Raw genomic sequence first — 57,671 nt, 5'->3', positions numbered from 1 at the left:
TCCAGCCATTGCAGCTCCTTGGTCATGAACATAACCTTCTAGTAATACCTTCCGAAAAGAAGTGTCATTTTCAGTAGGTATAATTCTGCTTTTTTCAAACCGTTCGCGCGGGTTATAACCTGCTCCTTTCATACCAATAGGCTGATATAAAATTTCCTGTATATAATCTTCCATGGGAATAGCTGTTTCATGCTCTGCTACTTCCTTCATCACATACATACTGATATCTGAGTAGACATAATTGCCAATAGGTTTCACAGCAGATTGTAGCATCTCCGGCCACATGACATCCCGATAATAATTATTCCGTAGATACGCATTGTCTGCGACCTTGACCTGATGAGACGCCGAAGCGACCGACTGCATGTCACCCGGTTTCAGATTACGATAGAAAGGGATGTACGGGGTAAAACCTGCTTCATGCAATAATACTGTTCGTAGCGTAATATTAGCTTTGTTACTTTGTCGCGCCTGCCACAAATAATGTCCCATCGTGCTATCCAGATTAATAATACCACTTTCCTGAAGATGCATGACTACAGGAGTAGTTCCAGCAATTTTACTCACTGACGCCAGGTCAAATATATCCGTAACCTTAGTCGCTTGGGTTTTATCGTAGGTATGGGTACCGTATGCCTTTTCAAAAATAACTTGCCCATTTTTAATAGCCATCACCACCATACCGGGCGCAGCCTTTTCACGAATAGCCTCTTCCGCAATCTGATCAATCTTTTGGCCCATTTTAGAAATGTTCAATCCCGATCCCTCGGAACTATACTGCAAGCGTGTCTGTTCCGTTCGATTTCCGGTTCCTCCCTCGGTAATCGAGAGACCACCAAAAACACTCATTGCCAGATTCCGCTGGGCTTCTTCAGAAAACTGTGGGTAGCTAAGCTCCGTAACGCGTCCTCCTAATAGCGGTGAGAACTGTTGCAATCGTCCTACACCATCTTCAAAACGACAAAGAATTATATCTTTACGATTTACCAAAGACTGTCGTAACATGTACAGCATCTGCTGATTCAGATCAGCCTCCGTGCCGGCCACGATGATCAGATTAAAATATTTGGTATCTTCATCATACCTTGAAAAATCAAAAGATGATATATCGGCATAACGCCCCAATTGCTCCACAAAAGTATTATACTTCCTCAAGTCTGGTGTCACTACTGCAATTTTGACCTTATCCAAGCGTTTTAAAGGAACAAGATGTCCTTTGTCATAAACCAACTTAGTTTTATTAGCAATAGTTTGCTTGTATTGTGCTTGGACAAATGGTATATCCAACAGAAAAAATGTCGTTAGCGCCCATAACGCCGTCAATAATCGAATCATGATAATAAGGTTTCTAAAGTAAATATAGTTAAAAGCTGCACAAAAACGCAATCAAACTATACAAACTATTGTTCCCTATCTATTACGACTCGTACAAGAGGTGCCTAACCTCCAACTTTTTCAGTACCTTTGGATCATGCCTGAGGTGGTTGAAAACAAAACTATTTTTTCTCTCTTAGAGGTAACGAAAAGCATCCAAAAGACCATTGCTGATCGTTACAAAAGTCTGTATTGGATCAAAGCGGAGATGAATAAACTTAACCACTATAAGCACTCAGGGCACTGTTATCCAGAACTTGTTGAAAAAAAAGACGGAAAAATTGTAGCTGAAATACGGTCCATACTCTGGAAGACAGACTTCGAGCGCATTAATCAGCAATTCATCCAGTTACTAAACGAGCCCTTGCGGGATGGGATCACTATTTTATTTCAAGCAGGCGTTTCTTACGACCCTCTATATGGCCTAAGTCTACGAATCGTGGATATAGACCCCACTTTTGTTCTGGGCGAACTTGAAAAAGAAAAAAAAGAAAGTATAGCACAACTCCACAAAGAAGGATTATTCGATGCTAACAAAAATCTTCCTTTCCCGATGGTACCCAAAAGACTTGCTATAATATCTGTCGAAACGAGCAAAGGTCTTTCCGATTTTTTTAAAATAATCGCACATAACCCTTGGGGATACAAAATTGAAACCACGCTCTACCCAGCCTTATTACAAGGCGACAAATCCATTCCTTCTATCATTCGCCAACTCGCTGTGATCGCCGAACATCTGGAAAAATATGATGCTGTCGCAATTATCCGTGGAGGTGGGGGTGAAGTTGGTTTATCAAGCTATAACAACTACGCGCTTGCCAAAGCAATTGCTATTTTCCCTATCCCTATCTTGACAGGGATAGGTCACTCTACCAATGAGACCGTAAGCGAAATGGTGGCTTTTAAGAATGCGATAACCCCTAGTGAGCTGGCTGATTTTTTGATTCAGAAATTTCATAACTTCGCCATCCCTGTAGATCAAGCACAAGAACGTCTTGTCTTTCTTGCACAAGAGACTTTTGGGCATCAAAGGAAACAACTCATAGAATTCGCACAGATTATTTCCTGGAACAGCAAACAGAAACTATCTTCCGAACAACATCAGATTCAGATGCTATCCCAAAGAGCTCAACTGTTTAGCCGCCAGATTTTAAAAGAGCAAAAAGAGACCCTGAAAGGTATCGAACGAATCGTAAACATGGCAGACCCTAAACTACTTCTAAAAAAAGGCTTCAGCATAACTCGGATCAATGGAAAAGCAATAACCTCACAACAACAAGTTAATGAAGGGGACACCATAGAAACAAGTTACGCTGATGGTATATTATCAAGTAAAATAATTTCAAAAACTTAATAACAAATGGAATCAAACTATACCTACAGCGATGCTGTTAATGAGTTACAGCAGATCGTTTCGGAGATAGAGACAGGTGATGTCAATGTAGATGAGTTAGCAGATAAGATAAAGCGGGCATCCCAATTAATCCATATCTGCAAATCAAAGTTGACCGCATCGGAGGAAGAAGTAAACACATTGCTGGCCAAGCTTCAAGAGACAAGTGGCAGGGATACCAATCCCGAATAACAATCCTATTTTGAAAATTGTGTTAGTTTTCCATTCGACATTCCCAAACATAAATACAATTTTTCGGTTTATATTTCCTCTATAAAAGAATCTTAATGGATGAGGAGAGCTACAAGATTCGCTTTTATATTACGACGCATTATGTTGTCGGGAAAGGCGAATTTATGTAGGTTTGTAAATAAATTTAGCCCGTGATTTAGAAAGTCCTAAATCATTGTATTGGTCTGGTTCATATTATGAAGGCTTTCACCAAACTACTTTTTATCTTTGTAGTCTCTTGCTTATCCGCCCTACAAATAGCGACGGCACAGGATCTCATTCCTCCGACACTCAAGGTATCAGATCGATCTTTTGCAATCATTGTAGACAAAACAACATTTGAACAATGTAAAAAAGACATTCTAACGTATAAAATGGCTATTGAGTCCAACCAGCTACCTACATACATTATCGCTCACACTTGGAAAAATCCAGAACAGGTAAAAAAAGAAATACAACTCCTTTATAATAACTCCAAATTAGAAGGTGTTATTTTGATCGGAGATATTCCAATTCCTATCATACACAAAGCGCAACACCTCACAAACAGTGTTGATCCTGTTCCTTCTGACCGTTTTTACGATGACTTTGCACTTCCTTTCGAGTTTGTGGAACAAAGTAAAACCAACCCTGCCCTTTTCATTTACAATCTGGGAGGGTCAACTACTAATGGTGTCAAATCCAACATCTATTCGGCACGGATCAAACCCTTGACGACGAACACTACAGGAGCAAACAAATACCAACAGATTTCCGCTTACCTCCGAAAAGCAGCAAATAGACATCAGCAAAATAATAGTATAGATCATATTTTGTCTTATACAACGGTAAACAGTCCCTACAGTCCGCTGTCGACCTATGCCTCTGAATCGCTTTGTCTGGAAGAGCATTTTCCGCTTACTTTGAACACAAACACCCAAATACAGAGCTACAATGGAAGGTATCACAATTTTAGCGAGGAGGAAACAATCAATCTCTTCCAAAAGAATAGATTGGATATCGCCCTAGTACAACTAGATCCTGAGAAAGATTCTATTACTCCTGTTGATAAAATGTTTGCTATCCCGGCTCAAAAAAAAGTGAAACCAAATCCAATATTTACGGTCTTTTCAGGCAATCAGAGGGGCGATTTCACAGCTCCGGCATACACTGCGGGACAATTTATATTCTCCGAAGGACAGTCGATCACTGTGCTAGCCAACACCGTAAATTCTTCAAGTCCTAAACATCCTTTGCACCTGATAGGGCTTCTACATATGGGGATTAACATTGGCCGTTGGGCGCAGCTAAACAATAGTCTAGAATCACATATCATCGGCGACCCTACACTATGCTTTGTCAATAGCAGCACAGATTCTGTCTGCGTTTTTCTAGATGAAAAAAGTAACAAAAAACTATTAGAAGCACTCCCTAAAGTAAAATCAGCTGATGCAAAAAGCTTAATTATCACACAACTATTCGCCAACAGATATGAAGATATTTCCAAACTGCTGACTAAAGAGTATGAGACTTCGGACTCTCCATCCGTACGTTATACCTGTATATCGATCGGGCTACAGCAGGGAAGTGATACAAAAACAACATTATTGAAAAAAGGAATCAAAGATTCCGATGAATTAATCCGCGGATATGTCATTCATACCATGGCGAAGATCGGAGACCCTTCCTTCATACCTTCACTTATAGAAGCTTACATTGAAAATCAACACTCCACCTACGTCTTAGCACAAGTAAGGATGGCATTACATGCTTTTAACAAGGAGTTGATCAAAAACATAGCTGAACCGGCCTTCGCCACGGCAGTGTTTGCAGACATAGCTAAAGAAAAGGAACGATTTTATGAAGAACAACTCAAAAGTCCTTATGCAGAAATCGATAAAAGTATCTTTGACAACAGACCTGTTGTCCGCAAACAGGGCATCGCTGCATTGCGGATTGTCAACTACCACCCCTCTATAGACCGTTATCTGGAATTCGTACGCAACAGCAAAATCGATGTAGACCTACGGATAGCTATGCTAGAGTCTTTAACAGGATTTGGAGATTCTTACCGCAAATCTGAAATTATTGCAGCCTGCCAAGAACTTATTGTAGATACTAGACATTCCCGTAAATTGCGGGATGAGGCGCGCAGAACTTTAAACACAATTCGCTAATGTACAAGCATTTCTTATCTCTCCTAGCTTTTTTCTGTACGCTGCTATCGAGTTATGCGCAGTTGAAAATTGAAAAACCGACACTAACGTCTACCAATAAAGCTTTTGCTATTGTAATTGATGAAGAATCGTATTTACACACAAAAGATGCAGTAAAGGTTTATCAAAAAGCAGTAGAGAGTGATGGGACTCCAACTTACATTATTTCAGGCACATTTGCTCGGCCAGATGATGTCAAGAAAGAGATTCTGAAACTCTACAAAACAAAACAGTCATTAGAGGGTGTTGTCTTCATTGGTGACATACCTATCCCGGTTATTTTGAATAATAGTCACAGAAACCAATCTGGAATAGCTTCCGATCGCTTTTATGATGATTTTAGTCTTAATTTTGAATATGTAAAACAAGACGACAACCAGAAATTAGTTCATTTCTACAATCTGGCAATTTCCCCTAGTAGACTATATCCAAGTATATATTCCGCCCGCATTTATTATCCGAAACTCCGTAAAGAAGAGACATATGAGGCGCTGAATAGCTATCTCGCAAAAGTTTCACGCATGCGAAGAGACAATATTCTAGACCACGTTGTTACATCCACAGAAGCAAAGTTCTATTCTGGTTGTCCGATCGCCCTAAAAGACGAGCTTAAAGCTTATAAAGAATATTTCCCGTTTTTAAAGAAACAAGTTGGAGACCTAAAACAGTTAGATTTTGACGCAAACCTGATCGCTAATGAAATGTACAGAAAGGAGGTTGATCTATTTTTCCTCAGAGCAGACTCTACTCCGGCGTTCACTCATTCTGCGATCAATCGTCAGATTACACAACCTCAGTATATATTTTTAGATATTGATTCAGCTGGAGCTTTTAACCACTTCGACTATACAGCCGCCAATTATATTTTCAATTCGGGTAATACAATCGCTACATGGGCAAATTCGGGATCGATTTCTAAAGAGGGATGGTCTATAAATGCAATTGGTTTGCTCTCCTATGGCGTAAGACTGGGCCATGTACACAACTTAAACTTAGCACTAGGAACTCACCTATTTGGCGATCCCACTTCTCATTTCCGCACTCTGGATACTGAAAAATTGAATGAAAAGATCGCCTCTGAAAACAATAATACGTATTGGACTAACTTAATAAAAAAGAACAATCCAACCTATCAAAACCTAGCATTATCAAAGTTGGACTCTAAAGGTTCGGATTTTTCTAAAACGCTATTATCAGAATTCAACAATTCGCCTTACCGCACTGTGCGACTACAAGCGCTCTATCTGTTGGCGGCCTGCAACAATGACGATTTCGCAACAGCTGTATCAAAAGGACTGACAGATGAATATGAAATGATTGCCCAGCAATCCGCAAATTATGCAGCTAAGATTGGAGATACCTCGCTAATAGCTCCTTTAGCCTATGTCTCGATAAATGACAAATCAAGATTACGTGTACAACAAACTGTTAATAAAGCTCTTGATGTATTCGACAAACGCTTGGTCGAAGCGTCTCTAACCCAGGCTCTGCGGAGTAGTAACCGAATCGGCAAGGAGGAAGAAATAACCGCGATTAGATCCTCCTTTTCACAAAAGAACGCTTCAGAACTTGCCTTAGAAAAACTATTGGATAAAGCTGCCCCCACCGTCGAACGTCTTGCACAGCTAAACTTGTTACGAAGCGGTAATTACCACGAACACATTCGCTCTTACCTCGCTTTAATAGCCGATAAAAACGAAACTATTGAACTCCGAGTCGCCCTGACTGGTATAATCGGGGATTTTATATATTCACGGGAACGAAATAATATTATCTTGAATTGTCAAGCTATTCTAAAAACCAAGATTCCCAAAGAATTAAAAAACGAAATAGGACGAACCCTAATGACGCTGGGGTATATATATCCATAGGAAAGCCAACAAAAAGCAATATTAAATCGATAAGATATTATCTTAGGTCGAGTATACGGATTCAACGTACTTTTTAAAGTTATCCAAAATAGCCTGCCAACCGTCTCGTTGCATATCTACTGGATTTTCAGTTTCTGGTTCGAAGCGAATATACAATCTTGTGTGTTGTTGGTCTGACTCGAAATCCATTTCGACTTTCCGACCATCAGACATGGTATAGGCTATTCTCTTAAAGGGTTTCAATTCGGTATAAACACCTTCAAAATCAAACGCGAAACTACCGTCTTTAGCCTCCATCCGATTTTTAAACTTTCCGCCTATTCGCAGATCATTGATAGAACTGGTACAATGCCAATCGTCCGAAGCATGGTTCCACTGCATAATATCCTCAGCAGAGTTGTAAGCATTCCATACGGTCTCTACACGCGCATTGATGTGAGCTTCTATTGCTACAAGTTTCATTATTTATAGTCTTTGTTCCTTGTTATTAACAAACCTAATCCGAATTTGTTGTTAACCTGAGCTCAATTGAAATTAAACGTCACTCAGCACCAGCGAAATAAGTACTCCACAAGGTTCCCGAGTATCCGAAGGTCTGTTAACTGTAAAAGATTCTCTGGGAATACAAACGCATCGCTTAATCAATAAAAACTTTCATGATTCCACTGGATCACCAACAGGCATGAACCGAACCCGATTGTAGCGGGTGAGCTCTTGAATGCCTACGATAAAGAACACTGTGATGAAAAAAGTTCTTGATGTCCTTAAAGAACAAACACTTTCAGAAAAAAATAGCGGGAGTCCCTTCGCTTGGCGTCTTAGAAATGCGTAACTTTGAAAGTTATGCAAAATAAGAAGGAGCACAATCCAAAATCTCATATCCAAATCAAAGGGGCACGTGTCAACAACCTGAAAAACATCGATGTTGACATTCCAAAAAACAAACTGGTCGTGATCACAGGCATGTCCGGTTCTGGCAAATCGTCTTTGGCTTTTGACACCTTGTATGCCGAAGGGCAGCGTCGTTATGTGGAGAGTTTATCTTCCTATGCACGCCAATTTATGGGGAGAATGCACAAACCGGAAGTGGATTATATTAAAGGTATCGCCCCAGCAATTGCTATTGAACAAAAAGTGATCACAAGCAATCCAAGATCTACCGTAGGGACATCTACAGAGATTTATGACTACCTCAAACTACTTTTTGCCCGTATTGGGAAAACCTACTCACCCGTTTCAGGCGAGGTCGTGTCTAAGGATTCCGTTTCTTCTATTGTGGATAAAATTTTAACTTACCCTGTAGACTCCACCATCACGCTATTCAGCCCCTTACACCCGACCAATGGTCGCAAATTAAAAGAGGAATTGTCTTTACTACTCCAAAAGGGATTTGTCCGTGTTTTTTTTAACGGCAAGGTAGAAAAAGTAGAGTCAATTATTGAAGATAAATCGGTTTCGAACAAAAGTTTTAAAGAGGGGGATATTGAAATTGTAATAGACCGAATCCGCCTAGATGGCGAAGATGATACAACTACTCGTCTTGCGGATTCGATACAGACGGCATATTTTGAAGGGAAAGGTGAATGTGCTGTAGATATCGAAGGACAACGCTTTTCATTTTCCGATAAGTTTGAACTAGACGGCATCACATTTGAAGAGCCTACACCTAACTTTTTCAGTTTTAACAACCCTTTTGGTGCTTGTCGCCGTTGCGAGGGATATGGCAAGGTAATCGGCATTGACCCTGACTTGGTCATTCCCGATAAAAGCAAGTCAGTATACGATGGTGCGTTAGCGCCTTGGCGCGGTGAAAAAATGGGCACTTGGCTTGATGCCCTTGTTGCTACCGCTATAAAATTTGATTTCCCTATACATCGGGCTTATGCTGATTTGACAACAGCGCAACAAGAATTACTCTGGACAGGTAATAAATATTTCAGAGGCTTGAATGATTTTTTCCAAGAGCTAGAAGAACAGACCTATAAAATTCAATATCGGGTCATGCTCTCTCGCTACCGTGGTAAAACTGACTGTCCAGAATGTAAAGGCAGTCGCCTACGTAAAGACGCTACTTATGTCAAAATCGCGGGCAAGTCTATTGTAGATCTTGTGTTGCTTCCTATAGATCAAGCGTTGCTGTTTTTCAACAGTTTGAACCTCTCAGCAAATGATGCCAAGATTGCTAAGCGTCTGTTATGGGAGATCATAAACCGCATTCAGTTTTTGTGTGATGTAGGTTTGAGTTACCTAACCTTGAATCGTCTCAGTAATACCCTCTCCGGAGGAGAATCACAACGGATCAATTTAGCGACATCTCTTGGTAGTTCCTTGGTTGGATCTATTTATGTACTGGATGAACCCAGTATCGGTCTTCATCCTAAAGATACCCAAAAGCTTATTACTGTGCTGAAGTCGCTACGCGATATTGGCAACACGGTGATCGTTGTCGAACACGAGCAGGAAATGATGGAAGCTGCAGACTATCTGATTGACATTGGACCTGAGGCTGGCATCAATGGAGGTGAGCTCATTTTTTCCGGAAACTACGAACAGATTCTAAAAGATAAAAAATCACTCACAGGACAATACCTAAGTGGTAAGATGGAAATTGCGATACCCCAACACCGGCGCAAATGGACTGATGCTATCACTATAAAAGGAGCCAGAGAGAATAATTTAAAAGGTGTTACAGTAGATTTTCCACTTCATGTATTTACTGTGGTGACTGGTGTCTCTGGCTCTGGCAAAACATCACTGGTAAAACGCATCCTTTACCCAGCTCTTCAGAAGACCATGGGTAATTACTCGGGTGAACAAACCGGGCAGTTTGATGGCATAGAAGGTGATATCCAACAGATTGAACAAGTAGAAATGGTGGATCAGAATCCAATAGGCCGATCTTCTCGTTCCAATCCAGTCACCTACGTGAAAGCTTGGGATGAAATCCGTGCATTGTACGCCAACCTTCCTGCTGCAAAAGCCGGAGGATTAAAACCAGCGGCTTTTTCATTCAATGTAGAAGGCGGGCGCTGTGATATCTGCCAAGGAGACGGTGAGGTAAAAATTGAAATGCAATTTATGGCCGACATTGTACTGCCATGTGAAGCCTGTGGTGGTAAGCGATTTAAACAACATGTCTTAGATGTACAATACCAAGAAAAATCGGTATCAGATATCCTCGAACTTAGCGTAGATGAGGCACTGATTTTCTTCAAAGATCAACCGAAAGTACTGGCAAAATTACAACCTTTACAGGATGTTGGTTTGGGGTATATCAAGTTGGGGCAATCTTCTAGCACACTATCCGGAGGAGAGGCTCAACGGATAAAACTGGCCTCCTTCTTAATCAAAGGGAATAACAGTAAGAAAACCTTGTTTATTTTCGATGAACCGACAACAGGCCTACACTTTAATGATATACAGAAATTACTCAAGTCTTTCGACGCACTGATTGCATTAGGTAATAGCATACTGGTGATAGAGCATAATATGGATATGATTAAGTCTGCAGACTGGGTCATCGATATCGGTCCCGGTGGTGGCGAAAATGGTGGACAGGTTGTTTTTGCTGGCACTCCAGAAAATCTAACGTCTTGTAAAGAAAGTTTTACTGGTCAATTTCTTATTAATCACCTTAAAAAGGGTTAATTTGTATTTCAACAAAACCTTAAACAGATGTGGTGTTCTTCTAAATCACTTTTTAGAGACGCTTCATTGCCTTTAAAACAGTTATTCCAATGAGAAAATATATTATCTTCTTTTTTGCACTTGCTTTGACGGCTGTCAAAGATGTAAACGCTCAAGTAGAACGGCCTAAATTGGTAGTCGGATTGATGGTAGACCAAATGCGCTGGGATTATTTATACCGCTTTGCAGACCGCTATGGCAACGATGGATTTAAAAGGATTCTTAAGGAGGGATTTTCTTGTGAAAATACGTTAATAAATTATATACCAACCTACACTGCTATCGGACATAGCTCGGTATATACGGGTTCCGTTCCGTCTATTCACGGTATTGCCGGCAACGATTGGATCATCCAATCTACTGGCCAACCTATGTATTGTACGCAAGATGACAATGTACAGGGAGTAGGCACAACAGAGAAAGAGGGAAAACAATCTCCTCGAAATCTATTGGCATCTACAATCACCGATCAACTCAAATTGGCGACCAACTTTCAATCAAAGGTAATTGGTATCGCCATTAAAGACCGCGGTGGTATCCTCCCTGCAGGACACTTTGCTGATGCTGCTTACTGGTTTGAAGCCAAATCAGGAGACTGGATATCCAGCACCTTCTATATGAAAGACCTACCGAAATGGGTCAGTAAATTCAACAAACAGAAGCTTCCTGAAAAATACCTTAAGCAAGACTGGAATACGCTATATCCGCTCAAAACCTATACAAATAGTATTGCCGACGACAACGTCTATGAAGGTAAATGGCCTGGCGAAAAATCTCCAACATTTCCAAGAAAAACATCGGAACTGATGAAAGATGCAGGCTATGAATTGATAAAAACAACACCACAGGGGAATACGTTGACACTCGATTTTGCAAAAGCGGCAATCGAGCATGAAAACTTGGGAAACAACCTAACAAATAACACAGATTTTCTTTGCGTCAGTCTATCGGCTACAGATTACGTTGGGCACCGTTATTCTTTATCTGCCGTAGAGATTGAAGACACCTATTTACGCCTAGATCGCGATATTGCAGACTTTTTAGCTTATCTAGATAAGACTGTCGGTAAAGGGAATTATACTTTTTTCTTGACAGCCGACCACGCAGCTTCTTATAATCCGTTATACTATACCGACCAAAAAGGAAATGGAGGCTATCTCTTTACTAGGCAGATACAGCGTGAATTAAATAACGAATTACAGGGAAAATTCGGTTCCGATAAACTTGTCCGTAGCTTGATGAATTATCAGGTTCATCTAGACTATAAATTAATTGATTCGCTGGATCTAGACATAAATCAGGTAAAAAGAACCATCATTAAAAATCTAAAAAGCCAGGACGGTATTGCCTACGTAGTGGATATGGAAGAGGGAGAAAACATGTTTTTACCAGCCCCTATACGCGAGAAAATAATCAATGGGTACAACCGCAAAAATAGTGGAGCTATCCAGATTATCGCAGAACCGCAGTGGTATTCAGGCACTCCACGTAGTACAGGCACCACACATGGTGTATGGTCTTCTTACGACTCACACATCCCATTATTATTTATGGGCTGGGGTATCAAACCTGGTGTGAGCAATCGATCCGTTCAAGTCGTAGACATTGCTCCTACGCTAGCATCGTTGCTTCATGTTATGGAGCCTAACGGTAATATAGGTCACACCATTGTTGAGGTCTTGGGACAATAGTAAGTTGTCGTATTATTTCGTATTTTTGAGGCTACAGAATACAGATTATGATTTCGAAGAAAACTAAATATGCGATAAAAGCCCTCATGGTGCTAGGTCGGAATTATGGCAATGAGCCGATGCAAATTGTCAAGATAGCAGAGGAGGAACGTATCCCCAAAAAGTTTTTGGAACAAATCCTGTTGGAAATGCGCAACGCAGGGATTTTGTACTCTAAAAAAGGTGCCGGTGGTGGTTACAGCCTAAATAAGGCCCCAGAAGACATTTATCTATCTCAGGTAATGCGCCTCATTGATGGGCCTATTGCTTTGTTACCTTGTGTTAGTCTTAATTTCTACAGATCCTGTGAAGAATGTACCGAAGAACATGCCTGTGGCATTCGAGACACCTTTGTAGATGTGCGTAATGCCATGCTACAGATCTTAAACGACACCAGTGTCGCCCATTTAATTAATAAAGAAAAGGAATTGAGTTTGGATTAGGTTTATAGTATAGTTTAACCGTTACGTAAAAGAAAAGCTCCTCAAGTAAATTGAGGAGCTTTTTTAATCTCTTTATAATTTTATCTCTTCATCCTTTGAATTGAAGAAATGAAATTCTGTTAAATAATAGGATTGAACAGGTTTTACCTTTATCCATTTCCCATATTTCAAAAACCACTTGACTCGCTTAGAGATAAACCCAGATTTAATGTAGGCATCTATATAAGGGTGTACACATAACGATACTCCCTTTTCGTTTTGCTCTTCGAGAATAAAACTCAAGTTGTTTTCAATGTCATCAAGCAATACTATACTTGACCTAATTTCTCCCGTACCATCACAAGCAGGACACTTCTCATTTGTCACTACACTCATTTCTGGACGCACGCGCTGTCGCGTGATTTGTACCAAGCCGAATTTACTCGGCGGAAGTATGGTATGACGAGCTCTATCTACATTCATACATTCCTTTAGATAGGTATACAGCTCTTTTCTATTTTGAGGCTTGTGCATGTCGATAAAGTCTATTACAACTATACCTCCCATGTCTCGCAATCGTAATTGTCTCGCAATTTCTCTTGCTGCTTCCTTGTTTACTAAGAGCGCATTATCTTCTTGGTTTTCTTTACTCGCAATCCGGTTTCCACTATTTACGTCAATGACGTGCAATGCCTCCGTATGTTCTATTACTAAATAGGCACCACCTTGCAAATTAACCGTCTTGCCAAAAGCTGCCTTAATCTGCTTTTCGACACCAAAGTGATCAAAGATTGGCTCTTTATGCTTATAAAGTTTTACAATCTTCTCCAGCTCCGGCGAAATCTCCTGTACATATGACTTTGTTTCTTCATATATAACAGGATCATTAACATATATATGAGTGAACTCGTCAGTGAGCAAGTCTCTCAAAATGGTAGATGCTCTATCCATTTCGCCTAAGACTTTCTGTGGCGGTTCAGCTTTTTTAAGGCGCTTGGTAAAAAGCTCCCACTTCGAAATCAAATCGAGAAGGTCCTTCTGGAGTTCTTCAACTCCTTTTCCTTCAGAGACCGTACGTATGATGACTCCAAAGTTTGCAGGTTTAATACTTTCTACAATCTTTTTGAGTCGTGAGCGCTCGGCACTTCCTTTGATTTTCTTGGAAATGGAAACAGAACTTGAAAAAGGCACAAGTACGACAAAACGTCCAGCGATGGATAAATCCGAGCTAAGTCGCGGACCTTTTGTTGATATTGGCTCTTTTGCTATCTGTACAGGCAATAATACGTTCCGGCTTAATACTTCCGAAATCTTACCCGCCTTATCGATATCCTTTTCAAGCTTTAGACTATTAAGCAGATTCTCTTGATAACTGCCGTTCTTTACTACTCGCGTAAGCTTAAGTAAGGATTGTACTTGCGGTCCTAAATCCAGATAATGCAAAAAGGCATCTTTGTCGTAGCCTACATCTACAAATGCTGCATTCAATCCAGGCATGATTTTCTTGATTCGGCCAAGATATATATCCCCTACCGAAAAATGATTGTCTACCTGTTCCTTATTTAATTCTACAAGTTGCTTGTCCTGTAGTAAAGCAATAGTCACCCCGTTTTCGGGGGTCGAATCGATAATTAATTCCTTTACCAACAGCTACTAAATTTGGGGACAATAGTACCTCGCGTACTATCTTATATCATCCCAATGAAACATAAACTTGTTTAATGAAAAAATACAATCTACGATAAACAACTAAGTTTACCATAGATTGTATAGCGCCTTTGGAAATAAATCTCCTTAGACTATCAACAAGAACTATTTTTTCTTGTGTCTATTTTTTCTTAAACGTTTTTTACGTTTGTGAGTAGCCATTTTGTGTCTTTTTCTTTTTTTTCCGCTTGGCATAGCTTTAATGTTTTTAAATAATGTTAATGAATCTTGTTAATTATTATTTACTCAATGCTTCAATCTGACGATCGATATACTGAGATAAGGTCGGATCTGCTGCTATTTCCTTGCTTTTTTGATAAGCAGCTATAGCTTCGTTCTTAAGACCGATTTTTTCGTAGCTTGTAGCTAAATAAAAGTAAGACTCTGCATCCGGTTTTACTTCAATTACAGTTTTGAAACGCTCAATTGCTTTATCAAACTGCTGAGAACGTATAGAGAATAAACCTAACGTTTTATTTGCTTCTACATTTTTTGGTTCTACCGCAACAACTTCTCTAAGTAACGCTATACCAGCCATAGGATTATTTGACCCTGTGACAAGCGCTGCACCTAGTCCCATCTTCGCAGGTAGACTATTGGCATCCAATTCCACTGCTTTTTCATAAGCAGCAATAGCAAACTTATTCAATTCTGCAGCCATCATCGTATCCTGTTGATTGGTATAACCAGCACGAAAAGCATCTCCTGCCTTCAACCAGTATTCAAATTTTGGAGCGATCTGAGCCAACTCCTGATAGATGAATGCCTGTGGAATAGGTTTTGCTACATCGTCCCACTTAGCCACTAACTGTTCTAGAAGCGCGACTTTTTGTTCACCTTCTGCTTTCTCAGCCTGAGCTTCAATTGCGGAAATATCTTGGGATAGAGAAGAATTAATACCTTGTTTTGCTAATTCAGAAACACTCTTTAATGTATACATAGAAGATGGTTTCTCTGCGCTAGCTTCTGTTTTGCCCTGCTCCTTATCAACCAAACCTTTAATAGGCTGGGCCAATAAGCCCCCCATTAGTACAACGACTAATACAATTACTACTATTTGTTTGGTATTAAGCATAGGGCGAATTTAACTATTTTTTTACTTTATTACCATTTTTCACTTTCTCAACAAAAACTTTTGCTGGTTTGAAACTAGGCACGAAGTGCTCAGGGATAATAATCGCTGTGTTTTTGGAAATATTACGCGCCGTCTTTTCTGCTCTCTTTTTTACTACAAAACTTCCAAACCCTCTAACGTATACATTCTCTCCTTCAATCATCGCATTTTTAACAACTTTGAAAAACGCTTCAACCGTTTCTTGTACATCAACCTTCTCTAAGCCAGTCTTGTTAGAGATTTCTGCAATAATTTCTGCTTTAGTCATATCTATTATTCTGTAATTATATTATTCCTCCTAAACCCACATTTGGGGTTGCAAAATTATCTTTTTTAAATGAGCTTTAAAAATATTTCGGATCATTTATCCAACATATTTTTTTCATTTTCAAACGATTACCCCGAAAAAGCGTTTAGAACGCACTTTAAATCGGATGCAAATCTACCATTATTTTGCTGATTTTCAAATATTTATTCAGGTTTTATAAAATACATTTCTGCTAGATACTGTAGATCTTCCTCCTTATGTAAAGAGGAAATGACAATACGATTTAACAGCGGACTATTTGAGAAAGGATAAGGAAAACTCGAAATAAGAACATGCTTATGGAGAAGATACCGGTATAAATGAGGATCATTAGAGGTAAACACCGGAAAACCATTTATACAACTCAACCTAGGACTAGCTTTTACCCTAAGACCAAAAAACTCGATATTCCGATGTAATATATCAAATGCTTGATGGTAGAGGTCGTCTCCATTTATAAGAGCGTAAATCGCTGCAGGCGCCGGAGGTGATGCTCCTCTAAAAATAGGATGTTTTTTAATCTGTTTAACACAATCGACCGGCCCCATTACAACCCCCGCATCAGTCCCCATCCCTTTTGCCAAAGAAGCAACAATAACGACATCAATATTATCCAAATCAGCTGCAAAACCAAGATCCAAAGAAACAGCATCTCTCTTCACAACACCTAAACCATGCGAGTCGTCCAAAATAAAAAGCAAGTGCTTTACCGGATCACACTGCGTAGCAAAGGGAGAAAAATCATAAAAACCAGGCGTCAAATTATCCAACGTATTGGATATAATAACAAATTCTTTTTGCACGGATTGATTAATATAATTAATCGTCTCATCGCGCCATTCTACAAATCTACGGCTGTCTTCCAAAGCTGTATCAAGCCATAATGCAGGGTGCGCTCCCGGAGCATATATTACCTCTCGCCCTGGCGACAAAGCCTTTACAGCAACTTGAGCGGCAAGATATCCACTTGATAATAAAGCGGCATCAGCAAAACCAAATCGTGTGGCCAACCTATACTCTGCCTCATTATATATACCCAACTGTACATTATTGGAACGGGAAGTACCATTATTCAATCCATAAATATCTATCCCTTTTTTATACAATTGAATATAATCTGGATTATCCAGTAAACCTAAATAAGCGGTACCGCCAAAAAAAAGATATTCCTCCCCATTATTATAGACCAGCCTCCCTGTAGGCTGATGTAGCTTTTGAAATACGGTCATATTTAATACAAATGATAGTTAAGAGGCAAACTTAATCCTACAGAGATATTAAATCCTTTGATAGGCATCCCCAATCCCTTCTTATTCTCCAACCCCAAACCGTAACCAGCTCCCACCTCAAAAATATTAAATACACCAACACCAACTTTTGGTGTAATAGTATAGGGAGTAGTCTCCATCTTGACAAATGGCCAAACTCCTTTGGCACTTAAATAATAGGTAACACCTAATTCGGGGACGACATGGGTCTTACCCCCTTTCCAAGTCATATTTGCTCCTCCATCTACCCGAAGGTAATTTGCATATCCTAAATCCGTAAGCCCCCAGAAAGAAGCTTTAACAAAACTTGTCTTTTGATACTGATAACCCAAGGATGGACCAAAAATCCATTTACTATGATCTTGACCCTCCTGCGCCTTCAGCCTTATGTGACTTACCATACAAAGGAATAATATCCAAAATATATACTTCATTACTGTTATTTTTCTATGTCGTTAATTATCTGCAACAGAACCGCTGCCGGATTCATTCGTTCATCTCTTGCCGCATAAAGTAAAGTCAAAAGCCCGTTTTCCCCTAAACCTTTGATACGAAACAAGTTTTCTTTTTTAGCATTCAACTCCTCGGTATACCGCGACACAAATTCATCAAATAACTCTGGTTTATGGCCAAACCATTTTCTTAAAGCGGTCGATGGGGCAATATCTTTATTCCACTCGTCTAATGCAGCTTCACTTTGACGGACTCCACGCGGCCAAAGTCGATCGACCAACATACGGTATCCATCTTCGGGAACTGGCTTTTCATAAATACGCTTTATCTTAATCATCCTATTTCAATTCTTTAATGAATCTATAGTCCGGAGTCAAAGGCCTCGATATACTTGGCAATATAAAAATCTTTATCTTTCGACTTATATTGCTGTATATACCTCGGATGCTCTAAAATTTCTATCCCCCCGAACAACTTTGCTTCTCCATTTAATTTTTGAATAAATTTTGCATTTTTCTTCCCTAGCACGTACACCTTGGAGACATCAAGCCCCATGCTGATGTGTTTTTTAAGAGATGTTATCATAAAGTCTTTTACCGCAGTAAACAATGACGGATCATCATAATAATTAGCATTAACCCATTGTCCGGCTTTTGTTTGCCGAACAATCGCAAGAGGAAAGGGTGAGTTTATATAAAATCGTTCATAAAAGGCTGCTGCTCCCCCATACGCATCAATCATATCGTACATGAATACGGAAGATATTTCGTGCGTATGGGCGGACTTCATCTCAATGCCGCAGGCGCTATACAGCCGCTTTGTATCTGTAAATGGAACTCCAGTAACTCCTGCTCCCTTACGACTGGGATTGATCCCTACAATAAATTGACGATTCCTCGAATCCCCATAGTATTTGTGATAGAACTGACGCATCACCTGAATGGTCTCCGGGTTGTCTAGATAAGGATTCATAACCTGAAAACCATCTGGAAGCTCTCCCGAATAATGCAATCCACTATTAAAATCTATAACCCTATCAGCAAAACTTTCGTCCATAAACAGTTTCTTTCCAATTATTTTAAGTCCTTCAGAATTTCTTGTATAGCTCGCTCCAGCTGAGGATCTTTTCCTTTTTCTCTATGCCCCTCCGTATTCTTAACATACAATATCAGGTGCTACTCCTGTCATCTCAAGATCTTTACCGTCTAGTGTATAACACCCTCAGGCTGGCACACGGTACATTGATCCATCTATACGTTTCTGCCCCAACAATCTTGCCTAAGTTTAAGGCTTAAAGCCTGCCGTTGTCATTTCGGCATCACTGAGCGATTACTCATTAAAAAATGAATTATATTCTTTTAATATAGAAGCAAGTTACGGAAATAATCAATAACGATAATCATAACAAACAACAAGATTTACTTCATACTGAATCGCTTAACCCACCTCTGATTTTTCAAAACTTATTTAACATATTAAAAAAACAGATTTTATATTTGTATCTTAGTAAAAACCAAACAACATCTGCCATGCGATTATTTTATTTCTGCACCTTACTTTTCAGTGCAGCGTCGATTTATTCTGTCAAAGCGCAACAAAATCATGTTTTATTAGAAAACGTGCGAATACTGGATCAAACCACACAATCCCTAACCGCCCCCAGCCATGTGTTGATCAGCGGTAATATAATTCAGAAAATCAGTTCATCACCGATTGCGGTCACAGGTCTGGAAGTCGTGAAGATCAATGGGGCTGGAAAAACATTAATGCCCGGCCTTATAGACGTACATGTCCATATGGTATTCGGCTCATTGACAATGCCTCAAATGGTGACCAACGATTTATCTGAGGAATTTCTAATTAAAACTATCGGCCAATCGGCTAATAATATGTTGATGCGTGGCTTTACAAGCATTCGGGATGCCGGGGGACCTATATTCCCAATAAAGGCGGCGATTGATGCAGGTAAGCTGCCTGGCCCTCGGATATGGCCTTCAGGCGCCACTATCAGTCAGACTGCGGGTCATGGTGATTTTAGATCGCCAGATGAAAAATCCCGACGTTTTTTTGGGGTAGTCTCCCGTGCTGAGCGCTATGGCGCAACATTCATCGCTGATGGACGCGATGAAGTATTGACTGCCGTAAGAGAAAACCTACGTTTCGGCGCTAGTCAGATCAAACTAATGGCCGGAGGAGGAACATCCTCTGCCTACGACCCTGTAGACGTCACACAATACACGCTGGATGAGATGAAAGCGGCTGTTGAAGCCGCAGAAGACTGGGGAACATATGTTACCGTACATGCTTACACTCCAAGAGCGATCCGGAGAGCGATCGAAGCTGGTGTAAAATGTGTTGAACACGGACAGTTACTGGATGAAGAAACGCTAAAACTTCTCGCCGAAAAGGATATTTGGCTGAGTCTACAAAACTTAGTAGATGACACCCCTGATATGGATCCTCAACGTGTCGCAAAACGTAAACCGGTTATTGAAGGTCAAGAAAAAGTATGGCCTTTAGCGAAAAAACACAACGTCAAATTGGCTTGGGGCACTGACTTTCTCTTCGAACCAGAGCTTAACGAAAAACAAAACGAGTTTATTCTGCGCTTGCAAAAATGGTTTACAAATGCCGAAATCCTAAAAATGGTGACACAGGGTAATGCTGAGCTATTGCAACTTTCGGGACTGAGGAGCCCTTATCCTGGCAAACTGGGAATGATTGAAGAAGGGGCACTTGCAGATGTTTTGTTAGTCAATGGAGACCCCTTGAAAGATCTAAAGCTGCTAGCCAACCCAACAAAAAACTTTGTTGTTATTATAAAAGATGGCAAAATTTATAAAAATACTTTGAAGAAATAAAATCACGAAAAAAGCCTTTCCGTCTTAGAAAGGCTTTTTTTAGTGACCCCGCTGAGGCTCGAACTCAGGACCCACAGATTAAGAGTCTGTTGCTCTACCAACTGAGCTACGAAGTCAATAGCACAAATGTAACTGCTGTGCCTTAAAAAGTCAATACTTTTTTTTGTTTCTTCAGCATAAATTCTTCTTTTCTCAATATTTTCGATGTCCCGCCCCTCTGGGATACCAAGAAATCTTAATATCTAAATGACAAAACCCTGAGGTCTTTCCTGTATTTTTGCAGGCTCAACTCTTTTAAAAATGTCTACAATTGTACTTGGATCAACCGATAATCTGTCCGCTAGTAAGAGGAGGATACGCATTGCCGTCTCCTTATTTTATTTTTGCCAAGGTATTGCCTTTGCATCCTGGGCAAGCAGAATTCCAATCATTAAGGCACAATTGCAGCTTACGGAAGCTCAGTTAGGAACTATTTTGCTCATGCTCCCTATAGGTCAATTGGTAACGATGGCTCTTTCAGGCAGATTAGTTTCAAGATATGGTAGCCACCGTATACTGCCTATTACAGCAATTGTCTACGGCATGATATTATGCGGTATTGCTTTTGCCACGGATGCTTGGCAGTTAGGGGCATGTTTGTTTTTATTCGGTGTAATTGGCAACATGTGTAACATATCAGTAAATACGCAAGGGGTACTCGCAGAAAGTCTTTATAACAAACCGATAATGGCATCGTTTCATGGTGTATGGAGTTTAGCTGGATTTGCAGGAGCTCTATTAGGCCTCTTAACCCTCAATATCAGTCTATCTACCTTACCACACTTTATCATTATATTCTTCCTCATTGTAGTGAACGTGCTAGTAAACAGACGGCACCTAGCCCCGCCAAATGAGCAAAACATCGAGCGTACCTCTTCATCTTTTAAACCCGATAAGATTCTTATTTCATTAGGTATTGTTGGATTCTGCAGCATGGCTACCGAGGGAGCGATGTTTGACTGGAGCGGCGTTTATTTTCAAGATATCGTCCTGGCTCCGGAGAGTCTTATCATGTTAGGTTACGCTTCTTTTATGATCATGATGGCTACAGGCAGATTTATAGGTGATAAAATTATTCAAAAGATAGGTCGACAACGAACATTACAGTTTTCAGGAGTATTGATGTCACTAGGAATGATGCTTTCTGTTGCCTTTCCTTCTATTTTCTGTAGTACCATTGGCTTTATGCTAGTAGGCCTAGGTGTATCCTGCAATGTTCCGACGGTCTACTCTATCGCAGGCAAGCATACTAAAATTCCTTCAGGAGTAGCTCTCGCTATGGTATCAAGCATTAGTTACCTCGGCTTTTTAATGGGACCTCCCCTGATTGGCTACATTGCCGAACTATTCAGTTTAAGATACTCTTATGCTGTTTTTTCTCTTTTCGGACTACTCCTGCTTGCCATGACAAGCTACTTGAAGGTATTCCGGGAAAATTAAGTTAAAAGTCAGAGTTTCTCACTCTGACTTTTAACTTAATCAAATCGTATTACTTTCATCTTCGGAACCAATAGTTTCATTATACCCCAGGCAACCAGATAAGCTATAGCACAAAAGCTAAACATTATGGTATAACCCGTCTCGATATGCCCCAATGCTTTATAATGATCAAATAGATATCCTCCTATTTTGGTAATCAACGCACCTCCAATACCTCCAGCCATCCCCCCTATACCAACAACAGATGCTACTGCCTTACGTGGAAACATATCGGACACTGTCGTGAAGATATTTGCACTCCAAGCTTGGTGGGCAGACGCCCCAACACCAATCAAAACAACCGGGATCCAAAAACTATAATGTCCTAAAGGTTGTGCCAATAGTACCACGAGGGGAATGACAGCAATAGCAAGCATTGCTTTCATACGACCATCATAAGCGGGATATCCTCGATCGATATAATATTTGGGAAACCAACCTCCGCCTATACTGCCTATCATCGTCATACTATACAATACAGCCAAAGGCAACATAATATCTTCGTTGACAACACCGTACTGATCTTTTAAATATCCGGGCAACCAAAACAGAAAAAACCACCAAACTCCGTCTGTCATAAACTTGCCTATCGCAAAACCCCAGGTTTGCTTGTAACCTAATAATTTAACCCAAGACACGGGTTTATCAGTAACATCTGCTAAATTTCCAGACTCGTTCAAACGCTTATCTTCTTCCTGGTCTTTACTTATATACGCACGTTCTTCATCAGACATTCGCTTTTGACGGCTAGGTTTTTCATAAAAAATAAACCAAAAAATCAACCATAAAAAACCTATTCCACCAACAATTTCAAATGCGGCTGCCCAACCCCAATGTCCAGCTATCCAAGGCACTGTCAATGGCGCTAGAATAGCACCAACATTGGCCCCTGAATTGAATATACCTGTAGCAAACGATCGTTCACTCTTCGGGAAATACTCTGCAGTAGCTTTGATAGCTGCTGGAAAGTTCCCCGCTTCACCCACAGCGAGAACAGCACGTGCAAACATAAAACCTACAATAGATACAGGCACAGATGCTATACCTATCCACCCGAAAGTGCCTACTATCCCTTCACCAATAGCTATTGCATAAGCATGAATGATAGCACCTATAGACCACAGTATAATAGACCAGGCATATCCCCACTTTGTACCGAAACGATCTACAAACCGCCCAGCAAAAAGCATAGATATGGCGTACACAAATTGAAATACAGCGGCAATATCGGCATAATCACTATTGGACCACCCAAATTGTTCCTCCAATGTGGGCTTCAGTAAACTCAACACTTGTCGGTCCATATAATTTACAGTCGTTGCAAAAAATAAAAGGGCACAGATCACCCATCTATAGTTGCCTATTTTGGTCGTTGTCATTGGTTTATAAAAATTTAAGTTTATACCGGTTATTTTACTTTATTCGTGCTTGTTTGATCAGATCGAGAGCCAATATAGTTTTATCGCTCAAAGCTGTTGTATCTTTCGGATCTATCAATTTACTCCCCATTCCGACTGCACATACACCTGCATCAAACCAAGACTTTAGATTATTAATTTCTATATCAACACCTCCGGTAGGTATAAATAATTGTCCTTTGAATAACTCTTTGATTGCAGACATAAAACCTGGACCTAGGATATTCGCTGGAAAAAGCTTGATCAAAGCTGCACCATGTTGTTGTGCAGTATAAATTTCGGTAGGTGTCATACAACCGGGGATCCACAGTAGTCCGGCAGCATGAACCAGATTGCCAACAGCAGGATTAATGGTTGGTGACACGACGAAATCTGCCCCCAAATCCAGAAAAACAACTGCTTCCTCAGTTGCTTTTATTGTCCCTATTCCAAGGTAAAGCTCTGGCATATCCGCATCCCGTACCTTTAACAATGCTGCAAATACTTCTGCTGCATTAGCCCCTCTATTGGTAAATTCGAAGACTCGAACCCCGGCCTGATAAAGGGTATTTACAATCGCTATTACCTGAGCTGCATCATCATGATAGCACAAAGGCAACATGCCCTGCTGTACAATAGCCTGCAGTACACTATTTTTTTTGTCCATTTTCTATTCGTTTTTGAATATCTGCAACCTTACTATGTGTCGCATCACTCGGTATAAATAATTTATCAAAAGCAGCAGCCGTCGCAAAGTCCAGCGTACCATGTAGACCTATCTGTTGATATAGTCCATATATTAAACCTGCCATAAAACAATCACCACTACCGACTTTATCAACAATTTCAGGAGCGACATAGTCGTCCGACTGCAAAAGCTGTCCTTCAGCAAAAATTGTGGTAAAATATTGAATACCTTTTTCCAAATAGTCAAATCTAAATGTATTCGCGACAAATGAACACTTTTCAAATTTCGACATTAACTCAACGCTTGTCTCTCTCGCCTGCTCTGTCAGTAATGTACGAGGATAAGAAGATTGCGACTCTCGTAATTCGGGATACAAGGCGGTTCCCAACATCTGTTGTGCGGCCCACACATTGCCCATTATCAGATCGGCATATGCGGCAAGCTCTGGCATTACCGCAATTGGTTCTTTACCATATTTCCACAGTTTAGAACGATAATTTAAGTCTAATGAGACGAATATACCGCGATGACTCGCCTCTTTAAGTGCATCTAAACAGATATTCGCCATATCTTGTGATATGGCAGGACAAATCGCTGAAAAGTGAAACCAAGATACCCCATCAAAAATGACGTCCCAATCCATATCGGAGGGTTGTAAATTTGCAAAAGACGAGTTTGCACGGTCATATATAACCCCTGCATGTTTTAAGTCTTTACCCTTGGGAAGATAATATAACCCCAAGCGATCACCCTGCAACAGCATGTTATCTATTTCAATATGTTTATTTCTTAGATACGCTAAAATACTACCTGTGACATCATTTTGCGGCATCGCAGATAGATAAGCAGAAGGCAATCCCCACAAGGCAAGAGCAGACGCAACATTCAGTTCGGCCCCCCCAACAAAAAAGGGTAATGAACCACTCTCCACCCAATCATTGGAAAGATCCGGACAAATACGAAGCAGAATCTCTCCAAAGCTTAAAATTTTACCATTCATCGTTAGAAAAATCTAAAATATTCCCGAGCATTATAATAACTAATATCCCCTATAATTTTACCTACCCATTCTATATCATTTGGAATTTCTCCCCGCTCCACGTCTTCCCCAAAAATATCACATATCAATCGCCTAAAATACTCATGTCTTGGGAAGGATAAGAAACTCCTTGAGTCAGTAAGCATCCCGACAAAGTTGCTAATCAACCCGATATTAGAAAGTGCGTTAATCTGCTTAGTCATCCCATCTTTTTGATCCAAAAACCACCAGGCAGACCCAAATTGAATCTTGCCTCGTACAGATCCATCATTAAAATTACCTGCCATACTCGCAAAAAGCTCGTTGTCCGCCGGGTTCAAGTTATACAAAACGGTTTTTGCGAGCTTATCGTTGCTATCTAGCCGATCTAAAAACCGAGAAAGCGCCACGGCCTGGCGAAAATCACCAATTGAATCATGCCCCGTATCCGTCCCCTTACGCTGCAACATTCTCGTGTTATTATTCCGTAGAGGTCCCAAATGATATTGTTGTACCCAATCCTTTTCATGGTTCCATTCGGCAAAACAAACTAAGAGAGCAGACTTAAATTTCACAATCTCGTCGTCGCTTAGCTCTTTTCCCATCCGTATTTTTTCAAAAATAGCACGCAGCTCCTGATCCGTATATTCTGCAACATACAAATGTTCGATACCATGATCTGATACCGTACACCCACAAGATGAAAAATGGTCGTGCCTATTTCTCAACGCTTCTAAATAATCCTTAAAATTATTTATCGATAGGCCTGTGACACCTTCTAATTTATCAATATACCCATTAAGCACCGTCACATTGCTCGCATTCATCGCTTTATCGGGTCTAAACGCAGGCAAAAGCCGAAAGCTTTCACCTTCCTTTGCAACTTGTTGATGATACTCTAGACTATCTAAAGGATCATCGGTCGTACATACCACATCAACATTCATCCTCCTTAATAAACCCCTTGCAGAAAAACCAGCCTCTGCAATCTGTTGCCTTGTCTCTTCGTAAATCCTTTCCGCAGTCCTAGGCGACAAAAGATCCGTAATTCCGAAATATCGCTGTAACTCCAGATGTGTCCAATGATACAGCGGATTCCGCAGGGTATAGGGCACGACCTCTGCCCATTTCAAGAATTTCTCTTTATCAGAGGCCTCTCCCGTAATATATTCCTCACTTATTCCTTGAGCGCGCATCGCTCGCCACTTATAATGATCATAGGCCAACCACAGCTGTCCAAGATTGTCAAACTTTGTATCTTGGGCTATTTGCTCCGGTGGTAAGTGATTGTGATAATCGATAATCGGTAAGCTCTTCGAATAATTATGATATAATTCTTGGGCTGTTTCCGTGTTTAACAAAAAATTTTCGTCTAAAAATGCTCGCATTGATAATAATTATTAGTTGCAAAACTTGATCCTACCAAAACTAAGGGCATAATATACCTGATATAAATGGATAGAAATTTTGCTTTATCATATCTAGAGCTTAAAAGTAAGCACAAGATAACGAAGATTTGTAGTTAAGCTTCAATATTAGTTACGAAAACGTTAGCGTTGATTGTGACTCATCTTTAGGGTAGATACAGGGATAAGTTTCCTATTTTAAGAAATCTTACCCTGTAACAAAGTTGGTAGCCCCGAGCAGAATCGAACTGCTATCAAATGTTTAGGAAACATCTATTCTATCCGTTGAACTACGGGGCCATCCTTTTAGGGTACACAAAAGTATTATTATCCAAGCTTCTAAACAAGTCCTCTTTTTATTTTACGGCGATCTATAGTTTTTAACTATACACATAGCGACAAGAACATAGATTTTGACAATAGCCAATAGGTAATTTCAATTTATTTTTGCCGTTATATTACTTACCTTTGTAGTACAAAAAAAGAAAGATACATTATGAGTTTTACAGGTAAGAATTTTCCGAGCATTACAGTAGATGCAATTGACTATTTAGGTGATTACATTTCAATCAACATTTTTGAAAAAGCACAAAAAGAAAACAAAAAAGTGTTGTTATTCTGGTATCCAAAAGACTTTACATTTGTCTGCCCTACAGAATTACACGCTTTCCAAGAAGCTCTTCCGGAATTCGAAAAACGTAATACTATCGTGATTGGCGCATCATGCGACTCGAACGAGGTACACTTTGCGTGGTTAAATACAGCAAAAGATAATGGCGGCATCGAAGGAGTAGAATACCCTATCATCGCTGATACCAACCGTAACCTTTCTAGCGTATTAGGCATCTTAGAGATGAAAGAAGTAGAACATCCTGAATATGGCACGCTTGTAGAAGGTTCTGCGGTATCTTACCGTGCTACTTACCTGATCGATGAGACAGGAAAAGTATTCCACGAGTCTGTAAATGATATGCCTTTAGGACGTAACGTAAAAGAATATATCCGTCTGATCGATGCATATACACACGTACAAAACCATGGGGAGGTATGTCCTGCAAACTGGGAAGAAGGTAAAGAGGCGATGAATGCTACACGTGATGGCGTTGCATCCTACTTATCGGCAAACTAAGAAATTTCAACTATTTGAGAGGCGGATTTCTTCCGCCTCTCTCATTTAAACACAAACGACTATGTTACAGGAATTAGAAAATGACACTTTACAGGAAGTTGTGAATAACAATAAAACTGTAATGGTACAATATGCAGCTTCGTGGTGTGGAAACTGTCGCATTATGAAGCCTAAGTTTAAAAAATTGGCTACTGAGAATGAGGATGTGACTTTCATTGTTGTAGATGCAGAAAAAAATCCAGAATCTAGAAAATTGGCCAATGTAAATAATTTACCAACCTTTGCCGCGTTTAAAGATGGAAAATTGGTGAATCAAGTACAAACAAACAAAATCGAAGGACTAATTGATTTATTAAATGAAGTTACCAGTAATTAAGCACTTAACAGATTTTATAGAGCAAAACGATGCTGACTATGTTTTAGAAACCATCGAAACGCTAGAAGCTTTGACAGAGGTTTCTTCACTAAAAGACGAAGAGCTTGATGTTATAGGCGAATTAATATCCAATATGTATGGAGCCATCGAAGTTGATAAGCTTATAAAAGAAGGAGCTCCTAAAAAAGAAGCATTGAATACCTTCATGCAACGCGTACTAGGCTCCATAGACAAGTAAACGTACTGTCTTTGGACGACCAAAAGCCTATCATTCCACAAAACAAATTATTCCATATCGCTATTGTTTATAACTTTTGCGATGTGGAAAATTATTTTTCAATTTAGCGTTTACTATATTGTGCATTTATAGTACTTTTACTATTGTTGAAAGGTTACACCCCTAATCTGGTGGGTCGTAAGACTATTTTAAGACTAAAGATTTTTAATTGTTGTAAAAAAAGAGCTAAATTAAAATTTAGCTCTTTTTTTTATACAAACTTTGACCGTGTCAAAAGTATTAATTTCTTACCAAAGTACCCTGCTCTTCCGCTGACAGAACTTTCTCCTGCACTTCTGCCGCATAAATATATAGAGCAATTGTAACTAATATGTCCCACAATTTATATTGCACATAAAACTGAATTTATGTAAGTTTAAGCATGTTTAAAAAAATACTTTTCTTATTTTTTTTCATCAGCTCATTCAGCATAACGGCGAAGTCCCAGCACGGCAATATGCCAGCTAATGAAATCATGATCAAGCTTCAAAAACTAAATACATTGGGATCCGTATTGTACTTTGCCGCGCATCCTGATGATGAAAATACAAGATTGATAGCATGGCTAGCACAAGAGCGAAAATACCGAACAGGATACCTCTCGTTAACCCGAGGCGACGGCGGTCAAAATCTTATTGGAACCGACCAAGGAATCGATCTAGGCTTAATCCGGACGCAAGAATTACTTGCCGCTCGCTCTTTAGATAAGGGGGAACAATTTTTCAGTTCGGCATATGACTTTGGCTTCTCTAAAACATATACTGAAACTTTTGACTTTTGGGATAAAGAGACTGCCCTCCGCGAAGCCGTATGGATTATCCGCAAATTCAGACCAGATGTCATTATAAATAGATTTCCTCCGGATAAACGGGGCGGTCATGGTCACCATCAAGCCTCTGCAATATTAGCCCACGAGGCCTATCTCGCAGCAGCAGACCCCAAGTATTTTCCCGAACAGCTTAGCACTGTGACCCCTTGGAGGGCCAAACGACTCCTATGGAATACAGCCAATTTTGGAGGGATGAATAATACCTCCGAAGATCAACTTAAAATAAATATTGGGGCTTATAGTCCGCTTTTAGGGGAATCATACGGTGAAATAGCTGCACGCAGCAGATCTCAACACAAGAGCCAAGGATTTGGAGCAGCTACTTCACGAGGCAACAGCACCGAATACTTTGAACATGTAGCGGGCGATGAAGCACACGGAGACATTATGGAAGGGGTTACGACTAGCTGGGACAGGGTATCAGGAAGCGCTGACATACAAGCCTTAATAAAACTGATCATCAAAGACTTTAATCCCACAGAACCCGAGCAAAGTATAACCCGCCTCTTTGAACTTCGTGATTTGGTAAAAGGCATTAATGACATTTACTGGCAAGAACAAAAAGTAAAAGAAATAGAAGATATTATTATTGCTTGTGCCGGCATATGGATTGACGTATCTACAAAATCTGATCAATACCCGGTCAACAAAGATTTTGAGGTCTTGCTAGAAGCAATAGCCCGACGCCCCAATATCGCAGTAAAACTACTGAAAACCAGCTTGGGTGAGGTTCAAGAAAACTTAACAACAAATGTCAACTGGACTTTATCAAAACAGTACCGATCTTCTCAAATAACTCAACCTTACTGGCTTGAAAAAGAACATTCCTTGGGTAAATTTGATGTTAAACCTGCTGACATAGGCTACCCCAGCAATTCTTCACGCCCGACTGTCACATTTACATTTGAGATCGATGGCAAGATTCTGAATAGGACCCAAGATATACAGTATCGTATCGTGGATCCTGTACGCGGCGAAATACACAGTCCAATAGCGATCGTTCCGACGCTTACTGCTGAATTGCCCTCTTCCATTTTACTAAGCACAAACATGGAACAGAAAACCATAGAGGTAATGTTCTATCGCCATGATGAAAACCAAAACAACTTTATTGTTGACATACCCCAACTAGATGGCTGGCAAATCTCCCCTAAGCGGATCAATCTAGAATTTGGAAAAGAAAATAACCTTGTCAAACAGATTTCTGTAAAACCTGATAATTCAAATAGTCCCATTGGTTCATTATCCTTCCAATGGAATAATGAGACGCTGAAATCAATAAAAACAATAGACTACGATCATATACCTCGGGTCACATGGTTTCCGCAGGCTACTGTGAACTGTAAGAGCTTTGCGCTAACAAACACAGTAAAAACTATAGGCTATCTCTCGGGTGCAGGAGATATGATCCCTCAATCGTTGAACGAAATAGGAATAGATGTTACCTCGTTGAATAACCGTTCATTATCTGTCGCTTCATTAAGTCAGTATGACGCCATTATAGTAGGCGTTCGATATTTCAACATTAGCCCTCAGGCTTCGTCGACACAAAAGCTACTCATGAATTATGTAAACCAGGGTGGTGTCGTACTCGTACAGTATAATGTAAACACTAAGCTTTCCTCCGATCAGATAGGTCCTTATCCCTTCGCTATATCGAGAGACAGGGTCACTGAAGAGAATGCAATAGTTGAGTATAATTCGGCGGATCTCGCTTTAAAATACCCCAACAAGATCACACCTCTTGATTTTGAAGGATGGGTTCAAGAGAGAGGTCTTTATTTTGCGGATAAGATAGATAAAAGATACCGCACACCTCTCCGGATTAACGATAAGGATGAGGATCCTAATAACGGTTCTCTACTGATAACAAATTATGGAAAAGGCAAATTTGTCTATACTTCACTATCCTTTTTCAGACAATTACCAGCCGGAGTTCCCGGAGCTTATAGATTATTTGTAAATTTGCTCACAAAAGAAAAAGTAAATTAACATTAGATATGGAAAATCAAGTAAACGATGTACAACCTCTTAACGCAAAAGGTTTAATTTTATTAATCGGATCTGTATTGGGCGCGCTAACTGCTTTTGCTTCTTGCGGATCATTTTTAAGTCTTATTGGAGGGCTAGTAGGCGGTTTTATTTTCGCAGTTTTCTTCAATACGGTGCTTTTACCTCAAAAACCTCATGACCGATAAGGGACTCCCTCCTTTAGTACGTAGCTGGCGCCAGTTCTATTGGATACTGGTGGTGTGGCTATTGTTGTGTATTGTATTTATGTATTTATTTACAGCACACTATTCATGAGTTCTATCGATTGGATAGTACTTTTCAGTACCCTGCTTTTGATTGTCGCCTACGGTGTCTTCAAAAGCAGGAATATTCGCAATATAGACGGCTATTTATTAGGCGATCGCGAATTACCTTGGTACAATGTCGGTCTCTCTGTGATGGCAACACAGGCCAGTGCAATCACTTTCCTATCCGCACCGGGGTTAGCTTACACCTCAGGAATGAGCTTTGTTCAATTCTACTTTGGACTACCTTTATCGATGATAGTGCTGTGTATCACTTTCGTCCCCATCTTTCATCGTCTTCGGGTATTTACCGCTTATGAATTCCTTGAAAAACGATTCGACATCAAAACAAGAGCATTAACGGCTTTCCTATTTCTTATTCAGCGCGGCATTTCAACTGGTATTACGATTTTTGCTCCGGCAATAATATTATCCACCATTTTGCATATTGACGTTACATACACCACCTTGGTAATGGGAAGCGTAGTCGTCCTATACACTGTCTATGGAGGGACAAAGGCTGTATCTTATACGCAGTTGCTACAAATGGGAATTATATTTGCCGGACTACTTGCCGCCGGTTTTATGGTAATACAACTTCTCCCCCAAGACATTGGCTTCAGCGAGGCACTACACATCGCTGGCAAATCGGGAAAAACCAATGCCATTGATTTCACTTTTGACTTGAACAATCAATATACGGTGTGGACGGGTTTGATTGGAGGTTTTTTCCTTCAATTATCTTACTTTGGGACAGACCAAAGCCAGGTTGGCAGATACCTAACGGGGTCTTCGATCCGTGACAGTAGGATGGGGCTTTTGATGAATGGATTATTAAAGGTGCCCATGCAGTTTTGTATTCTACTGATTGGGGTATTGGTATTTGCCTATTACCAGTACCATACACCGCCTTTATTTTTCAACTCGTTAGAGACAGAGAAGCTGGAAAACAGTAGTTATAAAGCTGAATATATGGCTCTGCTGGAACAACAGGAATCTCTCGGAGCAAAGAAGTCCCAAACAATTCACGAACTGACCAGAGCCCTAGGACGTGATGACGAAGCTGGAATAGCGCTCAAAGGTGAAGAGCTGAAGGCATTAAACGCAAAGTCGTCGGCGCTAAGGGAAGGTGTAATCGAGCTCATCAAAAAAAACGACGTACATGCCGAGACAAATGATAATAATTATATATTTTTATCATTTGTGACATCCACGTTTCCAAAAGGTTTTATCGGTCTACTGATAGCTATCATCATGCTAGCTTCGATGGGAGCTACAGCCAGCGCAATAAACTCCCTCGCCTCTACCACCGTTATTGATATTTACAAACGGTTTATTAATAAGCAGGCATCTGAACGTGCTTATTTAAAGGCATCAAGGTTGTTTACTCTGGGTTGGGGGGTATTCACTGTACTTATTGCGCTTTATGCCAACAAGCTTGGTAATCTTTTGGAAGCAGTCAACATCTTAGGTTCTTTGTTTTATGGTACGATTCTAGGAATCTTCCTTGTTGCATTCTACTTCAAGAAAATTGGGGGAAAAGCAGTCTTTTGGTCAGCCATACTTACAGAGATATTGATCATCGGCATTTGGAAAGCGGATATTGTGGCCTTTCTATGGCTTAACCTGATCGGCTGTGTGCTCGTTATCTTATTTGGACTCCTGTTTCAGCAAATGAAGAAGAATGGTTAATGATTAATTATTAATGATTGTCTAATTCCCGCCATCTCAATACTAATAGCTAAACACTAATAATACTTGCGATACAAATCATAAAGCACAGCTTGATCGTGGGCGGTCAACACTCCGTTCACTTCTTTGATGATATATTTTCGCTTAAATGCACGAATTGCTCCTTCAGGAGCACGCATATCATACCCCATTATCTTCAATGCGTCCATAGCGTTAAAATTCGGTGGTGGGCTTATCAAATAATCCTCGTTATACCAAATACCGAATCCATTTTGAGCCAGTACCTTCCAAGGAAATAAAATACTCGGATCGTCCTTTCTCATGGGTGCTATATCAGCATGGCCTATAAAATTCAGCTGTGGTATAAGGTATTTTGTCTTAAGCGTATCCAAGAGGACAAGCAAGGCATTAATTTGTGTATCTGGAAACGGTTCCTTTCCGTTGTTATCTAATTCAATTCCGATAGACATTGAATTTAGATCATCTATGCTTCCCCATTTAGATTTACCGGCATGCCAAGCACGATCGTAATCATTAAGCATCTGGATAATTTGACCAGTCTTACTGATGACATAATGCGCGCTAACTTTTGAATGCGGAACCTGAAATGTACGGACAGTCTGGGCAACACTATTCTGGGCCGTATGATGTATCACCACAAAATTTGGTTTGCGAAGATCATAATGTATTGCTCCAGCCCAATCCGCGCCTTTATAAAGCCCAGTACGCTTTTGTTCGGCTATTTTTTCTTCTGGTGTTAATTCTCGGGGAACCTGTACGAAGGAACTATCTATTGAATTATCTACAACTAACTTTGGTGCTTCGACTATGTTGGCTACTGTATCGGTCTTTATCGCATCTATATTAGCGACAACCCGAGGTGAAATCAAAGGTTTCTTTGATGTACCGCAGCCTACTATAAACCCTAGCACGCATATCCCACTAATAACATCCCTTAATCGCATATCAATCCCTACCTCGGCAATGCATATATCACACCCAAAGTCAAAGCCTGATTATACTGAACCTTTGAAGATTCATCGGAATTGTACACAATAATTCCCGAAAGCGCTACGTTGACCAAACTTGTCACCTTGGCACTTAGGGTTGCATCTAGACGGTGATCAGGATCGGAGATGTCTTTATAATCTGCAAAGAGATTATAACGCGCTTTTAGATTAAGGTTTTGAGAAAGATTGCGATCCAAATTAGCTGTGATCTGAAAAGCGAGGTCATTCTTAAATTTTTTACCCGGTTCGACACCGTAGACAGGTCTAGTAGCTTCTATCGGTGGAGCAATTCTATCATCTGCAATAATAGTCTGTCGAGCAGTACCTGTACCTAGACGTAGCGAAAATGTCTTATCAGGTTTATATTCGAAACCGAATGACTCTGTAAAATATCCTGGAGCTAAAAATGCAGAGACCGTATCGGTTATATTTTCACCCTTGGCATCATACTTATATCCTACATCAAATTGTGATTCGAAGGTAAATGAAAAATAGAGAGCCCAGGTATCTGTAAACTTATAGGCCAGTTTATTATCCCAAAAAAGCCTATCCAAATTTTTCTTAGCTAATTGATCTTTATTCCAAATCTTTCCATACTTAAAATCAAATTCCGTAACGAAATTGAATCGGTCTTTATTATAATCCGATTTATGCCAAAACGTACCCCCGATAGCCACCGAATTTACCCCTCCTGCATTCCAGTTTTCACTAAAGGATGCCTGATTTGCATTAATACCAAATTTGGTCCAATGCTTCCAATAATCGACTTCTAATCCGAGCTTAGGTATCGGAACATTAATTTGTTTGATCTGAAGGCCTTTTGCTGTATCTGCAGTCAATTTTTCGGTATTAGGTTTCTCTCTCAGATCCTTTAGATTTGCTTGAGAAAAAATATCGCCACTCACAAAGAGAAGCAACATACTTAAAAACAAGGGTAAACATTTCATCATAGACTATAACTAATCATTATTACTAATATCAATTTTATTCAAATCCGGTAAAGGTTTAATATAAGGCACAAATTTAAAGTACTGATACTTGGACTTTATATAATTTACCATTTGATAATGTGTTGCCAAAGATACAAAATCATACGAAGGTCTGTACCTTACCATAAAATTGTCTAATGGTTCGCCTTCTAATCCTATTACCGATTTAACTAACTCTTTAGAAAAACGCATGTCAACAATATTCTCTTCATATTCTCTTTCGAAATACTTCGTCAACCGTCTCGCATTCTTTGCTTCTTTACTGAAGAGACTATAAATCGCATTTATGCTTAGGCCGGCCCCTGTTGGCCCAACACTTAAATAACTTCCTGGATCCGCCAACTTGTAAGCCTTGTCATAGTCTCTTCGGCGCTCTGCAAGAATTTGCTCTGGAGATTTTTTACCTACAACAGTGACTGGATCGATATAAATGGAGGTCTTCTTTAAATTAAAAATCAATACTTTTTGCCCCTCATACGTCAATGTATCACCAAAATATTGCTCCCTTTGCGCTATGATCTGGTCACCAAGAGACATCTCAAGTGCAAACTCTCCTCGTGAATTATTAAAGACATTTGCTCCGCTGGTCTTATTTATGATCAATACACGACCGATCCGCTGCTTTGTATCTTTATCAAAAATCAAACCTTCTACTTTTTGTTGCGAATAAGCTGACAGGCAAAAAAAAAGCAAAAACAATAATGATATTATGTTTAGATTGGTATTCACAAGCGTAAAGCTACATTTTTGCAAAACAAAACACCATACTTTTAACAAGTTTTAATATTACTTGGTAATTACTAGAAGTTGTCCAATTGAAATCTCATCCCCCAAAAGGTTGTTCAATTGCTTGATTTGATCAACGGTAACATTGTACTGACGCCCGATACTGTATAAAGTCTGTTGCGGCTTTACCTCGTGAATAATCATCGCAACCGGTGATTTTATCTGTTCAGGTTTTGTAATAGGTTCTGTTTCTACTTTTGTCTCAATAACATGCACTACCTGCTCCTCTCTTCTCTCCTTTTCGACATAGGTCTCTGCCCGATCATATTGATAAAGAGAATATCTTTCTATCAGGTCAATAAGTAATTCCGGATAGCGTGGATTAGTGGCATAACCTGCCTCTTTTAATCCTTTGGCCCAACCTCTATAATCGTTTTTGTCAAGAGTAAACAGATTTTCGTAGCGCTTACGTAGTAAAAACTGGGAGTGATCTTTAAACGACTGCTCGGGATTGTCGTAAACACGGAAACAGTCATTCGGATTATCATCTGCTCTACTTACACTTTTCCCCTTCCAGACTCCTCCACACTTAATACCAAAGTGATTATTGGCCTCCCTAGCCAAATAAGAGTTCCCATTTCCCGATTCTAAAAGTGCTTGGGCCAATTTAATGCTCGCCGGAATACCGTATTGATTCATCTCTCTGATAGCAACTCCCTTATATTGTTCAATATACGAAAGGCCTGTGGTTGAAGTCCCTCCTTTGGAGGGGGGCTTTTTGGAACCATAAGAACCCGATGAATTGGGATGAGACAACACTGTACCTCTTTTTGAAGCACAAGAGCTCAACAGTCCTAAAAGGACGAAAAGTAAAAAAAGAGATCTCATCAAAAAACAAAAAGTATAAAATGTATTATTTTACATCTAAATCGTCCAGATCATAACGATCGATAGTCCCTAAAACCTTGCGACTCCAATCGCGGGTTGCAGAATATCCTGACCGTGCAATTCCTCTGACCCATGCGGTGTAATCTAGTGGAGAATATTTATCGAATAATCCCTGTGTTGATTTTCTCCGCTGCAATAAATCTACAAAATCATTATAAGATGCCCAAACAGACTCATAGCCTTTATAAGCAGACCTGATGGTCTTACTATTGTTTTTTCCCTTAATTCCAAAATGATTGTTCAAGTTTGTGGCAATTCGGCTATTGCCATAGGCACTTTCATGAATAGCAATTGCTAAAATCACAGATGCTGGCACACCTGTTTCGCGCATGAGTTGCTGTGCAACGCTCTTGTGCTGCTCGATGTAACTTGAAGGGCTAAATTTCTTTTGTCCTAACAGTGTCGTTACAGAAGCAAAACACAATACGATTATTAGCAACATTTTGCTGCATAAACATTTTTGCATTTTCTACTTTTTAGTTCAACAATTACTTTTTGCGCAATACAAAAAGCCCGTCTCTAATCGGCAAAATCAACTTTTCTACACGGTTGTCTTTTGCCAGGGTAGCATTTAATTCCAAAACCTGCTTTGTCTGATTATCTGGATTTTCTTCAAAAACCTTTCCCTTCCACAAAACATTGTCTATCAAAATCACTCCCCCTGAAGGAATACGATCTATTAACATCTCGTAATAAACCAAATTCCTCTTTTTATCTGCATCGATAAAAACTAAATCAAATTCTCCTGCAATCGCAGGTATCACTTCGAAAGCATCCCCAATGTGATATTTTATCTGAGCGGCGTATGCAGATCGCTGAAAATATCCAGAAACGCGCTCCTCCTGCTCTTCATTAATATCTATTGTATGTAAGATACCGTCCTCTTTTAATCCTTCCGCTAAACATAACGTTGCATAACCTGTAAAAGTACCTATCTCTAAAATTTTCTTTGGAGACAGCATCTTACTAATCATGGACAACACCCTTCCTTGGTAATGACCAGACAACATATGCGGCATTGTTTCTTTTAGATACGTCTCTCTGTTTATCGTACGAAGCAACGAATTCTCTTCGCCACAAGTACCTTCTAAATAACCACTTACCCGTTCTTCATTTTGAAACATAACTGCAAATCTACGGAACTAATTCAAAAAAAAAACTTTTTTTGCTACAGAACATAGACATCAAGACCGTAAAAGGGTTTAATAAATAACTAAAAAAGCCCTGTTTTATCTCGAAAAACAGGGCTTTTTTTGAATTCTAAAAATATATTATCGGCTAATCCAACGAAGCTGTAATTAGTCTCAAGAACTCGGATCTTGTAACATCATTCTGAAATTCACCTGTAAACGCCGAGGTTGTCGTTACTGAGCTTTGCTTTTGAACACCCCGCATTGCCATACACATGTGCTTACACTCCATTACTACAGCTACCCCTGCAGGGTTCAATGTTTCTTGGATACAATCTCTGATCTCATTCGTCAAACGCTCCTGCACTTGTAGACGTCTAGCGAAAGCATCTACAATACGTGGAATTTTGCTCAACCCCACTATATGTCCATTAGGGATGTAAGCGATGTGGGCTTTTCCGAAAAAGGGCAACATATGGTGTTCGCACATCGAATACACTTCTATATCCTTAACAACCACCATCTGGCTGTAATCTTCTTCAAACATCGCACTACGCAATACCTCTGCAGCATCAACATCATACCCATGTGTTAAGTATTGCAAAGCTTTAGCTACCCGTTCTGGAGTTTTGATCAAACCTTCCCGATTGGGGTCTTCACCTATGGCGGAAAGAATGTCGTTGTAATGTGAGGCTATACGGTCTACCTGCTCTACATTATACCGTTCTACTTTTTTATAGCGATCCAATTCCTCATTGAAATCCGTAGGATTACTCATTTTAGCTAATTATTTTATGTGATTAATCGCCGAAATATTCGACGGAATTATTTTCTGTTTCGAATAGTTTTACACTATGTAGTTGAACATGTTCTTGCTCAAAATGAGGTTTCAACACTTTAAATATCTCCATAGCAATCACTTCTGTAGAAGCCATTTTGCCATGCATAAAGTCAACATCCAAATTTATATTCTTATGATCCATCGGAGTAATGATGTAGGTATTTATAATACGCTTCATCAGCTTTAAATCGATCAAAAATCCAGTTTCTGGGTTTACCTCTCCTTTTACAGTTACATACAATTCGTAATTGTGCCCATGCCAATTGGGATTAGAACAATAACCAAAAGTGGCTTCATTTTTCTCGTCCGACCAATCTTCGCGATGTAGCTTATGGGCTGCACAGAATCGCTCTCGCCTTGTAATGTATATCATATACGCAAACTTAGATAAAAATGCTTTTATAAACAATCATATATCCCATTTGTACTGTATTAAGTCATTTACACTTTCTGTTCTTTTTTGTTAGATCCCTTTTTGATAAAAACATACCGTAAAAAACTCTATTTTAGCAGCTAAAAGCAAAATACACCCGCATCAAGGTTAAATCACAAAAAAATGAAACCTCTAGTCGTCGTTGCTACCGAAGGGGAAATTGCCCCAAGTTTAGATTTGTTAACAAGGTTACAGATTCCTTATTTAATTACAGGGGTCGGAATGACTGCGACCGCATATCAATTAGGTAAGAAGGTTACACAATCTCGCCCTGATTATATCCTAAATATAGGAATAGCCGGTTCCTTTTCTAAGGATATCGCCTTAGGGAGCGTAGTCAACATTGTAAAAGATCATTTTTCAGAAATCGGGGCAGAGGATACTGAACAGTTCCTTTCTTTTGAAGAACTTGGCTTTGGCAACAGTACATTCTATTCTTCTATCCCACCCGGGGTCTGTATTTCACTTCCACAAGAAACAGCGATCACCGTAAATATGGTACATGGACATGAACCATCCATTCATAGCATTAAAAAAAGATTTCCCGATGTAACGATTGAAAGTATGGAGGGGGCGGCAGTACTTTTGGTTGCTACAGAAGAAAATATACCTTGTATTCAGATACGTTCCATCTCTAATTACGTCGAAAAGCGAAACAGAGATAGCTGGGAAATACCACTAGCGATCAAACACCTAAACAAATGGCTACAGGATTTTTTAACAGAAAGCAACCAATAAACTGAAAGAATGACACCCAAAAAGCGTTCCTCAAAGTCATACCGATTGGAATGCAGCACAACAGAGAGCTTGATCCGACAAGTTGGAGAATCTAAGGACTATACAAGAGTTGTACACCTATGAAATATCCACGTAGCAATGGCTACACAAACACGTATGACCGCGAAGCAGCAGGCACACTATCAGACAACTAAAACCGTACATAATATAGTTTGGATATTCCATGCCGACTCATCGGCACAAGATATAATGGTCACTAAAAGACAAACCGATCCGCCAGCTGGCGGATCATCGCAGATAATTATACATATGAAATATCATTATTAAATAGTATTTTTGCATATCAAAGGTTAATTAAAACGATTTCAAAACTAATGAGAGAAATTCAATTCAGAGAAGCGCTTCGTGAAGCAATGAACGAAGAAATGCGTAAAGATGAAACTATATTTTTAATGGGCGAAGAAGTAGCAGAGTATAACGGTGCTTACAAAGTAAGTCAAGGTATGCTAGACGAATTTGGCTCAAAACGTATTATTGATACTCCTATTGCTGAATTAGGTTTTGCAGGTATCGCTGTCGGAGCCGCAACACATGGCTTAAAACCAATTGTGGAATTCATGACATTCAACTTCTCATTAGTTGCAATAGATCAAATCATCAACTCGGCAGCAAAAATCCGCCAAATGTCCGGTGGTCAGCTTGCTTGTCCAATTGTATTTCGTGGCCCTACAGGTAATGCAGGACAATTGGCGGCACAACACTCTCAAAACTTTGAAAACTGGTATGCCAATACACCAGGACTAAAAGTAGTTGTTCCTTCTAACCCTTACGATGCAAAAGGATTATTAAAATCATCAATCATAGATCCAGATCCGGTAATCTTCATGGAATCTGAAGTAATGTATGGTGATAAAGGAATGGTACCTGAAGAAGAATATTACCTTCCTATCGGAAAAGCAAATATTATACAAGAAGGAACTGATGTAACAATTGTTTCTTTTGGAAAAATGCTACCAAGAGTAGTTATCCCTGCTGTAGCAGAATTAGAAAAAGAAGGCGTTAGTGTAGAGTTAATTGACCTACGCTCTGTGCGCCCTATTGACTACAAAACAGTAGTTGAGTCTGTGAAGAAAACAAACAGATTAGTGATTGTAGAAGAAGCATGGCCATTAGCATCTATTTCTTCTGAAATCTCTTTCCATGTTCAGAAAAATGCTTTTGATTACTTAGATGCACCTGTATTGCGTGTAACATCTGCAGACGTTCCATTGGCATACGCACCTACTTTGGTAGAAGCTACTTTGCCGAATGTGGCTAAAGTAATAAATGCCGTAAAAGAGGTCACTTATAGTAAAAAATAATTTGTACATAAGATACAAGTCAAAGGAGTCCTAAAGGGCTCCTTTTTTTGTGACTATAATAATTCATAAAAAAAACCTATTTTCACCATATATTATATCCATATGAAAAGACTTTTCACCACATTATTCGTTGCCTCGACAATCGTAATAAGTACGCAGGCACAAGAGAAAATCACCTTCAAGTTGAATCCAGAAAAAGGTAAGGTCATCCCAATCGAAATGATAATGAAATCAGATATAGAGGGGGCTCAAAACATGATCATGGATATGACCATGCGCATGAATATGACTGCAACAGAAGTTACAGAATCATCGGCTAAGTACGAGGCAAAATATACTCAAGTCAAAACAGATATTAATGCCGGGATAGTTACTATTTCGTATGATTCGTCCAAAGAGCCTTCCAATCAAATGGAAGAAATGATGGCTACACAGATGAAACCTCTATTAGAGAATACACTTAGTATCACGATGGATAAAAATGCCAAAGTTTTAGCAATGGACTTTCCAAACGTTCCAGCAGAAGCCTTTGACCGATCTAGTATCCAAGGAATGTCGGTTGCTTTTCCAGACAAACCATTATCTATCGGAGATTCTTGGGAAAATGAGCTCAGCTTGGCACAGCTAGGTGCCAAAGGAAAGAATGTAAATACCTTCGCAGGGAAAACGGCTGAGGGCTATAAGATTAATATAACGGGTACTTATACAGACAATGCGGGCACTAATATTGGTACATCTACCGGTTATTATATCCTAGACCCCAATACGTTTTTTACCACACACTCTGTGGTCAATACAGTTATTGAAGTGCAGGGAAATAAGATTTCTTCTAGCATAGAATTAAAAGAAATAAAATAACAGAAAAGTCCCTCCTAAATGGAGGGACTTTTCTGTTATTCTAATAGCCAACGTTATAGACTAAGCGTTAATTTCAGATTTATAAGCATCTGCTGTCAACAACGCATCTACATCAGCTGGGTTAGTTAATTTTACACGGATGATCCAGCCTTCACCATATGGATCAGAGTTTACTAATTCTGGAGAAGCATCGATTGCATCATTCACTGCCAAAACCGTTGAGTTGATAGGCATGAACAAGTCAGACACAGTCTTTACTGCTTCGATAGTACCAAATACATCATTTGCAGCTACCTCTTCTCCTACAGTGTTAATATCAACAAAAACAATATCACCTAACTCGCGTTGAGCAAAGTCAGTAATACCGATTACGGCTTCATCGCCTTCTACACGAATCCATTCATGATCCTTTGTGTATTTCAATTCTGCTGGAAAATTCATTTTTTCTTCTTTTTTTTCAAAAATATCATTAACATTTGACATTACCAAAAGCGAATATGTGTATTTTTAGAATATGAACAGTCAAATTGCAAAGCTTTACGAAATAAGTCGAAAAGACAGTCGTTTAATAGTCGGTCTTATGTCTGGAACCTCTTTAGATGGCCTCGATATTGCCCTTTGTCATATCCAAGGGAGTGGTGTTGATACCAAACTGAATATCCTCCATTTCGAGACATTGCCCTACGAAGAGCAATTCAGAACATATATCCGAAAGATCTTTGCAAAGACTGCAATAAACCAACAAGATCTCTGCGGCATCAACCCCTATGTAGCAATCACACATTCCAACCTTGTCAACCAGGCTTTAGCCAAATGGGGGGTCAATCCATTGGATGTGGATCTCATAGCCAGTCACGGACAAACGGTATACCATGCACCCCAGATACTTACGAAAGACTATAATCTCCCAAATAGCACACTTCAGATCGGAGATGGTGACCACATCGCTGTGCACACTAAAATCATTACGCTATCAGACTTTCGACAAAAACATATTGCTGCAGGAGGAGAAGGGGCACCTTTAGCAGCCTATGGTGATTTCCTATTATTCACAGACATGAACGAAACTCGAATACTGCTCAATATCGGTGGTATTTCGAACTTTACGTTTCTTCCCAATCAGAACTCCGCGCTCCAAGGATTTGCAACCGATCTTGGCCCCGGCAATACAATGATGAATCAATACATGTTTGAGCACTTCGATCTGGAAATGGATGTAAACGCCGAAAAAGCGCTATCGGGAAAGATCAATGACAGATTGCTTTTTCATCTATTACAGGAAGACTTCTTAGATTTAGCCTTTCCAAAGACGACAGGCCCCGAACTCTTCAACCTTAGCTATCTCCAAAAGAAACTGGAGGAGGCAAACGTAGATAAACTGTCTCACGAAGACATCATGGCTACGCTCAATATGTTCTCGGCCAAAGCTATTGTGCAAGGCATCAGAAAAGTCACAGCGGGACTAGAAAATATCGCTGTATATGTAAGCGGTGGTGGTATACACAACCCTCTATTGATGCAAAATATCAGCGCTGAATTACCCGATGTAAAAGTAGCTTCAATTGACGAAATAGAAATGAACCCAGATGCTAAAGAGGCCTGTCTTTTTGCCCTCTTGGCGAATGAAGCCGTTGCTGGGAATCCAGATCATGTTTCCGGATTAAAAGATTCTCCGGCAGTATGCATGGGCAAAGTTAGTTTCCCTTATTAAGGCTCAATATCAATCGCCTCTTGAATAAATTTTTTAAGTGGATAAATCCTTTTGCAAACAGCTATGACATTTTGTAACGCATCCGGACTTATTAGCTCGACGTCAGTGAGCGGCTGATGAATGATAAAACTCTTCAACTTGAGAATTTCGATATTCGGATCATCTGCGGTGTATCCTGCAGGAGGCCTACTTAACTTGTCTTCTTGAGAAAGATCAGAAAGCTGCCATTCGCCATTTTTCAAGGCTACTTCTAGCGCTTTATAATTATAATCAATCTCTTGCCGAATCGCATCAAGATGTTCCTTCTTAGGGCGCCAATATCCCGCAGCTATAAACGAATTCTGAGGCTCAATATGAATATAGTACTCCGGCCCCTCAAGCTTCCTGCCATCTATAGAGATACCGGCTGCAAGCCAAGACTTATAAGGAGATTTATCTTTAGAAAAACGTACATCTCTATAAATCCTAAACATACATTTAGCGGCTTTGATATCCGTATTTATCAATGGATCGAACTTAGACAACTCGGCAATCATTGCTTCGATGAATAACTTTACATTCTGCAAAGCCTCATCGTAATGATCTTTATGTTCCTGAAACCACTCTCTTGAATTATTTGCTTTAAGTCCCGAAAGAAAATCTATTGTTGCTGCGGAAATATTCATATGTAAATAATTATCTTCGATGATCCGCCAGCTGGCGGATCGGTTTTACTTTTAATGGTCATTATCTTGTGCCGATGAGTCGGCATGGAATATCCAAAGTATATTATGCACGTTTTCGTGCAGTTCTGCTACATGGATATTTCATAACTATTGTATCATTAACAAAAACAAAAACACTAAAGGAGCAGCCATCAATAGACCATCGAATCGATCTAAAAGCCCCCCATGTCCAGGCAAGATATTACCAGAATCCTTTACACCTAGACTACGTTTTAACATAGACTCCACCAAATCACCTAATGTCCCAAATATCCCTATAATCAATGCCATAGACGCCCATTCCCATTTGGCTAAAGACCCAAAATATTGCTCTAGATTAAAGGCTATCGCCATCGCAAATACAACTCCACCGATAAACCCCTCCCAAGTCTTGTTGGGAGATATCCGTTCAAACAATTTACGTTTTCCAAAACTTCTGCCAGCAAGGTATGCTCCGGTATCGTTAGACCATAGGATCAATAAAAATCCTAAAGGGATATAATAATTGAAAGTTCCTTTCACAAAACCTAACGCTACAAAAAACAAAAATGGAATCCCTGCATAAACAATCCCCAGCAAGGTATATCCAATATCATTAAACGGGAATGTACGCTTTTGAAACAAGGCGTAGATAAACAATACAGAGAAAAACGGTATAAATAACCAAACTTTGATAAAAGGAATAAAACCAACACAATGCAAACCTATAAGCACCGCTAGCATGGTCATAGCGAGAAGCCCTAGAACCAGCATTGGTTTTATTTCTTCTTTACGGACTATGCCATAAAATTCATACAGACACCAGAGCCCGATCGAGGAAAAAAAACATACAAAAACAGCTTGCCCTAGTAAATGGGCTCCAATCAATACTGCTATAAAAAAGAAACCTGTAATAGCTCTAGTTAACATCCTCTATCTTTGTATTATTACCTTCTCCCGCTTCGATTAATCTCAATGCTTGCTCCTCCAAGTCTTCATGAACATACAATTCTATCTTACCAAACAAATAAGAAGAGTCTTGCTTATTCATCGTGACCGAAGGAATATCATTTTCCTCAAGCATCTGCTTCACGATCTCGGCTTCGATCGCACTATTGTATACCGTTATCTTTTTCCAACCCTTCTCCATTATCCTTGTTTACTTTTTGAAATTTTATAAAACCACATTCCCAACAATATTGTTAGCATAAAGCTGCCAATATACACAAATATTGAATAGCTCTCATATGTTTGTAGATCGGCATACGTCTTCCCTTGTCGTGTATAAACAAAGGCTAATACCGCTACAGTCGCATTATTAACAAAATGTGCTACTATTGGAATCCAGATATTTTGCGTCCAAACAAACATATAACCAAAAAATACACCTAATATCATGCGGGGAAAAAAACCAAAAAACTGAACATGTATAGCGCTGAAAATAATAGCTGAAATCCATACGGTAAGGTGATAATTTTTTGTCAACCGCTGGATCATGTGCATCAAAGATCCCCGGAAATAGTATTCTTCGGCGATTGCCGGCATAATTGCCATGACGATGATATTGGCAAGAAGGAGCTCCCATCTATCGACCATAACTATGCGTTCTGTCAATACCGCCATGCTGTCTTCTTGTGTTCGCATCCAGACTTCTATTTTATTCCAACTGTCTGGTAGTGTCATCGTCATATTTGCTTCGCCAATTAATTGCATAATCGGACCAAAAGCAAATAATAATGCTGCCGCTATAGCATAGGAAAGCCAACTTCTTTTATCCTCACCAGGGAAATAATTAAAATACGGCTCGAGCTTTTGCAGAACAAGAGCTGGTAGTAAAAAGGTTCCGAAAGAACTAGAAACTAATAACGCGTATAAAAAAAACGGACGATCGGAAAAAGAAGACAAATCTCCGCCATTGTCTAATAATTCGGCAATCCCCCCTCCCGAAAAGACACCAAGGATGAGTACCAACAACTGGACCACGATACTACAGGAAAGAGTTAGCCCCAATAAAATCACAAACGAGCTCCATGGCCCATTGGGTCTACCAATATATTGATTCATGCGCTAAAGTTACTTATTATTTAGAATAACAAAAGGGGGCTAGGCCCCCTTTACATACTTTTAATTAACACGGTTCGGATCCGCTGGTTTTTTGACTTCTTGATATGGATAAGTCTTGATCTCATCTAAAAGAATCTTAACCGTTCTCTCCAATTGAGGATCTCTTCCCTCCAACAGATCTTTTGGCATCTGCTCAACAAAAATATCAGGTGCGACACCTTCATTTTCGATAATATAGTTACCCTTCAGATCATACACACCAAAGTTAGGAGAGGTAATGCTACCGCCATCCAATAGTGGTGGATACCCTGAAATACCAACCAATATTCCCATTGTAGTACGCCCAACAAGCTTACCTAATCCTTTGAAGCGGAACATATATGGCATCATATCGCCTCCTGAACCTGCATTTTCGTTAATAATCATTGCTTTGGGTCCATAGATACCATTGCCAGGTGTTGTAAACGATCTTCCATCACGTATACCCCAGCCAGCGATAAGCTCTCTAGACAATAAATCAATTACGTAATCTGCAACAGAACCACCTCCATTATTACGTTCGTCCAGCAAAAGCGCTTTTTTGTCCATCTGTGAAAAGTAATACCTATTAAAATTGGTATAACCTTCCTGTCCTGTATTCGGCATATATACATAAGCAATCTGCCCATTACTTAACTGGTCCACTTTCTTACGATTAGCTTCAACCCAGTCCATACGGCGCAATTCGATCTCATTGGCAAATGAAATAGGTCTTACGATCACCTCTTTAGCGCCTTCAAAAGATGGCTTAGTGTTAATCTTCAAAACAACTTGTTTTCCTACTTGATTTTCCAAAAGCTTGTATATACTTACAGCGGATGTTAGCTTTACACCATCTACACCTACGATATAACTTCCTTCCTTAACATTCAATCCTGGCTCTGCCAATGGCGCTTTAAATGAAGGATTCCAGTCTAATCGTGTAAATATTTTATTAATCTTATAATACCCATCTACCTGCTCTAAGTCAGCCCCAAGCGCACCCGTACTCACTGACGGCGATGATGGCTGATCACCTGGGTAGATGTAGGCGTGACCTACAACCAACTCGCCCATCATCTCATTCAATAGGTACCCTAAATCGGAACGATGGTTGACATAAGGTAAAAATTTCTCATATTTCGCTTTTACAGCCTCCCAGTTTGCACCATGCATATTCTCTACATAGAAAAATTCCTTTTGCATCGCCCAAACCTCATTGAACACTTGCTTCCATTCGGCCGCAGGGTCCACTTCGAATTTAAAGTTGTCTATATTAACTTTTCCTGAACCTGGAGCTGGCTTTTGCCCTGCTGCAACGATAAAATAATCTCTACCGCTGATATACATCATCTTTTTACCGTCTGCGCTGATACGAAATGCGCGCGCATTCTCAACAAGAGTTTTATCCTCCATTTTTGTGAGATCGAAAGCCCCTATGGTACCGCCCCTCTGGTAGGTCAATGTATTCTCGATACTTCCATCCAGTCTGTAATAGTTTGCCGGAAGTGGTAAAGCGACGATACGATTGTTAATATCATCAAAATCTACTTCCAATTTCTTCTCTACAGGCTTCGCTGCCGGCTTTAACTCTTCTTTGGCTTCTGACTTTTTCTTATCTTTCTTGTCAGCGACCTTATCTTCTTTTTTAGGCTCTTCTACTTTATCTTCTTTTATCGTCTCTTCGTCACTTTCGTTTTTGAATAGAGAAGGCGTCTTTTTTGACAGAATAAAAGCATAGACGTTATACTGTGGGTTACGTTCGTACGCAGACATGTGCAGCCCTGAGTTAGTCAGTCCTGTGTTTGTACTTGCGATAAAGAAAAGATACTTTCCATCCTTGCTAAAGGTAGGCTGTGCAGCGGCACTCATGCCGTCTGTAATTTGATGTGTCTGTTTGGTCGTCAAATTATACATAAATACAGCACGCACACCGTTATTAAGACTCTTTACGTAAGATATCCAGTTTGAATCAAATGACCAAGATGGTTCAAAATGATTACGCGTACGGCCAGTAATAGAAGCTAATTTATCAGAATCAACCAACACCACATTTTTAGTCGCTATATCTACGTAATACAAATTCAAATGTGCATCATTGAAAAACAACTTTTTACTATCGGGCGACCATGTTGGCTCAAAAAAGAATAAACCAGCACCTAAGTTGATATAAGTTGGCTCATCTACAGCCTTCTGATCACGTAGTACAAGCTGATACTTACCATTTTTGTCCGAAAGATACGATACCCATTTTCCATTTGGAGACCAAGAAGGGAATCTTTCGTGACTTCCAGCGGAATTAGAAATATTTCTAGCATCGCCTTTTTCTTTGGGAACTGAAACGATTTCACCACGGCTTTCGAATAAGGCGCGCTGTCCGGTAGGAGAAATGTCAAAGTTGCGGATATCATCTCTTAGATCGACGTATTTTGACCTCTTGAACATAGGATCAGCTGTTACGGCAATCTTCAAAGTATTTACTTTCTTTGATCCTAAATCAAGAATATGCACTCTTCCATCGTATTCGAATGTTAGCTCATTGCCTACTCCCTGCAGAGTGCGAACATCGTAATCAGTGTAATTTGTAAGCTTCTCTACCTTTTTTGATTTAGTATCGTAGCTATAAATATTTACAATCTTATCTCTATCGGATAAAAAGTAAATTTTCGAACCCAACCAGATCGGTCTCACATCGTTACAATTTTCACCAGGAATAACTTCGGTATTTTTAGTTTTCGTATCGAAGAGCCATATGGATGGCATGCCTCCTCCGCGATAACGTTTGAAAGCAACACGATCCCGCTCGGTCGGATCAGCGTTTTTGATATATGCCCAGTACCGACCATCATCAGACGGTGTTCCTTGATATGCTTCAGGCATCATCAACGGCGTAGAGTTCTCCGCCGCAATTCCTGTTTTGTATAATCGAGATCCTAATGAGTACTGAAACTCACGTGTTGTCTGGAAATACACTTCATTGTTATTCAACCATCCTCTCACCAAATCCGCTGTCGGGTGAAACGTGATACGCTTTGGCTCACCACCTTCTACAGGAATAGTATATACATCTGTATTTCCGTCATAATTACCTGTAAAAGCAATTTGCTTACCATCAGGAGAAAACATGGGGTTCATTTCGACTCCAGGATTGGTGGTTAGTCGACGTGGATTCTGCCCGCTTTTATCGGCAATCCAAATATCCCCACCATAGACAAATGTGACATGTGTCTTGCTAATGCTGGGGTTACGCAACAGCAATGTTTCCTGTTGAGCATGAGCCGCAGACAGGCTACCTACAGCCAGGACTACGCTCAGTAAATTAGAGACTTTTTTAAACATAAAGATATTTTCAAGGTTATTGAACGACAAAGATATTTGATTTTACAGGAAGAAAAAGAGTTATATCCAAGTTGTTGCAATAAGATGTAAAATATCTCTGCATCAGAACCACTTCTCCTGAGTCCGCCCAGCTGGCGGATGACAGATAAAAATCAAACCGTGCGAGCTCATGAAATAATTATACATATATGAAATAAACAAAAAAAGGCTGTCCAAAATGAACAGCCTCTAATATTGTCTTGTAATTGACTACGATTAATCTTCAGATGCGATCTCTTCGTCAACGATAATACGTCCACAGTGCTCGCAGATGATAATTTTCTTGCGTTGACGAATCTCTGATTGCAACTGCGCAGGAATCTTATTATGACATCCAGAACAACTATCGCGTTCGATAGAAACTACAGCCAATCCGTTACGGTAAGAGCTGCGAAGTTTATTGTAAACCTTCAAAAGGCGCTCTTCGTTCTTACCAGCAGCGGTATCCGCTTTCTTCACCAACGCTTCTTCTTCAATCTGCGTCTCCGATGTGATTGTTTCTAATTCTTGTTTTTTAACGTCAAGTTCTCCTTTAGAGTAATCTAAATTCCCTTTTGTCTTTTCGTAAGCTTCTGTTTTATTTTTAATTTCAAACTCAGCTTCTTTGATACGTTTTTCACAAACTTGAATTTCTAGGCCTTGAATCTCAATCTCTTTGGATATCGCATCATACTCACGATTGTTCTTAACCTCATTCAATTGACCTTCGTATTTTTTGATTGCAGACTGTGCATCTTTAATCATGTTTTTACGTTTTACAATTGAATCCTCTAAGTCGTCTAGGTCAATACGAATCTTTTCAAGACGCGTTTCTAACCCAGCCAATTCATCCTCCAAGTCGGCAACCTCTATAGGTAGCTCGCCACGTACTTGACGAATCTTATCTATCTTTGTGTGGATCGATTGCAATGCCCACAATGCTTGTAATTTTTGTTCTACGGTTTGTTCCATTAACTGTAGTATTTTATAGGATTTGTATCTATTTCTGTCAATAGAACAGCAAAGTTAACAAATTTTTTCTGAATAATCTCTAACAATAATTCTTGCGTAAATTGTTCAGATTCGAAATGTCCAATATCAGCAATTATTAGATCTCCCTCAGCATCAAAAAACTCATGATATTTGTAATCCGCAGTAACGAAAATATCCGCTCCTGATCGCTTAGCCTCACTTAATAGAAATCCACCAGCTCCACCACACACTGCGATACGTTCTATTGGTTGGTTCAACAGCTTAGTATGACGAATTACATTTAGTTTTAGTCGATCTTTCAAATAAGGCAAGATACTTTCGGAATCCATAGCCGTGGGCAGGTTACCAATCACTCCAGACCCTACTTGCTGTAGATTGTTTTCTAACGTTACGATATGATAAGCGACTTCTTCATAGGGATGTACGGCTAACATCGCAACCACGATACCTCGCTCTGCTGGCGCGGGAAAAACAACTTCAATCTTAGTTTCTTCTACACGCTCTTGTACTCCCACCTCTCCTATAGTCGGCTTCGCTCCATGTAAAGGCCTGAACGTACCATAACCGGCAGTATTATAACTACATTGGTCGTAATCCCCTATACTACCAGCACCGGCTTCGAATAGCGCTTGACGAACTTGTTCGACATTAGCGCGAGGAACATATACGACAAGCTTTTTTAGTAATCCCGATTTCGGGCTTAATATAGCTTGGTCTATTAAGCCCAATTTATCTGCTATTTTAGAACTGACACCTCCCGTTACATTATCCAGATTTGTATGTATAGCATACAGTGCAATATTATTTTTTATCGCTTTAATCACTGTACGCTCTACATAATTCTTATTGTTGAATTTTTTGAGTCCTTTAAAAACAATCGGGTGATGCGAAATAATCAGATCACATCCCTTTGCTATTGCCTCATCAACAACTTCTTCTGTACAATCTAATGCTATTAATGCTTTATTAACATCGTCATCTGGGTGCCCGACAATCAGACCAGAATTGTCATACGCCTCTTGATAAGACAAAGGAGCGATCTGCTCAAGATACTGTGTTATTTCTTTTAGCTTCATGCGATTCGTATTTATTGATATTCTTCCTCTTGTAAATCTTCATCATCCTGCTTAGTACTATCCCGATACTCAAAAGGCTGCTTTAGTAGCTTTTTATATTCATATATTTTAAACCAATACAACACAAAACCTACAAAGGCAATAATGGAAGCCATAAATCCGACAAAGGCCGGTAGCGGAATATTACTAACCATATAGCCCCCAGCATACATATATCCTTGCTTCTGTGTCGGATCTTCTTCTACAGCAACCTGTCGGTCATAAAACTCATTATTCAGAGAATCGGTAAGTCTGCGAACAACCACAAAATTCCAATAAATATTAAAGAAGGGCAATGCAACAAACCAGGCTTGGCTTGGCAATAGGCACCTGTTTTCTTTTTTTATCAAATTTAAAGTCGTCCGTATCGTATTTGCAAACAGAATCCAGATAAACAACTGGATAAAGAATGCTACCACCAAATACGGGACGAGTTTTTGAAAATCAGGATTTTGTAAGAGTTCTTCCATTTATTATTTTTTCACCGCTTCCTACAGACCCTTCAGTCAATCTGAAGCGAGCCCGAAACGTGTTTAATTTATTTTTAAAGATAAAAAGAGTTAGGCAAATATTAAAAAGATAGCGGGTATCTTATGTAGATCTAGGGCCTGCTGTTTCCAATCTGCCACAGACATACTATATATCATTTCATCCGGTCCCGTCAAATTTGCAGCGACACAAATCCTTGTGCTAGGTTTACACACTTTCAATAACTCACTCAAAAGCTGATTGTTACGAAAGGGTGTTTCAATAAATATCTGGGATATTTTTTCGCGAAAACTCTGTGCTTCCAAATCCTTTATTTTCTTACTTCGCTCTCCCTTGTCAATCGGCAGATAACCATGAAAAGTAAACTTCTGCCCGTTAAATCCAGAAGCCATCAAGGCCAACAGGATGGAACTAGGCCCGACTAGCGGAATAACCTGTATATTACGCCGATGCGCCTCCAGAACCACCTCCGCTCCTGGATCAGCAACCCCTGGACAACCAGCTTCGGACATTAATCCAATATCTTTTCCTTTAAGAACATTAGCAAAGATGATATTGTAGTCGATTTTTTCCCGAGCATGCTTACCAAAATCATGAATAATGAGCTCAGATTGTGGTACGGTCAATCCTGCTGTTTTCAAAAACTTACGGGCGGTCTTTTCATTTTCGACCACATACTCGTGCACTTTCGCTATTACATCTTGATGCAATAGCGTGTATGATGATCTTTCGGCTCCCTCTGCCAAAGGAACTGGTATTAAATAAAGTTTGCCCTTTTCCATGCTGCAAACCTAGCTATTTTTTTCTGAAAGTCTCCGTACTATTGATCCGACATTACTTTGCGAGGCATCAATGAGCTCTCTTCGTTCGGTTCAATGGACATCAAGAGATTTTTTCATAACATTGTTCTTCATTATTGGCATTCAAGAGCCCACGCGATTGTATCGGGTGAGCTCTTGAATGCCTGTTGGTGACCCAAAAGAATCATGAAAGTTTTATTCAAAAGCATCTATTTATGCCAGAAAAACAGATGCTTTTCCTTATTCCCTTTTCAGCAAGACACTCCCTTTATACAATCGTGAATCACCTCCTTTGAATGCCGTCACATTATAGAAATAGGTTCCTTCTTTTAACCCCTCTCCTGTCCATTCATTGGAATAGCTATCCGCTCTAAACAACTCCTTTCCAAATCGGTCTACAATAATTAATTCGACGCGATCATAAGCCTCTAATCCTGAAATCACATAATTATCGTTCTTACCATCATGGTTAGGTGTAAACACATTTGGTATGTACAGATCTCTTGGGACTATCTTCATATATACCTTTGCTGTAGCGGTAAGACCGTTTTTATCCCTTATTCTATATTCCAATACATCATTACCTAAATATCCGTCATTGGCCACAAAGACTACTGTGCCGTTTTCTACATAAGCTCGTCCATGTAGAGGCGATTCTATAATCTCCATACTATTTACTAAGATGGGTGATGAACCAGGTTCATCATTATCCAACACTTGAATAACTTTGGACTGCCCAAAAACAATTACCGCATGATCCATCTTAGCTTGAGGAGGTGCGGTTACAAATTTTGTAAACCGAGTACCGGATAACGTTTTCGAAGATTTAGTCTCCACATCTCTTCTCGTATGAACAGCCTTTGCATCTAGACCTTCAAGATTCGTGACATTACCAATCCAGTTTCCTCCTTCGGCATCCTGCATGATCTGTGCCTCGGGATCAACATAAGCTACTCCATTTGAAGAGACTTGATGTATCAACGTATAATCCATGACCATAGGCTTATCAGAAAAAATATTCCAAACCCGGTCCATCCCGATCTCTTTGTCTTTAAATCTCAGTCCAGATGCTAGATAATCTGTAACAGCCACATAAACTTTATTTCTTTTCAAAGACGGAGTCAACCTAGCAGGCGTATAATCGTCAATCTGCTTACCTACAGGAAATAGGAAAGAAGAACGTCGACTTCCAAACTCTTTAATCAAGTGCCCTGCGAGCGGATTATTGGTGACGACAAATCGCTTGTAATTATAATTCAGTATGGTTGATTCTTCTCCGAGCTCTAGATCATTGCCATCAAGAAAAACATGTGCCCCGTCAACTGCCAGATCTATCGCTCTCCCTAATTTTAGATTAGCCGATTGATCCTTCGCAGCAGAAGATCTTAGTACATCAGGAGCCTCTTTTATATCGGCCAGCTGCAGCCCTTTATTATTCAATAAGACCAGCCTAACACCGAGCGAGTTACCCCCATTCGCATCGATACGTGTAGGTTCTGCTTTCCAATGACTATAGAATGGGTTTGTTGCAGGACTATGGATATTAATAACGCCACTTCCCGAAACTTTAGCTGTGGGTGCAATCCAGATATTCTTTACATATAGATCGATCTGACCATCAATTTTCCATTCCGCATTTTCTCCGATAAATAAAGACTCTGCGTATACGGCCTTAAACTGACTCGATGTCAAAATAGTATTTCCATTACTATAGAGCGAACTCCCAACTCCGTCTTGACCATAAAGGCTAAACACAAACAAAAGGCCGGAACAGAGAAAAACTAACTTCTTCATATCTATCTCTTTATTTTGCTAGGAATGGTAGGATTAACAATAGATGGGCCTAAAATATAAATGCGATGATCCTCTACTTCACCAAAGTTGACATTGTCAACAGGGCTTCTGGCTTCCTTTTCAGAAACATCAAAATAACGCAAACGAACGTAAGTACTATACGGTCTGCGGAGTGCAGGAACAATCCATTTCAGCACAGCCTCACCATCGCCATCACTTTGAATGTCAGCCATTGCCATTTCGTTATCATCAAATTTCCCGTTCAGATCAAAATCAATCCAGCCAGCGACCTTACTCCCCACCTTGGCTCCCTTGTACGGTATTTTTGCGGTAATCTCATTTCCCGGCATATAATACTGTTTATAGGAAAACCGTTTGTACTCTTCAGGCCATGCATCCTCCTCATTCGACAAAAGACTTGCAGTAGGACTTTTATCATCTCCCAGGGCATCTTTAGAAAACATCGCGCCATTATCTTCATCTGGAGGCGTTGTCCCCAAATAGCTACCTTTTGTTAACGTTAGCCCTCCTGCAATATACTCTAAGGCATTTATATTTACTGTCGCCTTAACCTTATCTACTATACTAGCATTATATGCTACAGGATTAATATTGTCTTTCGAAAAAATCAGATTCTGCAACAAATGTATGGGACTTCCATAAGATGCCGGTGCATCTCCCAAGTCAGCAGCAGGATTCAGTAAACCTAAAGCTAATGCAGTCAGCCCACCTCCTTTTAATGTTGCAGTGAAAGATATCCCTAGATCAGGAATAGTTCCTGACTTATTATAAGCCTGCTCGTTAAAAGCCAAGAAAGCAACCGCTCCCGTTTTCTTGTCATTACCCCCTAAAAACTTAATGGTTTGTGTTCCTTCGCGATTATTCTCTTTACGAACGTAATACCCCCCCGTTTCATCAAGATTCTTTTGAACCTCTACCACATGCCAAGTACCATGTGCTTCAGCATAGATATATTCCCTAGTGGGATCGCCGCTACTATCCATAGAGCCCGCTAGTGATTCCGCATCCGCCACCACCATTCCAGGCAAACGAATCGGTATATCGCCAATAGTTGCTTTACAGCTGATTTTTATTTTCGCTCCGCCACCAGTTTTTGTATTCCTGATACCAGAAACCATTTTATTCTGACTCTCATTATTCTCGGTTCGTCCACCACCTATATTATAGAGAATATCTAAAAAGTCTCCGGAGGTCACACCATTACCTGTATATGTTCCTGGAATATAAGACTGAATGGCTCTTTCATCGGCATCATTTCCCGAAACATTTTCAATAGATGTAATCTGAGCCTCTATACAAAGGTATTTACCTTCTCCCAGATCGATGGAAGCTCTCGAGACAGCTCCTACGACTAACGATTCTCCTACTTTCCCATAAGGGTAATTACCCTCTCCCTGACCACCCCAATTCAACCAAAGCACCTTCCCTTTATTGGGGCTAGTACCTCCGCTTGCAAAAGCCGCTTTAACAGTATTATTTTGATAACACTGCGCTCTTACCACCTCTGCGGCAGACAAAAGGATAAGAACCATGCTCAACAAGAAACTTTTATTCGTCATTTTCATGCTTATTAAGGTCTCACGGCAAACACAATATTCATAAATGAACCAATGGTAATATCTGCATCTTGCTTAATTCTATAGGTCAGAACCCCCTCGTTCGATATACTGACCTCCTCGAAGACGGTCTTATCGTAGAAAGTCACATAATAATCGAGTTCGTTTGCTGGCAAAACTGGGAGTGTAGTTACCTTACCCACATTAACTGCACTTGATGATTGATCCGTTAGACCAAATTGTTTTTTATAACTTTCATATAGTTTTATTGTAAATACCCCCCCATTCTCTTCCATAACATCTTTATCGGAAATCTGATCTTTAAATGTTGGCATTACCATGGATGGCATATAAAAGAACTTTGGCATAGCCGATTTCAATATTTTGATCAGATCATCCGTTACCTCAACTTTGTAGTTCTTGGTATTGTTGTTTTCTTCTAAAGTAACTACCGTGCCTTTTCCTCCTGATACTGTTGTTTTTTCTTGATTTGCATGAATATCTTCTGCGATCAGCAATGCTCCAAAATCTCCATCAACTTTAATGATATTCGTTGTATTTGCACTGACTACCTTGGCATTGTGTGTGTTATTGCTCTCGTCCCTATATTCAATCCCTGTCGCATCTTGATTTAATGATGTCAAGGTCTCATTGCTCTTTACTAGAGCAGCCAAGCCTATAGTCTCCGTCAAGCCTTTAGAATTCGTATACTGCAAGGCACTGCTCTCTGCATCATAACGAAGACCTGTTATATTCAAAGCCAATTCTTTAGAAACACCCTTAGCATCTATATAGA

The 57,671-nt window shown here is 39.8% G+C and carries 54 protein-coding genes and 2 tRNA genes (1 of these 56 running past the window's edge); 20 read left to right on the top strand and 36 right to left on the bottom strand.

Annotated features, from left to right (window positions below; genetic code table 11):
• Window positions 1-1,335, bottom strand: the 5' portion of a protein-coding gene (locus tag B5X76_RS18955) for a serine hydrolase domain-containing protein (protein ID WP_079645498.1). Its footprint begins 402 nt before the window's first position; only the first 1,335 of its 1,737 coding nucleotides appear in the window; its start codon is at window positions 1,333-1,335; its stop codon lies off the left edge, out of view.
• 100 nt (window positions 1,336-1,435) lie between these two features.
• On the opposite strand from B5X76_RS18955, the gene xseA reads away from it, so the two are divergent.
• The 4 genes from xseA to B5X76_RS18935 all read left to right on the top strand — a co-directional run bounded on the left by xseA (window position 1,436) and on the right by B5X76_RS18935 (window position 7,064).
• Window positions 1,436-2,728 carry an exodeoxyribonuclease VII large subunit gene (xseA, locus tag B5X76_RS18950; protein ID WP_245801095.1) on the top strand — a complete coding sequence of 431 codons (1,293 nt, stop codon included), beginning with the start codon at window positions 1,436-1,438 and terminating at the stop codon, window positions 2,726-2,728.
• Between the two features lie 6 nt (window positions 2,729-2,734).
• Window positions 2,735-2,959 (top strand): exodeoxyribonuclease VII small subunit, encoded by a 225-nt coding sequence (gene xseB / locus B5X76_RS18945; RefSeq protein ID WP_079645496.1) that lies wholly within the window; start codon window positions 2,735-2,737, stop codon window positions 2,957-2,959.
• A 236-nt stretch (window positions 2,960-3,195) separates the two neighbouring features.
• Complete coding sequence (locus B5X76_RS18940) at window positions 3,196-5,154, top strand: HEAT repeat domain-containing protein (RefSeq protein ID WP_079645495.1); 1,959 nt, start codon at window positions 3,196-3,198, stop codon at window positions 5,152-5,154.
• On the top strand, window positions 5,154-7,064 hold the full coding sequence (locus B5X76_RS18935; RefSeq protein WP_079645494.1) for a HEAT repeat domain-containing protein: 1,911 nt from the start codon (window positions 5,154-5,156) through the stop codon (window positions 7,062-7,064). The genes B5X76_RS18940 and B5X76_RS18935 overlap by 1 nt, the downstream gene beginning before the upstream one ends.
• 42 nt (window positions 7,065-7,106) lie before the next feature.
• Here B5X76_RS18935 and B5X76_RS18930 read toward each other — a convergent pair whose 3' ends face one another.
• Window positions 7,107-7,526 (bottom strand): SRPBCC family protein, encoded by a 420-nt coding sequence (locus tag B5X76_RS18930; RefSeq protein ID WP_079645493.1) that lies wholly within the window; start codon window positions 7,524-7,526, stop codon window positions 7,107-7,109.
• 381 nt (window positions 7,527-7,907) lie between these two features.
• On the opposite strand from B5X76_RS18930, the gene uvrA reads away from it, so the two are divergent.
• From uvrA to B5X76_RS18915, 3 genes are all read left to right on the top strand, one after another.
• Window positions 7,908-10,712 (top strand): excinuclease ABC subunit UvrA, encoded by a 2,805-nt coding sequence (uvrA, locus tag B5X76_RS18925; protein WP_079645492.1) that lies wholly within the window; start codon window positions 7,908-7,910, stop codon window positions 10,710-10,712.
• Window positions 10,713-10,801: 89 nt separating this feature from the next.
• Window positions 10,802-12,442 carry an alkaline phosphatase PafA gene (gene pafA / locus B5X76_RS18920; RefSeq protein WP_079645491.1) on the top strand — a complete coding sequence of 547 codons (1,641 nt, stop codon included), beginning with the start codon at window positions 10,802-10,804 and terminating at the stop codon, window positions 12,440-12,442.
• Window positions 12,443-12,489: 47 nt separating this feature from the next.
• Window positions 12,490-12,924 carry an RrF2 family transcriptional regulator gene (locus tag B5X76_RS18915; protein WP_079645490.1) on the top strand — a complete coding sequence of 145 codons (435 nt, stop codon included), beginning with the start codon at window positions 12,490-12,492 and terminating at the stop codon, window positions 12,922-12,924.
• Between the two features lie 72 nt (window positions 12,925-12,996).
• Here the strand turns inward: B5X76_RS18915 and B5X76_RS18910 are convergent, their stop codons facing one another.
• From B5X76_RS18910 to B5X76_RS18880, 7 genes are all read right to left on the bottom strand, one after another.
• Window positions 12,997-14,550, bottom strand: a complete 1,554-nt coding sequence (locus B5X76_RS18910; protein WP_079645489.1) for an Rne/Rng family ribonuclease — start codon at window positions 14,548-14,550, stop codon at window positions 12,997-12,999.
• A gap of 298 nt (window positions 14,551-14,848) precedes the next feature.
• Complete coding sequence (locus B5X76_RS18905) at window positions 14,849-15,685, bottom strand: tetratricopeptide repeat protein (RefSeq protein ID WP_079645488.1); 837 nt, start codon at window positions 15,683-15,685, stop codon at window positions 14,849-14,851.
• 13 nt (window positions 15,686-15,698) lie between these two features.
• Window positions 15,699-15,992, bottom strand: coding sequence for an HU family DNA-binding protein (locus B5X76_RS18900; protein ID WP_079645487.1), 294 nt, complete (start codon window positions 15,990-15,992; stop codon window positions 15,699-15,701).
• Window positions 15,993-16,195: 203 nt separating this feature from the next.
• Window positions 16,196-17,260, bottom strand: coding sequence for an aminotransferase class I/II-fold pyridoxal phosphate-dependent enzyme (locus tag B5X76_RS18895; protein WP_079645486.1), 1,065 nt, complete (start codon window positions 17,258-17,260; stop codon window positions 16,196-16,198).
• 2 nt (window positions 17,261-17,262) lie between these two features.
• Complete coding sequence (locus tag B5X76_RS18890) at window positions 17,263-17,733, bottom strand: hypothetical protein (RefSeq protein WP_139375399.1); 471 nt, start codon at window positions 17,731-17,733, stop codon at window positions 17,263-17,265.
• A 5-nt stretch (window positions 17,734-17,738) separates the two neighbouring features.
• Entirely contained in the window at window positions 17,739-18,089 is a 351-nt protein-coding gene (locus B5X76_RS18885; RefSeq protein WP_079645484.1) for a DUF488 domain-containing protein, read from the bottom strand.
• A 23-nt stretch (window positions 18,090-18,112) separates the two neighbouring features.
• A complete protein-coding gene (locus B5X76_RS18880; RefSeq protein ID WP_079645483.1) occupies window positions 18,113-18,808 on the bottom strand; it encodes an SMUG2 DNA glycosylase family protein in 696 nt (231 codons plus the stop codon).
• A 473-nt stretch (window positions 18,809-19,281) separates the two neighbouring features.
• On the opposite strand from B5X76_RS18880, the gene B5X76_RS18870 reads away from it, so the two are divergent.
• Window positions 19,282-20,613 carry a metal-dependent hydrolase family protein gene (locus B5X76_RS18870; RefSeq protein WP_079645482.1) on the top strand — a complete coding sequence of 444 codons (1,332 nt, stop codon included), beginning with the start codon at window positions 19,282-19,284 and terminating at the stop codon, window positions 20,611-20,613.
• Window positions 20,614-20,656: 43 nt separating this feature from the next.
• Here the strand turns inward: B5X76_RS18870 and B5X76_RS18865 are convergent.
• Window positions 20,657-20,729, bottom strand: a tRNA-Lys gene (locus B5X76_RS18865).
• A gap of 184 nt (window positions 20,730-20,913) precedes the next feature.
• Here B5X76_RS18865 and B5X76_RS18860 point away from each other — a divergent pair.
• Window positions 20,914-22,092 (top strand): MFS transporter, encoded by a 1,179-nt coding sequence (locus B5X76_RS18860; RefSeq protein ID WP_079645481.1) that lies wholly within the window; start codon window positions 20,914-20,916, stop codon window positions 22,090-22,092.
• A gap of 35 nt (window positions 22,093-22,127) precedes the next feature.
• On the opposite strand, the gene B5X76_RS18855 is transcribed toward B5X76_RS18860, so the two are convergent.
• The 5 genes from B5X76_RS18855 to B5X76_RS18835 form a co-directional block, all read right to left on the bottom strand.
• The gene (locus B5X76_RS18855) at window positions 22,128-23,510 is read right to left on the bottom strand and encodes an MFS transporter (protein ID WP_079645480.1); all 1,383 of its coding nucleotides are present in this window, start codon (window positions 23,508-23,510) and stop codon (window positions 22,128-22,130) included.
• A 34-nt stretch (window positions 23,511-23,544) separates the two neighbouring features.
• Window positions 23,545-24,195 (bottom strand): beta/alpha barrel domain-containing protein, encoded by a 651-nt coding sequence (locus tag B5X76_RS18850; RefSeq protein WP_079645479.1) that lies wholly within the window; start codon window positions 24,193-24,195, stop codon window positions 23,545-23,547.
• Window positions 24,179-25,216 (bottom strand): sugar kinase, encoded by a 1,038-nt coding sequence (locus B5X76_RS18845; RefSeq protein WP_079645478.1) that lies wholly within the window; start codon window positions 25,214-25,216, stop codon window positions 24,179-24,181. Before B5X76_RS18845 ends, B5X76_RS18850 begins: the two co-directional genes overlap by 17 nt.
• Before the next feature lie 2 nt (window positions 25,217-25,218).
• Complete coding sequence (gene uxaC / locus B5X76_RS18840; protein WP_079645477.1) at window positions 25,219-26,622, bottom strand: glucuronate isomerase; 1,404 nt, start codon at window positions 26,620-26,622, stop codon at window positions 25,219-25,221.
• A gap of 243 nt (window positions 26,623-26,865) precedes the next feature.
• A tRNA-Arg gene (locus B5X76_RS18835) sits at window positions 26,866-26,940 on the bottom strand.
• 196 nt (window positions 26,941-27,136) lie between these two features.
• Here B5X76_RS18835 and B5X76_RS18830 point away from each other — a divergent pair.
• The 6 genes from B5X76_RS18830 (at window position 27,137) to B5X76_RS18805 (ending at window position 33,240) form a co-directional block, all read left to right on the top strand.
• Window positions 27,137-27,769: a peroxiredoxin gene (locus B5X76_RS18830; RefSeq protein ID WP_079645476.1), complete on the top strand. Its 633-nt coding sequence runs from the start codon at window positions 27,137-27,139 to the stop codon at window positions 27,767-27,769.
• 61 nt (window positions 27,770-27,830) lie between these two features.
• The gene (locus B5X76_RS18825) at window positions 27,831-28,145 is read left to right on the top strand and encodes a thioredoxin family protein (RefSeq protein ID WP_079645475.1); all 315 of its coding nucleotides are present in this window, start codon (window positions 27,831-27,833) and stop codon (window positions 28,143-28,145) included.
• On the top strand, window positions 28,126-28,383 hold the full coding sequence (locus B5X76_RS18820; protein ID WP_079645474.1) for a DUF6952 family protein: 258 nt from the start codon (window positions 28,126-28,128) through the stop codon (window positions 28,381-28,383). Before B5X76_RS18825 ends, B5X76_RS18820 begins: the two co-directional genes overlap by 20 nt.
• A gap of 421 nt (window positions 28,384-28,804) precedes the next feature.
• Entirely contained in the window at window positions 28,805-31,243 is a 2,439-nt protein-coding gene (locus B5X76_RS18815; RefSeq protein WP_245801094.1) for a PIG-L family deacetylase, read from the top strand.
• Window positions 31,244-31,251: 8 nt separating this feature from the next.
• Window positions 31,252-31,449 (top strand): hypothetical protein, encoded by a 198-nt coding sequence (locus tag B5X76_RS18810; protein WP_079645473.1) that lies wholly within the window; start codon window positions 31,252-31,254, stop codon window positions 31,447-31,449.
• Window positions 31,450-31,554: 105 nt separating this feature from the next.
• Window positions 31,555-33,240 (top strand): sodium:solute symporter family protein, encoded by a 1,686-nt coding sequence (locus tag B5X76_RS18805; RefSeq protein ID WP_079645472.1) that lies wholly within the window; start codon window positions 31,555-31,557, stop codon window positions 33,238-33,240.
• Window positions 33,241-33,296: 56 nt separating this feature from the next.
• Here the strand turns inward: B5X76_RS18805 and B5X76_RS18800 are convergent, their stop codons facing one another.
• The 8 genes from B5X76_RS18800 to B5X76_RS18765 all read right to left on the bottom strand — a co-directional run bounded on the left by B5X76_RS18800 (window position 33,297) and on the right by B5X76_RS18765 (window position 39,257).
• On the bottom strand, window positions 33,297-34,205 hold the full coding sequence (locus tag B5X76_RS18800; protein WP_079645471.1) for an N-acetylmuramoyl-L-alanine amidase: 909 nt from the start codon (window positions 34,203-34,205) through the stop codon (window positions 33,297-33,299).
• An 8-nt stretch (window positions 34,206-34,213) separates the two neighbouring features.
• Window positions 34,214-35,170, bottom strand: coding sequence for a DUF3078 domain-containing protein (locus B5X76_RS18795; protein WP_245801093.1), 957 nt, complete (start codon window positions 35,168-35,170; stop codon window positions 34,214-34,216).
• A gap of 39 nt (window positions 35,171-35,209) precedes the next feature.
• Window positions 35,210-35,884 carry a hypothetical protein gene (locus B5X76_RS18790; RefSeq protein ID WP_245801092.1) on the bottom strand — a complete coding sequence of 225 codons (675 nt, stop codon included), beginning with the start codon at window positions 35,882-35,884 and terminating at the stop codon, window positions 35,210-35,212.
• A 141-nt stretch (window positions 35,885-36,025) separates the two neighbouring features.
• Window positions 36,026-36,853 carry a glucosaminidase domain-containing protein gene (locus B5X76_RS18785; protein ID WP_079645469.1) on the bottom strand — a complete coding sequence of 276 codons (828 nt, stop codon included), beginning with the start codon at window positions 36,851-36,853 and terminating at the stop codon, window positions 36,026-36,028.
• 25 nt (window positions 36,854-36,878) lie between these two features.
• Window positions 36,879-37,355, bottom strand: coding sequence for a glucosaminidase domain-containing protein (locus tag B5X76_RS18780; protein WP_245801091.1), 477 nt, complete (start codon window positions 37,353-37,355; stop codon window positions 36,879-36,881).
• Window positions 37,356-37,401: 46 nt separating this feature from the next.
• Window positions 37,402-38,037, bottom strand: a complete 636-nt coding sequence (locus B5X76_RS18775) for an O-methyltransferase (protein ID WP_079645467.1) — start codon at window positions 38,035-38,037, stop codon at window positions 37,402-37,404.
• Between the two features lie 154 nt (window positions 38,038-38,191).
• Window positions 38,192-38,821 carry a GTP cyclohydrolase I FolE gene (gene folE / locus B5X76_RS18770; protein ID WP_079645466.1) on the bottom strand — a complete coding sequence of 210 codons (630 nt, stop codon included), beginning with the start codon at window positions 38,819-38,821 and terminating at the stop codon, window positions 38,192-38,194.
• Window positions 38,822-38,843: 22 nt separating this feature from the next.
• Entirely contained in the window at window positions 38,844-39,257 is a 414-nt protein-coding gene (locus B5X76_RS18765) for a 6-pyruvoyl trahydropterin synthase family protein (protein WP_079645465.1), read from the bottom strand.
• 183 nt (window positions 39,258-39,440) lie between these two features.
• On the opposite strand from B5X76_RS18765, the gene mqnB reads away from it, so the two are divergent.
• The 4 genes from mqnB (at window position 39,441) to B5X76_RS18745 (ending at window position 42,274) form a co-directional block, all read left to right on the top strand.
• Window positions 39,441-40,055, top strand: coding sequence for a futalosine hydrolase (gene mqnB / locus B5X76_RS18760; RefSeq protein WP_079645464.1), 615 nt, complete (start codon window positions 39,441-39,443; stop codon window positions 40,053-40,055).
• 138 nt (window positions 40,056-40,193) lie between these two features.
• Entirely contained in the window at window positions 40,194-40,382 is a 189-nt protein-coding gene (locus B5X76_RS18755) for a hypothetical protein (RefSeq protein ID WP_079645463.1), read from the top strand.
• Between the two features lie 47 nt (window positions 40,383-40,429).
• Window positions 40,430-41,416, top strand: a complete 987-nt coding sequence (locus tag B5X76_RS18750) for a pyruvate dehydrogenase complex E1 component subunit beta (RefSeq protein WP_079645462.1) — start codon at window positions 40,430-40,432, stop codon at window positions 41,414-41,416.
• 102 nt (window positions 41,417-41,518) lie between these two features.
• Window positions 41,519-42,274 (top strand): DUF6263 family protein, encoded by a 756-nt coding sequence (locus B5X76_RS18745; protein ID WP_079645461.1) that lies wholly within the window; start codon window positions 41,519-41,521, stop codon window positions 42,272-42,274.
• A 60-nt stretch (window positions 42,275-42,334) separates the two neighbouring features.
• On the opposite strand, the gene gcvH is transcribed toward B5X76_RS18745, so the two are convergent.
• A complete protein-coding gene (gene gcvH / locus B5X76_RS18740) occupies window positions 42,335-42,715 on the bottom strand; it encodes a glycine cleavage system protein GcvH (RefSeq protein WP_079645527.1) in 381 nt (126 codons plus the stop codon).
• Window positions 42,716-42,788: 73 nt separating this feature from the next.
• On the opposite strand from gcvH, the gene B5X76_RS18735 reads away from it, so the two are divergent.
• Window positions 42,789-43,985 carry an anhydro-N-acetylmuramic acid kinase gene (locus B5X76_RS18735; RefSeq protein WP_079645460.1) on the top strand — a complete coding sequence of 399 codons (1,197 nt, stop codon included), beginning with the start codon at window positions 42,789-42,791 and terminating at the stop codon, window positions 43,983-43,985.
• Here B5X76_RS18735 and B5X76_RS18730 read toward each other — a convergent pair.
• From B5X76_RS18730 to B5X76_RS22060, 12 genes are all read right to left on the bottom strand, one after another.
• Entirely contained in the window at window positions 43,982-44,650 is a 669-nt protein-coding gene (locus tag B5X76_RS18730; protein ID WP_079645459.1) for a DUF2461 domain-containing protein, read from the bottom strand. The two genes, B5X76_RS18735 and B5X76_RS18730, sit on opposite strands and share 4 nt — an antisense overlap.
• A gap of 147 nt (window positions 44,651-44,797) precedes the next feature.
• Window positions 44,798-45,598, bottom strand: coding sequence for a phosphatidate cytidylyltransferase (locus B5X76_RS18725; RefSeq protein WP_079645458.1), 801 nt, complete (start codon window positions 45,596-45,598; stop codon window positions 44,798-44,800).
• Complete coding sequence (locus B5X76_RS18720; protein ID WP_079645457.1) at window positions 45,588-45,818, bottom strand: putative signal transducing protein; 231 nt, start codon at window positions 45,816-45,818, stop codon at window positions 45,588-45,590. The genes B5X76_RS18725 and B5X76_RS18720 overlap by 11 nt, the downstream gene beginning before the upstream one ends.
• Window positions 45,818-46,732 (bottom strand): CPBP family intramembrane glutamic endopeptidase, encoded by a 915-nt coding sequence (locus B5X76_RS18715; protein ID WP_079645456.1) that lies wholly within the window; start codon window positions 46,730-46,732, stop codon window positions 45,818-45,820. The genes B5X76_RS18720 and B5X76_RS18715 overlap by 1 nt, the downstream gene beginning before the upstream one ends.
• Window positions 46,733-46,792: 60 nt before the next feature.
• The gene (locus B5X76_RS18710; protein ID WP_079645455.1) at window positions 46,793-50,089 is read right to left on the bottom strand and encodes a S41 family peptidase; all 3,297 of its coding nucleotides are present in this window, start codon (window positions 50,087-50,089) and stop codon (window positions 46,793-46,795) included.
• A 255-nt stretch (window positions 50,090-50,344) separates the two neighbouring features.
• A complete protein-coding gene (locus tag B5X76_RS18705) occupies window positions 50,345-51,079 on the bottom strand; it encodes a zinc ribbon domain-containing protein (RefSeq protein ID WP_079645454.1) in 735 nt (244 codons plus the stop codon).
• Window positions 51,079-52,176 (bottom strand): Nif3-like dinuclear metal center hexameric protein, encoded by a 1,098-nt coding sequence (locus tag B5X76_RS18700; protein ID WP_079645453.1) that lies wholly within the window; start codon window positions 52,174-52,176, stop codon window positions 51,079-51,081. The genes B5X76_RS18705 and B5X76_RS18700 overlap by 1 nt, the downstream gene beginning before the upstream one ends.
• Before the next feature lie 11 nt (window positions 52,177-52,187).
• Window positions 52,188-52,685 (bottom strand): hypothetical protein, encoded by a 498-nt coding sequence (locus B5X76_RS18695; protein WP_176141134.1) that lies wholly within the window; start codon window positions 52,683-52,685, stop codon window positions 52,188-52,190.
• Between the two features lie 90 nt (window positions 52,686-52,775).
• Window positions 52,776-53,486 carry an SAM-dependent methyltransferase gene (locus tag B5X76_RS18690; protein WP_079645452.1) on the bottom strand — a complete coding sequence of 237 codons (711 nt, stop codon included), beginning with the start codon at window positions 53,484-53,486 and terminating at the stop codon, window positions 52,776-52,778.
• Window positions 53,487-53,744: 258 nt separating this feature from the next.
• Window positions 53,745-55,298 carry a T9SS type B sorting domain-containing protein gene (locus B5X76_RS18685; protein WP_079645451.1) on the bottom strand — a complete coding sequence of 518 codons (1,554 nt, stop codon included), beginning with the start codon at window positions 55,296-55,298 and terminating at the stop codon, window positions 53,745-53,747.
• Window positions 55,299-55,300: 2 nt separating this feature from the next.
• The gene (locus B5X76_RS18680) at window positions 55,301-56,878 is read right to left on the bottom strand and encodes a CshA/CshB family fibrillar adhesin-related protein (protein ID WP_139375396.1); all 1,578 of its coding nucleotides are present in this window, start codon (window positions 56,876-56,878) and stop codon (window positions 55,301-55,303) included.
• 11 nt (window positions 56,879-56,889) lie between these two features.
• On the bottom strand, window positions 56,890-57,671 hold a 782-nt coding region (locus B5X76_RS22060), incomplete at its 5' end, for a hypothetical protein (RefSeq protein WP_217699693.1).

This window comes from Sphingobacterium nematocida (assembly GCF_900168125.1).
Classification (GTDB): domain Bacteria; phylum Bacteroidota; class Bacteroidia; order Sphingobacteriales; family Sphingobacteriaceae; genus Sphingobacterium; species Sphingobacterium nematocida.
This window is presented reverse-complemented; position numbering and strand designations above follow the sequence as displayed.

What these genes read in the sequence shown, in the direction of transcription:
- xseB (WP_079645496.1), top strand. Translation starts at nt 2,735, where the DNA reads ATGGAATCAAACTATACCTACAGCGATGCTGTTAATGAGTTACAGCAG.
- B5X76_RS18940 (WP_079645495.1), top strand. Translation starts at nt 3,196, where the DNA reads ATGAAGGCTTTCACCAAACTACTTTTTATCTTTGTAGTCTCTTGCTTA.
- B5X76_RS18935 (WP_079645494.1), top strand. Translation starts at nt 5,154, where the DNA reads ATGTACAAGCATTTCTTATCTCTCCTAGCTTTTTTCTGTACGCTGCTA.
- B5X76_RS18930 (WP_079645493.1), bottom strand. Translation starts at nt 7,526, where the DNA reads ATGAAACTTGTAGCAATAGAAGCTCACATCAATGCGCGTGTAGAGACC.
- uvrA (WP_079645492.1), top strand. Translation starts at nt 7,908, where the DNA reads ATGCAAAATAAGAAGGAGCACAATCCAAAATCTCATATCCAAATCAAA.
- pafA (WP_079645491.1), top strand. Translation starts at nt 10,802, where the DNA reads ATGAGAAAATATATTATCTTCTTTTTTGCACTTGCTTTGACGGCTGTC.
- B5X76_RS18915 (WP_079645490.1), top strand. Translation starts at nt 12,490, where the DNA reads ATGATTTCGAAGAAAACTAAATATGCGATAAAAGCCCTCATGGTGCTA.
- B5X76_RS18905 (WP_079645488.1), bottom strand. Translation starts at nt 15,685, where the DNA reads ATGCTTAATACCAAACAAATAGTAGTAATTGTATTAGTCGTTGTACTA.
- B5X76_RS18900 (WP_079645487.1), bottom strand. Translation starts at nt 15,992, where the DNA reads ATGACTAAAGCAGAAATTATTGCAGAAATCTCTAACAAGACTGGCTTA.
- B5X76_RS18895 (WP_079645486.1), bottom strand. Translation starts at nt 17,260, where the DNA reads ATGACCGTATTTCAAAAGCTACATCAGCCTACAGGGAGGCTGGTCTAT.
- B5X76_RS18890 (WP_139375399.1), bottom strand. Translation starts at nt 17,733, where the DNA reads ATGAAGTATATATTTTGGATATTATTCCTTTGTATGGTAAGTCACATA.
- B5X76_RS18885 (WP_079645484.1), bottom strand. Translation starts at nt 18,089, where the DNA reads ATGATTAAGATAAAGCGTATTTATGAAAAGCCAGTTCCCGAAGATGGA.
- B5X76_RS18880 (WP_079645483.1), bottom strand. Translation starts at nt 18,808, where the DNA reads ATGGACGAAAGTTTTGCTGATAGGGTTATAGATTTTAATAGTGGATTG.
- B5X76_RS18870 (WP_079645482.1), top strand. Translation starts at nt 19,282, where the DNA reads ATGCGATTATTTTATTTCTGCACCTTACTTTTCAGTGCAGCGTCGATT.
- B5X76_RS18860 (WP_079645481.1), top strand. Translation starts at nt 20,914, where the DNA reads ATGTCTACAATTGTACTTGGATCAACCGATAATCTGTCCGCTAGTAAG.
- B5X76_RS18855 (WP_079645480.1), bottom strand. Translation starts at nt 23,510, where the DNA reads ATGACAACGACCAAAATAGGCAACTATAGATGGGTGATCTGTGCCCTT.
- B5X76_RS18850 (WP_079645479.1), bottom strand. Translation starts at nt 24,195, where the DNA reads ATGGACAAAAAAAATAGTGTACTGCAGGCTATTGTACAGCAGGGCATG.
- B5X76_RS18845 (WP_079645478.1), bottom strand. Translation starts at nt 25,216, where the DNA reads ATGAATGGTAAAATTTTAAGCTTTGGAGAGATTCTGCTTCGTATTTGT.
- uxaC (WP_079645477.1), bottom strand. Translation starts at nt 26,622, where the DNA reads ATGCGAGCATTTTTAGACGAAAATTTTTTGTTAAACACGGAAACAGCC.
- B5X76_RS18830 (WP_079645476.1), top strand. Translation starts at nt 27,137, where the DNA reads ATGAGTTTTACAGGTAAGAATTTTCCGAGCATTACAGTAGATGCAATT.
- B5X76_RS18825 (WP_079645475.1), top strand. Translation starts at nt 27,831, where the DNA reads ATGTTACAGGAATTAGAAAATGACACTTTACAGGAAGTTGTGAATAAC.
- B5X76_RS18820 (WP_079645474.1), top strand. Translation starts at nt 28,126, where the DNA reads ATGAAGTTACCAGTAATTAAGCACTTAACAGATTTTATAGAGCAAAAC.
- B5X76_RS18815 (WP_245801094.1), top strand. Translation starts at nt 28,805, where the DNA reads ATGTTTAAAAAAATACTTTTCTTATTTTTTTTCATCAGCTCATTCAGC.
- B5X76_RS18810 (WP_079645473.1), top strand. Translation starts at nt 31,252, where the DNA reads ATGGAAAATCAAGTAAACGATGTACAACCTCTTAACGCAAAAGGTTTA.
- B5X76_RS18805 (WP_079645472.1), top strand. Translation starts at nt 31,555, where the DNA reads ATGAGTTCTATCGATTGGATAGTACTTTTCAGTACCCTGCTTTTGATT.
- B5X76_RS18800 (WP_079645471.1), bottom strand. Translation starts at nt 34,205, where the DNA reads ATGCGATTAAGGGATGTTATTAGTGGGATATGCGTGCTAGGGTTTATA.
- B5X76_RS18795 (WP_245801093.1), bottom strand. Translation starts at nt 35,170, where the DNA reads ATGTTGCTTCTCTTTGTGAGTGGCGATATTTTTTCTCAAGCAAATCTA.
- B5X76_RS18785 (WP_079645469.1), bottom strand. Translation starts at nt 36,853, where the DNA reads ATGAGATCTCTTTTTTTACTTTTCGTCCTTTTAGGACTGTTGAGCTCT.
- B5X76_RS18780 (WP_245801091.1), bottom strand. Translation starts at nt 37,355, where the DNA reads ATGTTGCTAATAATCGTATTGTGTTTTGCTTCTGTAACGACACTGTTA.
- B5X76_RS18775 (WP_079645467.1), bottom strand. Translation starts at nt 38,037, where the DNA reads ATGTTTCAAAATGAAGAACGGGTAAGTGGTTATTTAGAAGGTACTTGT.
- folE (WP_079645466.1), bottom strand. Translation starts at nt 38,821, where the DNA reads ATGAGTAATCCTACGGATTTCAATGAGGAATTGGATCGCTATAAAAAA.
- B5X76_RS18765 (WP_079645465.1), bottom strand. Translation starts at nt 39,257, where the DNA reads ATGATATACATTACAAGGCGAGAGCGATTCTGTGCAGCCCATAAGCTA.
- mqnB (WP_079645464.1), top strand. Translation starts at nt 39,441, where the DNA reads ATGAAACCTCTAGTCGTCGTTGCTACCGAAGGGGAAATTGCCCCAAGT.
- B5X76_RS18755 (WP_079645463.1), top strand. Translation starts at nt 40,194, where the DNA reads ATGGCTACACAAACACGTATGACCGCGAAGCAGCAGGCACACTATCAG.
- B5X76_RS18750 (WP_079645462.1), top strand. Translation starts at nt 40,430, where the DNA reads ATGAGAGAAATTCAATTCAGAGAAGCGCTTCGTGAAGCAATGAACGAA.
- B5X76_RS18745 (WP_079645461.1), top strand. Translation starts at nt 41,519, where the DNA reads ATGAAAAGACTTTTCACCACATTATTCGTTGCCTCGACAATCGTAATA.
- gcvH (WP_079645527.1), bottom strand. Translation starts at nt 42,715, where the DNA reads ATGAATTTTCCAGCAGAATTGAAATACACAAAGGATCATGAATGGATT.
- B5X76_RS18735 (WP_079645460.1), top strand. Translation starts at nt 42,789, where the DNA reads ATGAACAGTCAAATTGCAAAGCTTTACGAAATAAGTCGAAAAGACAGT.
- B5X76_RS18730 (WP_079645459.1), bottom strand. Translation starts at nt 44,650, where the DNA reads ATGAATATTTCCGCAGCAACAATAGATTTTCTTTCGGGACTTAAAGCA.
- B5X76_RS18725 (WP_079645458.1), bottom strand. Translation starts at nt 45,598, where the DNA reads ATGTTAACTAGAGCTATTACAGGTTTCTTTTTTATAGCAGTATTGATT.
- B5X76_RS18720 (WP_079645457.1), bottom strand. Translation starts at nt 45,818, where the DNA reads ATGGAGAAGGGTTGGAAAAAGATAACGGTATACAATAGTGCGATCGAA.
- B5X76_RS18715 (WP_079645456.1), bottom strand. Translation starts at nt 46,732, where the DNA reads ATGAATCAATATATTGGTAGACCCAATGGGCCATGGAGCTCGTTTGTG.
- B5X76_RS18710 (WP_079645455.1), bottom strand. Translation starts at nt 50,089, where the DNA reads ATGTTTAAAAAAGTCTCTAATTTACTGAGCGTAGTCCTGGCTGTAGGT.
- B5X76_RS18705 (WP_079645454.1), bottom strand. Translation starts at nt 51,079, where the DNA reads ATGGAACAAACCGTAGAACAAAAATTACAAGCATTGTGGGCATTGCAA.
- B5X76_RS18700 (WP_079645453.1), bottom strand. Translation starts at nt 52,176, where the DNA reads ATGAAGCTAAAAGAAATAACACAGTATCTTGAGCAGATCGCTCCTTTG.
- B5X76_RS18695 (WP_176141134.1), bottom strand. Translation starts at nt 52,685, where the DNA reads ATGGAAGAACTCTTACAAAATCCTGATTTTCAAAAACTCGTCCCGTAT.
- B5X76_RS18690 (WP_079645452.1), bottom strand. Translation starts at nt 53,486, where the DNA reads ATGGAAAAGGGCAAACTTTATTTAATACCAGTTCCTTTGGCAGAGGGA.
- B5X76_RS18685 (WP_079645451.1), bottom strand. Translation starts at nt 55,298, where the DNA reads ATGAAGAAGTTAGTTTTTCTCTGTTCCGGCCTTTTGTTTGTGTTTAGC.
- B5X76_RS18680 (WP_139375396.1), bottom strand. Translation starts at nt 56,878, where the DNA reads ATGACGAATAAAAGTTTCTTGTTGAGCATGGTTCTTATCCTTTTGTCT.